48 protein-coding genes, 1 other RNA gene and 1 other annotated feature (1 of these 50 cut by a window edge) are annotated in these 57,671 nt (G+C 51.7%); of the genes, 16 read left to right on the top strand and 33 right to left on the bottom strand.

Going from position 1 to position 57,671, the window contains the following annotated elements; genetic code table 11:
- Positions 1-606: 606 nt before the first annotated feature.
- The 10 genes from ssrA to OHJ21_RS21410 all read right to left on the bottom strand — a co-directional run bounded on the left by ssrA (position 607) and on the right by OHJ21_RS21410 (position 15,863).
- Positions 607-971, bottom strand: a transfer-messenger RNA (tmRNA) gene (gene ssrA, locus OHJ21_RS21455).
- A 264-nt stretch (positions 972-1,235) separates the two neighbouring features.
- Complete coding sequence (gene smpB / locus OHJ21_RS21450; RefSeq protein WP_023966984.1) at positions 1,236-1,715, bottom strand: SsrA-binding protein SmpB; 480 nt, start codon at positions 1,713-1,715, stop codon at positions 1,236-1,238.
- 150 nt (positions 1,716-1,865) lie between these two features.
- Positions 1,866-4,505 carry a ribonuclease R gene (rnr, locus tag OHJ21_RS21445; RefSeq protein ID WP_486021304.1) on the bottom strand — a complete coding sequence of 880 codons (2,640 nt, stop codon included), beginning with the start codon at positions 4,503-4,505 and terminating at the stop codon, positions 1,866-1,868.
- 195 nt (positions 4,506-4,700) lie between these two features.
- Complete coding sequence (gene secG / locus OHJ21_RS21440) at positions 4,701-4,931, bottom strand: preprotein translocase subunit SecG (protein ID WP_009593367.1); 231 nt, start codon at positions 4,929-4,931, stop codon at positions 4,701-4,703.
- A gap of 209 nt (positions 4,932-5,140) precedes the next feature.
- Complete coding sequence (locus OHJ21_RS21435; RefSeq protein WP_100539671.1) at positions 5,141-5,590, bottom strand: PaaI family thioesterase; 450 nt, start codon at positions 5,588-5,590, stop codon at positions 5,141-5,143.
- A gap of 97 nt (positions 5,591-5,687) precedes the next feature.
- A complete protein-coding gene (locus OHJ21_RS21430) occupies positions 5,688-7,364 on the bottom strand; it encodes a long-chain-fatty-acid--CoA ligase (protein ID WP_100539670.1) in 1,677 nt (558 codons plus the stop codon).
- Positions 7,365-7,465: 101 nt separating this feature from the next.
- A complete protein-coding gene (locus tag OHJ21_RS21425) occupies positions 7,466-9,256 on the bottom strand; it encodes an acyl-CoA dehydrogenase family protein (protein WP_100539669.1) in 1,791 nt (596 codons plus the stop codon).
- A 562-nt stretch (positions 9,257-9,818) separates the two neighbouring features.
- The gene (locus OHJ21_RS21420; RefSeq protein WP_100539668.1) at positions 9,819-11,009 is read right to left on the bottom strand and encodes an acetyl-CoA C-acyltransferase; all 1,191 of its coding nucleotides are present in this window, start codon (positions 11,007-11,009) and stop codon (positions 9,819-9,821) included.
- Positions 11,010-11,244: 235 nt separating this feature from the next.
- Entirely contained in the window at positions 11,245-13,686 is a 2,442-nt protein-coding gene (locus OHJ21_RS21415; protein WP_486021111.1) for a 3-hydroxyacyl-CoA dehydrogenase/enoyl-CoA hydratase family protein, read from the bottom strand.
- Positions 13,683-15,863, bottom strand: a complete 2,181-nt coding sequence (locus OHJ21_RS21410) for a (Fe-S)-binding protein (RefSeq protein WP_486021110.1) — start codon at positions 15,861-15,863, stop codon at positions 13,683-13,685. The genes OHJ21_RS21415 and OHJ21_RS21410 overlap by 4 nt, the downstream gene beginning before the upstream one ends.
- Positions 15,864-16,330: 467 nt before the next feature.
- On the opposite strand from OHJ21_RS21410, the gene fadR reads away from it, so the two are divergent.
- From fadR to OHJ21_RS21395, 3 genes are all read left to right on the top strand, one after another.
- A complete protein-coding gene (gene fadR, locus OHJ21_RS21405) occupies positions 16,331-16,921 on the top strand; it encodes a fatty acid metabolism transcriptional regulator FadR (protein WP_100539665.1) in 591 nt (196 codons plus the stop codon).
- A gap of 39 nt (positions 16,922-16,960) precedes the next feature.
- Entirely contained in the window at positions 16,961-17,728 is a 768-nt protein-coding gene (locus OHJ21_RS21400) for an electron transfer flavoprotein subunit beta/FixA family protein (RefSeq protein WP_394057635.1), read from the top strand.
- A 266-nt stretch (positions 17,729-17,994) separates the two neighbouring features.
- On the top strand, positions 17,995-18,972 hold the full coding sequence (locus OHJ21_RS21395; RefSeq protein ID WP_486021109.1) for an electron transfer flavoprotein subunit alpha/FixB family protein: 978 nt from the start codon (positions 17,995-17,997) through the stop codon (positions 18,970-18,972).
- A gap of 182 nt (positions 18,973-19,154) precedes the next feature.
- On the opposite strand, the gene OHJ21_RS21390 is transcribed toward OHJ21_RS21395, so the two are convergent.
- Positions 19,155-19,472, bottom strand: coding sequence for a MazG nucleotide pyrophosphohydrolase domain-containing protein (locus OHJ21_RS21390; RefSeq protein WP_100539662.1), 318 nt, complete (start codon positions 19,470-19,472; stop codon positions 19,155-19,157).
- Between the two features lie 218 nt (positions 19,473-19,690).
- Between OHJ21_RS21390 and OHJ21_RS21385 the strand changes: the two genes are divergently transcribed.
- Positions 19,691-20,269 (top strand): LOG family protein, encoded by a 579-nt coding sequence (locus OHJ21_RS21385; RefSeq protein ID WP_486021108.1) that lies wholly within the window; start codon positions 19,691-19,693, stop codon positions 20,267-20,269.
- A gap of 185 nt (positions 20,270-20,454) precedes the next feature.
- Here OHJ21_RS21385 and OHJ21_RS21380 read toward each other — a convergent pair whose 3' ends face one another.
- Both OHJ21_RS21380 and OHJ21_RS21375 read right to left on the bottom strand, forming a co-directional pair.
- Positions 20,455-21,198, bottom strand: coding sequence for an SDR family oxidoreductase (locus OHJ21_RS21380; RefSeq protein WP_486021107.1), 744 nt, complete (start codon positions 21,196-21,198; stop codon positions 20,455-20,457).
- A gap of 310 nt (positions 21,199-21,508) precedes the next feature.
- Positions 21,509-22,099 carry a TetR/AcrR family transcriptional regulator gene (locus OHJ21_RS21375; protein ID WP_243390893.1) on the bottom strand — a complete coding sequence of 197 codons (591 nt, stop codon included), beginning with the start codon at positions 22,097-22,099 and terminating at the stop codon, positions 21,509-21,511.
- Positions 22,100-22,332: 233 nt separating this feature from the next.
- On the opposite strand from OHJ21_RS21375, the gene OHJ21_RS21370 reads away from it, so the two are divergent.
- On the top strand, positions 22,333-23,316 hold the full coding sequence (locus OHJ21_RS21370; RefSeq protein WP_326111765.1) for a helix-turn-helix transcriptional regulator: 984 nt from the start codon (positions 22,333-22,335) through the stop codon (positions 23,314-23,316).
- A gap of 98 nt (positions 23,317-23,414) precedes the next feature.
- A complete protein-coding gene (locus tag OHJ21_RS21365) occupies positions 23,415-24,032 on the top strand; it encodes a GyrI-like domain-containing protein (RefSeq protein ID WP_326111767.1) in 618 nt (205 codons plus the stop codon).
- A gap of 97 nt (positions 24,033-24,129) precedes the next feature.
- On the opposite strand, the gene OHJ21_RS21360 is transcribed toward OHJ21_RS21365, so the two are convergent.
- Together OHJ21_RS21360 and OHJ21_RS21355 are read right to left on the bottom strand one after the other, a co-directional pair.
- On the bottom strand, positions 24,130-24,843 hold the full coding sequence (locus OHJ21_RS21360; protein ID WP_326111769.1) for a class I SAM-dependent methyltransferase: 714 nt from the start codon (positions 24,841-24,843) through the stop codon (positions 24,130-24,132).
- Between the two features lie 98 nt (positions 24,844-24,941).
- Positions 24,942-25,283: a hypothetical protein gene (locus OHJ21_RS21355; protein ID WP_486021106.1), complete on the bottom strand. Its 342-nt coding sequence runs from the start codon at positions 25,281-25,283 to the stop codon at positions 24,942-24,944.
- Between the two features lie 139 nt (positions 25,284-25,422).
- Between OHJ21_RS21355 and OHJ21_RS21350 the strand changes: the two genes are divergently transcribed.
- Together OHJ21_RS21350 and OHJ21_RS21345 are read left to right on the top strand one after the other, a co-directional pair.
- Positions 25,423-26,184, top strand: coding sequence for a kanamycin nucleotidyltransferase C-terminal domain-containing protein (locus OHJ21_RS21350; RefSeq protein ID WP_486021105.1), 762 nt, complete (start codon positions 25,423-25,425; stop codon positions 26,182-26,184).
- Positions 26,185-26,351: 167 nt separating this feature from the next.
- A complete protein-coding gene (locus tag OHJ21_RS21345) occupies positions 26,352-28,100 on the top strand; it encodes a M28 family peptidase (protein WP_486021104.1) in 1,749 nt (582 codons plus the stop codon).
- Positions 28,101-28,243: 143 nt separating this feature from the next.
- Here OHJ21_RS21345 and OHJ21_RS21340 read toward each other — a convergent pair whose 3' ends face one another.
- Positions 28,244-28,687, bottom strand: a complete 444-nt coding sequence (locus tag OHJ21_RS21340; RefSeq protein ID WP_100539654.1) for a DUF3888 domain-containing protein — start codon at positions 28,685-28,687, stop codon at positions 28,244-28,246.
- A gap of 216 nt (positions 28,688-28,903) precedes the next feature.
- Between OHJ21_RS21340 and OHJ21_RS21335 the strand changes: the two genes are divergently transcribed.
- On the top strand, positions 28,904-29,851 hold the full coding sequence (locus tag OHJ21_RS21335; RefSeq protein ID WP_486021103.1) for an alpha/beta hydrolase: 948 nt from the start codon (positions 28,904-28,906) through the stop codon (positions 29,849-29,851).
- An 838-nt stretch (positions 29,852-30,689) separates the two neighbouring features.
- Here the strand turns inward: OHJ21_RS21335 and phnX are convergent.
- From phnX to OHJ21_RS21305, 6 genes are all read right to left on the bottom strand, one after another.
- The gene (gene phnX / locus OHJ21_RS21330) at positions 30,690-31,508 is read right to left on the bottom strand and encodes a phosphonoacetaldehyde hydrolase (RefSeq protein WP_100539650.1); all 819 of its coding nucleotides are present in this window, start codon (positions 31,506-31,508) and stop codon (positions 30,690-30,692) included.
- Positions 31,505-32,599 carry a 2-aminoethylphosphonate--pyruvate transaminase gene (gene phnW / locus OHJ21_RS21325; protein WP_486021102.1) on the bottom strand — a complete coding sequence of 365 codons (1,095 nt, stop codon included), beginning with the start codon at positions 32,597-32,599 and terminating at the stop codon, positions 31,505-31,507. The genes phnX and phnW overlap by 4 nt, the downstream gene beginning before the upstream one ends.
- Before the next feature lie 22 nt (positions 32,600-32,621).
- On the bottom strand, positions 32,622-33,617 hold the full coding sequence (locus OHJ21_RS21320; RefSeq protein ID WP_326111777.1) for an extracellular solute-binding protein: 996 nt from the start codon (positions 33,615-33,617) through the stop codon (positions 32,622-32,624).
- Between the two features lie 116 nt (positions 33,618-33,733).
- Positions 33,734-33,886 (bottom strand): hypothetical protein, encoded by a 153-nt coding sequence (locus OHJ21_RS21315; protein ID WP_486021101.1) that lies wholly within the window; start codon positions 33,884-33,886, stop codon positions 33,734-33,736.
- An 18-nt stretch (positions 33,887-33,904) separates the two neighbouring features.
- Positions 33,905-35,521: an ABC transporter permease subunit gene (locus OHJ21_RS21310; protein WP_100539647.1), complete on the bottom strand. Its 1,617-nt coding sequence runs from the start codon at positions 35,519-35,521 to the stop codon at positions 33,905-33,907.
- On the bottom strand, positions 35,514-36,266 hold the full coding sequence (locus OHJ21_RS21305; protein WP_486021100.1) for an ABC transporter ATP-binding protein: 753 nt from the start codon (positions 36,264-36,266) through the stop codon (positions 35,514-35,516). The genes OHJ21_RS21310 and OHJ21_RS21305 overlap by 8 nt, the downstream gene beginning before the upstream one ends.
- Before the next feature lie 240 nt (positions 36,267-36,506).
- Between OHJ21_RS21305 and OHJ21_RS21300 the strand changes: the two genes are divergently transcribed.
- Together OHJ21_RS21300 and OHJ21_RS21295 are read left to right on the top strand one after the other, a co-directional pair.
- Positions 36,507-37,283 (top strand): DeoR/GlpR family DNA-binding transcription regulator, encoded by a 777-nt coding sequence (locus tag OHJ21_RS21300; protein WP_243390891.1) that lies wholly within the window; start codon positions 36,507-36,509, stop codon positions 37,281-37,283.
- 714 nt (positions 37,284-37,997) lie between these two features.
- A complete protein-coding gene (locus OHJ21_RS21295; protein ID WP_394057609.1) occupies positions 37,998-39,056 on the top strand; it encodes a hypothetical protein in 1,059 nt (352 codons plus the stop codon).
- Positions 39,057-39,220: 164 nt separating this feature from the next.
- On the opposite strand, the gene OHJ21_RS21290 is transcribed toward OHJ21_RS21295, so the two are convergent.
- The gene (locus tag OHJ21_RS21290) at positions 39,221-40,108 is read right to left on the bottom strand and encodes a GNAT family N-acetyltransferase (RefSeq protein WP_394058321.1); all 888 of its coding nucleotides are present in this window, start codon (positions 40,106-40,108) and stop codon (positions 39,221-39,223) included.
- Between the two features lie 232 nt (positions 40,109-40,340).
- Here OHJ21_RS21290 and OHJ21_RS21285 point away from each other — a divergent pair, with 232 nt between their 5' ends.
- The 4 genes from OHJ21_RS21285 to OHJ21_RS21270 all read left to right on the top strand — a co-directional run bounded on the left by OHJ21_RS21285 (position 40,341) and on the right by OHJ21_RS21270 (position 42,948).
- Complete coding sequence (locus tag OHJ21_RS21285; protein WP_394057608.1) at positions 40,341-41,459, top strand: ATP-binding protein; 1,119 nt, start codon at positions 40,341-40,343, stop codon at positions 41,457-41,459.
- Positions 41,460-41,501: 42 nt separating this feature from the next.
- A complete protein-coding gene (locus OHJ21_RS21280) occupies positions 41,502-41,708 on the top strand; it encodes a hypothetical protein (protein WP_486021099.1) in 207 nt (68 codons plus the stop codon).
- A 106-nt stretch (positions 41,709-41,814) separates the two neighbouring features.
- A complete protein-coding gene (locus OHJ21_RS21275; RefSeq protein WP_100539642.1) occupies positions 41,815-42,669 on the top strand; it encodes an alpha/beta hydrolase in 855 nt (284 codons plus the stop codon).
- Between the two features lie 33 nt (positions 42,670-42,702).
- The gene (locus tag OHJ21_RS21270) at positions 42,703-42,948 is read left to right on the top strand and encodes a hypothetical protein (RefSeq protein ID WP_133120346.1); all 246 of its coding nucleotides are present in this window, start codon (positions 42,703-42,705) and stop codon (positions 42,946-42,948) included.
- 963 nt (positions 42,949-43,911) lie between these two features.
- On the opposite strand, the gene metG is transcribed toward OHJ21_RS21270, so the two are convergent.
- On the bottom strand, positions 43,912-45,558 hold the full coding sequence (metG, locus tag OHJ21_RS21265) for a methionine--tRNA ligase (protein ID WP_100539641.1): 1,647 nt from the start codon (positions 45,556-45,558) through the stop codon (positions 43,912-43,914).
- A 46-nt stretch (positions 45,559-45,604) separates the two neighbouring features.
- Positions 45,605-45,875: a binding site (T-box leader), on the bottom strand.
- Between the two features lie 50 nt (positions 45,876-45,925).
- Entirely contained in the window at positions 45,926-46,381 is a 456-nt protein-coding gene (locus tag OHJ21_RS21260) for an RNA polymerase sigma factor (protein WP_486021098.1), read from the bottom strand.
- A gap of 247 nt (positions 46,382-46,628) precedes the next feature.
- On the opposite strand from OHJ21_RS21260, the gene OHJ21_RS21255 reads away from it, so the two are divergent.
- On the top strand, positions 46,629-47,546 hold the full coding sequence (locus OHJ21_RS21255; protein ID WP_394057600.1) for an ArsR/SmtB family transcription factor: 918 nt from the start codon (positions 46,629-46,631) through the stop codon (positions 47,544-47,546).
- A gap of 169 nt (positions 47,547-47,715) precedes the next feature.
- Here OHJ21_RS21255 and pdxA read toward each other — a convergent pair whose 3' ends face one another.
- The 8 genes from pdxA to OHJ21_RS21215 all read right to left on the bottom strand — a co-directional run.
- Positions 47,716-48,720, bottom strand: a complete 1,005-nt coding sequence (gene pdxA / locus OHJ21_RS21250; RefSeq protein WP_100539638.1) for a 4-hydroxythreonine-4-phosphate dehydrogenase PdxA — start codon at positions 48,718-48,720, stop codon at positions 47,716-47,718.
- The gene (locus OHJ21_RS21245; protein WP_486021097.1) at positions 48,717-50,018 is read right to left on the bottom strand and encodes a four-carbon acid sugar kinase family protein; all 1,302 of its coding nucleotides are present in this window, start codon (positions 50,016-50,018) and stop codon (positions 48,717-48,719) included. The genes pdxA and OHJ21_RS21245 overlap by 4 nt, the downstream gene beginning before the upstream one ends.
- Before the next feature lie 15 nt (positions 50,019-50,033).
- On the bottom strand, positions 50,034-51,023 hold the full coding sequence (locus OHJ21_RS21240) for a 2-keto-3-deoxygluconate permease (RefSeq protein ID WP_100539636.1): 990 nt from the start codon (positions 51,021-51,023) through the stop codon (positions 50,034-50,036).
- Positions 51,024-51,261: 238 nt separating this feature from the next.
- Entirely contained in the window at positions 51,262-52,974 is a 1,713-nt protein-coding gene (locus tag OHJ21_RS21235; protein ID WP_486021096.1) for a PrpR N-terminal domain-containing protein, read from the bottom strand.
- A 181-nt stretch (positions 52,975-53,155) separates the two neighbouring features.
- A complete protein-coding gene (locus OHJ21_RS21230) occupies positions 53,156-54,496 on the bottom strand; it encodes a glycoside hydrolase family 30 protein (RefSeq protein ID WP_486021095.1) in 1,341 nt (446 codons plus the stop codon).
- Positions 54,497-54,625: 129 nt separating this feature from the next.
- Positions 54,626-56,269, bottom strand: coding sequence for a type 2 periplasmic-binding domain-containing protein (locus OHJ21_RS21225; RefSeq protein WP_486021094.1), 1,644 nt, complete (start codon positions 56,267-56,269; stop codon positions 54,626-54,628).
- A gap of 96 nt (positions 56,270-56,365) precedes the next feature.
- Positions 56,366-57,250 carry a carbohydrate ABC transporter permease gene (locus OHJ21_RS21220; RefSeq protein WP_127595875.1) on the bottom strand — a complete coding sequence of 295 codons (885 nt, stop codon included), beginning with the start codon at positions 57,248-57,250 and terminating at the stop codon, positions 56,366-56,368.
- 24 nt (positions 57,251-57,274) lie between these two features.
- Positions 57,275-57,671: the 3' end of an ABC transporter permease gene (locus OHJ21_RS21215; protein ID WP_486021093.1), read on the bottom strand. The gene runs 593 nt beyond the window's last position; only the last 397 of its 990 coding nucleotides appear in the window; its start codon lies beyond the right edge, outside the window; its stop codon occupies positions 57,275-57,277.

The raw sequence follows: 57,671 nt of genomic DNA, 5'->3' as shown, positions 1-57,671 counted from the left end.
GCACAGCTCTAAAATCATTAGCAGAAACTTTATTGCCCTTCAAATCGATTTCATCACTACAAATATCTATTCCATAATTTTCAGTATCTGCCTTCCTTGACATGAATACTTTTCAAAAAGATTCGTAATTTCTTGTTTAATATTTTCTAGTCGTATATGTTTACGTCCCCCCAGGTATTGCTTCCATTTTATCGTTTGGGCTTTACAAAGTGTAGGAAAGTGATTGTATAGTGTTTTTTTATTACAACCAATTTCATCGGCGATCGCTTGTACGTGCATATATCCATTGCTTGAGAGTATTTTTTCTTATTTGGAATGTTATTTTTAAAAATGAAAGGCTGGTCAGCGACAAATGCCCTCTCTTAAACTGTGTGGGTCCACCTTAAACTCCCGCCAGTCAAAAGCTTTTTAAGACTGGATATAAAAAAAGTCCCTGTATGGGACTTTTAACTCTCATAATTGTCAATCTGCCATTCAACGAGTCAAAACGAGATACAAGCAAAGTTAACTTTGACTGTTGTTATTTTTGCTGCAATGCATGTCATAAAGGTTCTCTTTTATTTTCACGCAAAAAAGCGACCTCACAAGGTCGCTTTTCGATTTTATGTATGGAGGCGAGGGGAGTCGAACCCCTGTCCGAAGATAACGACAACACAAGCTTCTACGGGTGTAGTGACAGATTTGATGTCACCCTAGAGACTCCCTGTCACCGGATTCCCTTCAGGTCAGCCTGATTGTCTTCTTCAGCTAGCCCCAGGCGGAGACTAGACAGCGTATCCCACTAAAGTTGAGCCCTCATCCCGGTACATGGGCGATACAGAGCGAGAGCACGCTCACAGGTTATTAAGCTGCGAAAGCGTAGTTGTTTTGTTGTTTGCCGTTTAATTGGCTTTAGCGTTGATGAAGTGGACGCGTCCCCACTACCCGCTACTCATGCCCGAACTATCCCCGTCGAATCCAAAAACGCCCCCTTAAGTTGGAGAAATGCCGGTGCTTCGCACCTGAGCGTTCCTGCCAAAAAGGGCTATCGGATTAAATCAAAGAATGTATTCAGTCATAGCAGTCCATCTATTGCGCATTCTTTCCCTCCAAGAAAGGAATACGCAGGCTGTATGCTGATTGTCAAAGATCTTATTGATCTCTCTTACATCACCTAGTATATCACACTTTACATCAAAATAATATATACAATGCAGGTAACACAGCTAAAAGCTGCCATCCGGCTAGTTGCTCCATTATCTTGCAATCTTCTGCTTCTCGCGCAGTGCACGCTGGATATCGCGCTGTGCATCCTTCTTGGCGGCATCGGCACGCTTGTCGTACTGACGCTTACCTTTACCGAGGCCAAGCAACAACTTCGCATAGCCGTTACGGATGTAGACTTTCAGCGGTACAATCGCGTAGCCATCCTGCTTGGACAGGCCCAGCAGCTTGCGGATCTGCTCCTTATGCAGCAGCAGCTTCCGTGTCCGCGTTGGATCCGTTGGATTGTTACGGTTCCCCTGCTCGAACGGGCTGATATGCATGTTATGGATATGAATCTCGCCATTCCGAATGGTTGCGAACGCGTCTCCAATATTGGCACGGCCGTTCCGTATGGATTTGATCTCCGTTCCGGTCAGGACCATCCCGGCTTCATACGTATCCTCGATGAAGTAATCATGGGAAGCTTTTTTGTTCTGGGCCAGAACCTTCCCGTCACTTTTCTTACCCATGGTCTCACCCCTTGTCATCAACAATGATAATGGAAAAAGGACTTCCGGCAGACCGCCAATTGCAATCTCACCAGAAGTCCATTGTATCAAACGTCAGCCTCTAAAAGCAAGGTGGGGCAAGCACCTCCAGCGTTAGTCAGGAGGAGAATGTTACTTTTTCTTCTTGCGGACAAAAGCGGCTGTGCCGTTTCCGCCCTTGCTCTTCCGTTTGCGGCCACCGCCACCACCGGAGTTGCCACCAGCATTACCGCCTGGTGTTGGACCTTCGCCGATGAAAATGCCGCTGCCCGACGTCTTCTTGCGTCGGTTCTTCCCACCGGCACCGCCAGAGCTGCGTGCATTGCGGTCAAAGCCGAGAGCGCCGCCCCCAGCGGAGCTGTATCCGCCTTTGCCGGAGCCAAAGGCAAAGTTCGACGCCTGCTGTTCGCTTGCGCCAGCACCAGCGCCTGCTCCAGCTAGCGCCTCGCCGCTGCGCTTGCCGCGGCCGCCCTGGCCGCCGGCGCTGTCACTGCGGCGTCCGCCTGGCGCGCCGGCTTCAGCCGCGCCGCGCTTACCGCCGCGGCCCTTACCCCCGCGGGCTGCGCCATCGCGGGCACCGAATCCGCGGCCGCCATTGCCGCCGCGGTCGCCTTCGCCGCGCCCTTGGCGGCGCGGCTTCATATCCACCATCTCAAAATCGATGGTGTGATCGTCCATGTTCACCTTCGCCACGCGAACCTTCACATCATCACCGATGCGGTATACCTTCGAGGTCCGCTCCCCGATCAGCGCCATATGGCCCTCATCGAAGTGATAATAATCGTCGGTCATCGCGCTGAGGCGAATCAAGCCTTCGACCGTATTCTCCAGCTCAATGAACATGCCGAAGCTGGTCACGCTGCTGATAATGCCTTCGAACTCTTCGCCGACCTTATCCAGCATGAACTCGGCTTTCTTGAGCGCTTCCGTATCCCGCTCCGCATCCACAGCCACACGCTCGCGCTCGGAAGATTGCTGAGCGATGTCAGCCATCCGGCCGGCGAGATGCTCATGGCGCTTCTCATTGAGCGCGCCGCCGCTCTCCAGCACTTCCCGGATGACCCGGTGAATGACCAGATCGGGATAACGCCGGATCGGAGACGTAAAGTGAGAGTAATATTCCGCAGCAAGGCCAAAGTGGCCCGTACTTTCCGCGTCATATTTCGCCTGCTTCATCGAGCGAAGCATCATCGTGCTGAGCACCGTTTGCTCCTTCGTGCCTTGAATGGCTTCCAGCAGGTTTTGCAGTGCGCGTGGATGGATCGAGTTGCCCCGTCCCTTCACCTGATGCCCGAAATTGGCCGCGAACGCCATAAAGTTCTGCAGCTTCTCCTGATCCGGATCCTCATGGATCCGGTAGATGAACGGTACCTTCAGCCAGTGGAAATGCTCAGCTACGGTTTCGTTGGCCGCCAGCATGAATTCTTCAATGATCTGCTCCGCGATCGAGCGTTCTCTTTTGACGATATCCACGGCTTTGCCGTTCTCGTCCACAATGACCTTGGATTCCACAAAATCAAAATCCACCGCGCCACGGCGCATCCGGTGGTTCCGCAGCTTCAGCGCCAGCTCGCGCATCAAGCGGAAATCCTCCACGAGGTCACTATAGCGCTCAATCAGCTCCGGATCCTCATCCACCAGGATTTTTCTCACATTGTTATACGTCATCCGTTCTTTCGTACGGATAACACTCGTAAAGATATCGTGCTTCACGACTTTCATCTGATCGTTGAATTCCATCTCACAGGACATCGTCAGACGATCCACCTGCGGATTCAAGCTGCATATGCCGTTAGACAGACGATGCGGCAGCATCGGAATCACACGATCCACCAAATACACGCTGCAGCCGCGATTGTAAGCTTCCTTATCCAGCTCGGAGCGCTCTCGGACGTAATAGCTGACATCGGCAATATGGACGCCCAGACGGTAGTTCCCGTTCGGCAGACGCTCCACGTTCACCGCATCATCGAGATCCTTGGCATCTTCGCCGTCAATCGTCACGATGTTCAAGCCGCGCAAATCCCGGCGTCCCTGCTGTACAATCTCATCTTCCGTAATGGAATCCGGCGCTGCATCCGCTTCAGCCAGCACTTCCTCCGGAAAGCCTTCCGGCAGCTGATGCTTGCGGATAATGGACAGAATGTCGACACCCGGATCATCCTTGTGACCCAGAATCTCCACCACTTCGCCCTCTGCCGCAGCTCTTCCTTCCGGATAGCTCACCAGCTTCACCACGACCTTCACGCCATCAACGGCGCCGTTCATCGCATGCTTCGGAATAAAAATATCCCGGTTGATCCGCTTGTCATCCGGCAGCACGAAGCCATAGGCTTCATGGTTCTGGAATACACCCACGACTTGGGTGACGGCGCGCGTCACGATACGGACCACTTCGCCTTCCATTTTGCCGCCATCGTTCTGTTTGGAACTGATCCGGATAAGCACGATATCTCCATTCATCGCACTCTTCAGATCATTGGCATGAATGTACACATCCGGGTGCTCGCGATCATCGGGAATCAGAAAGGCAAAACCCTTCGCATGAGCCTGCAGACGTCCGCGCAGCAAATTCATCCGTTCCGGCACGCCATAACGCTGGGTGCTGGTCAGAATGATTTTTCCGGATTGCTCAAGCTCATTCAGCAGCTTCAAGAATTCCTTGAATTCATGGGCATCCTTAATGGCAAAATGCTGCTCCAATTCCTGGTACGTCATCGGTTTGTATGCAGTTTCCCGCATAAAATTCAGTAATATTTCTTCAGTTATCATCATTATCACCTCGGGGAACCTGCAATTTCATCGTTCCGCTATCCATTCTTTACCTTCATATACTCATACCCTAGTATACACGAATTTAATCCCCGGTATCCTTCCGAACACCGTCTTAACCTATGTATTCCGAAATTCAGGCAATAAAAAACCCCCGCTCTTCCAAGAGTGAAAAAGCGAGGGTAACGTTAATTGTTATTTCAACATAGCAACAACGATGGCCAAAATCATAAATCCTGCTGCAAGACCTACCGTTGTACGCTGCAGTACGAGATCCATACCGCGAGCCTTCGTTTTACCAAAAAGATGTTCCGCACCGCCGGAGATGGCACCGGCAAGACCTGCGCTTTTCCCCTTTTGGAGAAGAACGACAGTAATCAACCCGATGGAGAAAATAACAAGCAACACTTCAAAAAATACAACCATGACTTCCACCTCCTACGTATGTAAACATCTGAATTTATGATCTGAAGAGACATTCTAGATTCTACATGAAAAACAGCATTTTTATTGTACCACAGCTTTATCGACCTGACAAGGAGTAAGCGGGAACACTATTTCAGCTCACCAAAAAAATAAATGGCCTGCCCCTCCATCGTTGGCAGACCATCTGTTTCATAGCAGCCAAGGCTGCTTTATTTCACTCGGAAGGACCCTGTGCTGATCGCGACAAGCTCATCCTTCTCATTCGTAATCCTGCACTCCGTTGTGACCGAACGATGCGTCTGATGCACGATGCTTGCCGTCACGGTAAGAACTCCCGCCCTGGCCGGCATGACAAAATGCACGTTCAGATTGCTCGTCACCGTCGATTCGCCCGGGCGCTCCAGCATGACGGCAACGCCCATGGCGTTATCCATCAATGAGGAGAGTACGCCGCCATGCACGATGCCCATCATATTCATATGATGAGGCTGGGCATCCAGCGTCACAACAACCGCCTCCGAGCTGGCAGACGCAAGCTTGCAGCCGAGATATCCCCAGAAGGTGGGCTCCGCCGCTTGGGTCATGGCCTCAATGTACGCCTCCCGGTCGAATTCCGGCTGTCCGGCCTTCGTATCCGGATTGGCATTGGTATGATTCATCAGGCCGCCTCCTTTTTTCTTATGACGTCGTTAGTACTGTATCCATTTCAGCGGGATACCATGAATCGCCTATCCTGCCGACTCCGCTATTCTGCGCTTAGCCTGTTTTGCCTTCCTCTTCTTCCTCCAGCAGCTTGCGGCGCAGCACCTTGCCTACCATCGTCTTCGGCAGCGAATCGCGGAACACGTACTCGCGCGGCACCTTATAGGCAGCCAGCTGACTGCGGCAAAACTTCTCAAGGCCCGAAGGGTCCGGAGACGCGCCATCCTTCAGCACAATATAAGCTCTCACGGTTTCGCCGCGATAATCATCCTTCGTTCCGACCACGACGGCTTCTTTCACTGAGGGATGCTCATACAGCACTTCCTCGATCTCCCGAGGATAAATATTGAAACCGCTTGCAATGATCATGTCTTTCTTGCGGTCGATGATCGTAAAATACCCCTCTTCGTCCATCGTGGCCATATCGCCCGTGAACAGCCAGCCGTTGCGGAGCGTATCAAACGTCTCCTCCGGCCGATTCCAGTATCCCATCATCACCTGGGGACCTTTCACGATCAGCTCGCCAGGCTCGCCGACCGGCATTTCTTCACCCGTATCGGGATCGACCACCTTGGCATCCGTATCCGGAACGGGTACGCCAATGGTGCCGATTTTTCGCCTTCCCCAGATTGGATTCACATGGGTAACCGGGGAAGCTTCGGTCAGGCCGTAGCCTTCGATCAACCGCCCTCTGGTCAGCTCCTCGAACTTATCCTGCACCTCGACCGGCAGCCCGGCAGAGCCGCTGACACAAGCATTGATCGACGACAGATCATATTCCTTGATCCGCGGGTGATTAATCAGTGCGATATACATGGTCGGCGCGCCCGGAAAGAGCGTCGGCTTCATTTTTTTGATCAGGTTCAGAATCATTGTCACTTCGAATTTCGGTACCAATATCAGCATGCCGGCACGGTAGATCGCCTGGTTCAGCAGCACGGTCAACCCGAATACGTGAAAACAGGGCAGAACCGCCAGATACCGCTCCTTCCCATCCTCCACCTGAAAGCACCAGTTGGCGGATTGCACGGTGTTGGCGATCAGATTCATATGCGTCAGCATGACGCCTTTGGGAACACCGGTCGTGCCGCCGGTATATTGGAGCAGTGCCAAGTCCGTCTCCGCCTTCACGGATTCGCAGATCGGGTCATTCGGCGCGCTCGCAAGCAGCTTTTTGAAGGCATGGACCCGGCTTCCATAGTTGACGACCGGAAGGGGACCCTCCTTCTTGGCTTTGATCGGGTAGAGAAGGTTCTTGGGGAACGGAAGGTAATCCGCCACGGACGTAACAATCATATGCTCCAGGTCCGTTTCCTCGATGACTTTCTCAACGCGGGACACAAACATATCCATCGTGATGATGATCTTGGCACCGGAATCCTTCATCTGATGCGCAATTTCCCGCTCCATATAGAGCGGGTTGGTCATGACGGCTACGGCTCCGGCCAGCAGCACGCCATAATACGACATCACCACCTGCGGGCAGTTGGGCAGCATAATCGCTACCCGGTCGCCCTTCTTAATCCCTTTGCTGCGGAGTGCGTTTGCCATACGATAGGACGACTCCAGCAGACTTCTGTAGTTGATCGTCTTGCCCATGAAATACAGGGCCGGACGGTTCGGAAACTTCTGCGCCGACGTCACAAGAAATAGTGCCAAATTCTGTTTCGGATAATCAAAAGCGGGGGCTACTTCGGGCGGATAAAACGGCAGCCAAGGCTTTGTATCCATACAAAACCAACCCTTTCCTAAGGAATGCTCCTTCTTTCCTACTCCAAGAAAAATCTCTCTCTTTTGAGGTTACTTACGCATCGTATTGGCGTTGATGCGTGTTACACCGTGTACCGCTCGTTCTTGACCACGCGGGCTGCGATGCTGCGCTTGAGGGCCACCGTATCAACCGGCGTGCAACGCGTCAGTTTCTTGAGCACCGACAGCTGCATCCGCAGCATATCCCCGGTTTCCACCGAGGCCAGCGTCTCTTTCGCGAGTGCTTCAATGCGCTGGAACGCCTCGTATGCAAACACCTGCGTCATCTCGATCATGCTGGCTGCTTTTTCCTCGGAGGTGCGTTCGATTTGCTTGCGGGTACGCAGCAGCGCACTCTCGAGGGCATAAATATCAATCATCATATCCGCCAGATTGGACAAGGCCTCCTGCTCTTTCTCCAGCTTCGTGCCGAACTTCTGTACCGCCAAACCACCCGCGAGGAGGAAAATTTTCTTACTCATGTCCAGGAAGTGCGCTTCCTGCTCCAGTGTGCCTTCGAAGGTTTGACCAGGTACCAGCTGCAGCAGCTCACCCTGGAGACCTTGCGCTTTTTGCAGGAGCGCGATCTCGCCCTTCATGGCCTTCTTCACAAGCGTGCCCGGAATCAGGAGCCGGTTGATCTCGTTCGTGCCTTCAAAGATGCGGTTGATGCGGGAGTCCCTATAGATGCGTTCTACTTTGTACTCTTGGATATACCCATAGCCCCCGTGAATCTGCACCGCTTCGTCTGCCACATTATCGAGTCCTTCCGAACAGAACACCTTGTTGATCGAACACTCAATGGCATAGTCGGAGATCGCGGCCGCCGAATGGATGCCTGCATCCTCGCTGTTGTAATCGATGTCCTGCATCGCTTCGTCCAGCAGTCCTGCCGTACGGTACACCATGCTCTCCATCACGAAGGCGGTGATGTTCATCTCGGCCAGCTTCTTGCGCATGAGCGGGAACTGCGAGATGGGCGTATCGAACTGTTTACGTGTGTTAGCATATTTCGCGCTCAGCTCAATCGATTCCTTTGCCGCACCGACCGTGCCGGCTGCCAATTTATACCTACCGATGTTCAGGATGTTGAAGGCGATCCGGTGGCCCTTGCCAATCTCGCCGAGCAGGTTCTCCTTCGGCACCTTCACGTCTTCGAAGAAGAGCGGACGCGTCGACGAGCCTTTGATGCCCATCTTCTTCTCCTCCGGTCCGAGTGTGAAGCCCTCCATCTCCTTCTCGACAATGAACGCGGTGAAATGCTCTCCGTCAATCTTGGCGTAGACGATAAAGATATCCGCAAATCCGGCGTTAGTTATATATAGCTTCGATCCGTTCAAAATATAATAGTCTCCGTCGTCGGACAGGCGTGCCGTCGTTTTGGCACCCAGCGCATCCGAGCCGGAGGTCGGCTCCGTCAAGCAATAAGCCGCGATTTTGGCGCCGGTCGAGAGATCCGGCAGGTACTTCTGTTTCTGCTCGGTCGTACCGAAGAACACGATCGGCAGCGTTCCGATCCCGACATGGGCCCCGAAGGAAAGCGCAAAGGACGAACCCTTCGCCAACGCTTCGTTAATAATCGTGGAGCTGACTTTATCCAGGCCGATCCCGCCGAACGGCTCCGGTACATCGGCCCCGAGCAGGCCCAGCTCGCCTGCTTTGCGAAGCAGGTCTACCGTCATCTCGTAATTCAGCTTCTCGAGCTCTTCATCGTGCGGCACGACTTCCCCGTCGATAAAATCGCGCACCGTCTCGCCGATCATGCGATGCTCTTCCGTGAAATCCTCCGGTGTCAGGATGCGCTGCATATCGGGATTATCGATGACAAAGCTGCCGCCTTTGATTTTCGGTTCTTTGGTTTGGTTATCGCTCATGATTGGTTTCCCCTTTCGGAATGTGGAATAAGGTGGAGTGCAATGGTGGCCTTGGTGTTGCAGGGAAGCTATATGAAATCTCACTACTTGCACAATAGTGGTCGCTCCGCGTGCGGATTTTACTTCCGATCGCTGTTGAGTTTGGATTTCAGGGAATGAATTGATCAATAGTAGAAATCCAAACCCAAAGGCGACCGCTGCCGCTTCTCCAGTACAATTCCGCCCTCTCCGCTGGGTTGGCGCAAACTAGTTAATCCCCTAAGTTCAAACCCCTGCCTCCGGCTATCATTACACTCGCCTGTGGTTGGAGTGAGTGGTGCGGTATCCGGTCCGCGTACGGAGCAGACACGGCACTGAGACTACATTACAGAGTCAATAGACTGGTCATGTACCAATAGAAGATCGGTAGATTTGATATCGAAAACCTAAATATCGTTTATCGAATACAATCAGAAGCATTGTTGAGCTAACGAATTCAAACCCAAACTAAACAGCTGCGAGAATCCCGCCCCATATCCCTCCAGACGCTTGGAAGGTAGCCTAACTCTGCACCACCTACTCCTTACGCCCCAGCAGCATGCACCTCAAACACCCCCGCGGCGCCCATGCCCCCGCCGATGCACATGCTCACGACACCATAGCCGCCGCCGCGGCGGGCGAGCTCGGAGACAAGGCTGACGGTCAGCTTGGCACCGGTGCAGCCGAGCGGATGGCCGAGCGCAATGGCGCCGCCATTGACATTGACCTTGCTCTCATCGATATTAAGCGCGCGGATGATGTGGAGGCATTGCGAAGCGAACGCTTCGTTAATCTCGAACACATCGACTTGATCCAGCTCGATGCCCGCCATGCGCAGCGCCTTCGGGATCGCTTCGACGGGGCCGACGCCCATAATCTCCGGCTCTACGCCTGCCAGGGCAAAGGATTTGAAGGTAGCCAGCGGGGTAAGGCCCAGCTCCTCCGCTTTCTCGCGGCTCATGACGGCTACGGCCGCCGCGCCGTCACTCGTCTGCGACGCGTTGCCCGCGGTAACCGAGCCGCCGAGGGCAAAGGCCGGCTTCAGTTTGGCCAGCACATCCGGGGTCGTGTCCGGCCGGACCCCTTCATCCGTATCGAAGGCAAAAGTTTTGCTGCGCACCTTGCCCTGCTCATCGGCCGAAGCGAGCGATACGTTCACCGGCACGATCTCGTCCCGGAACTTGCCTTCCGCGATGGCAGCGGCCGCCTTGCGGTGACTGCTGGCCGCAAAGGCATCCTGCGCCTCGCGGGTGATGCCGAAGCGGCGAGCCACCTCTTCCGCGGTGTGACCCATACCGATGTACACCTCAGACATCTCCTCCACGATGGTCGGATGCGGGGCCGGCTTGAAGCCGGTCATCGGCACATGGCTCATGCTCTCAACGCCGCCGGCGACGATCACCTCGGCATGGCCGAGCATAATGCGCTCTGCCGCAAATGCGATCGCCTGAAGCCCCGAGGAGCAGAAGCGATTGACGGTCAATGCGGGAACCGTGACCGGATACCCCGCATACAGCGAGATAATCCGTGCAACATTCAGGCCCTGCTCGCCTTCCGGCATTGCGCAGCCGAGGATGATGTCCTCGACATCCTCTTTTTTCAGGCCCGGCGCACGCTCAATGACGGCTTCCAGTACGGCTTTGCCGAGATCCTCTACGCGTGTCTGGGCAAAACTGCCCTTCTTCGCCTTCCCCACCGGGGTGCGAGCAAGGGATACTATGACTGCTTCTCTCATGCCATTCACCTCATCAACTTAAAATGGTTGGAACCATTACCGTTTATAATTGCTGGCCACTAATCGGCCATGAAATGAATTCGTAATGGATAGAGCTAATACAGATTAAAGTGCCGCCACTATCAAACTTCGACAGTATGGATATCCTGCCGCCGTGTACTGTATGCACCGTTAATTTGGTGAATTGTACGTTGCGACTGATAGATTATCTCTTGGCTGTGAAGCTCTCATCGCCCTAATTTCGAAGCGGCTTGCCTTTTGCCAGCATATGCTGCATGCGCTGCTGGGTTTTGACCTCGCCGAGCAAGCTGAGGAACGCTTCGCGCTCCAGGTCGAGCAGATGCTGCTCGCTCACCACGGTTCCCGCTGGAACATCGCCGCCGGTCAGGATGTAAGCCAGCTTCTTCGCGATCAACAGATCGTGATCGCTGATATAGCCGCTTCGCTTCATGTCGATGGCGCCCATCTGAAGCACGGCCCGGCCGTCGCGGCCGACAACACGGGCTTTGCCCGGCTGCGGCGGAACATAGCCTTCCCGGTCCATCTCTAATACCGCTTGCTTCGCTTCATGGATCCGGTAGTCCTGGTTCATGACCACCGAATCTCCGCTCCGCCCATAACCCATGCGAATCGCTTCATGTCCGCTGGTCGATGCCTTGGCCATCGCCACCATCTCGAAGATTTTGTTGATCTCCGGCTGGAGGTCGCTGTCCTTATCGGGGTGACGGTTGCTGGTCATGAGCGCCAGCTCCTTGCAGCCGCCGCCTGCCGGGATGAGCCCGACCCCTGTCTCCACGAGACCAAAGTAGGTTTCCGCCGAGAAAATGATCTGGTCGGCGGGCAGGCACGCTTCCACGCCGCCGCCCAGTGTCATCCGGTGAGGTGCGGCCACAACCGGCTTCTCCAACCCCTTCAGCTTCATCATGCTGCCCTGGAACAGACGGATGATGTCATCCACCTCATCCCAGTCGCCGCTCTGCGCTTCCATCAGCATGAGCATCAGGTTGGCGCCGACGCAGAAGTTGCGGCCTTCGTTCGCCAGCACCAGCCCGCGATAATTCGCTCGAACCTCTTCCACGCTCTGCTGAATCATGACCAGAATATCGGCACCGATCGCGTTGTTCGGCGAGGTGAATTCAAGACACGCAACGCCATCCCCAATATCGATCAGATTCGCCCCCGTATTCGAGCGGATGATTCGGTTTTGCGATTTGAGCGCTTGCAGCGAGATCAGCTCAGGCTGAACCTCAACGCCCTTATACTCGCCTTTGAAATAATGGAACACCTCGCCGTCCTTCTGCTGATAGAAGGACTTGTTGCCGGCGGCAATCCAATCCTTTACCCAAGCCGGGACCGTCATGCCCTCCGCTTCCATTCGCTGCACGGATTCCGGCAGTCCGATCAGATCCCAGGTCTCGAATGGACCGAGCTCCCAGTTGAAGCCCCATTTCATCGCGTTGTCGATGTCCTGGATGGAATCGGCGATCTCTCCCAGCTTGTCGGCCGCATAGACAAGCACTTGCTTCAATACATTCCAGGCCAATTCCGAGTAACGGTCCTGCGTACCCAGGAATGCCTTGATCTTCCGCTTGGCTCCCTTCACCGCTTTGGCGGCTTCGATAGAAGCGGAGCTCACCTTGGCGCTCGGATTATACTCCATCGTGGACAGGCTGAGCGATAGGATTTTGCTGCCTTGATCGCTCTTTACTTTTTTATAGAAGCCCTGGCCGCCCTTCTCACCGATCCAGCCGCGGGCGACGAGTTCATTCATGACATCGGGAACCGTGAACACATCCTTCTCGTTCCCGTCCGGCACGGAGTCGTACACATTTCTGGCAACATGGACAAACGTATCGATGCCGACCAGATCCAGCGTACGGAAGGTGGCGCTCTTCGGACGCCCGAGAACAGGACCGGTGGCCGCATCCACTTCCTCCACGGTATAGCTGTTCTTCACCATCTCCTGCAGGGTGACCAGAAGACCGTAGGTGCCGATTCGGTTCGAGATGAAATTCGGCGTATCCTTCGCCAGCACAACCCCTTTACCAAGGCGCTTCGAGCAGAATTCAACCATAAACTTCGTAATGTCCGGATCGGTGTCATAACCCGGGATAATCTCCAGCAGCTTCATATGACGCGGCGGATTGAAGAAATGGGTCCCCAGGAAGTGGCTGCGGAATTCCTCGCTGCAGTCCTCCACCATCGCATTAACGGAAATGCCGGAGGTGTTCGTGCTGACGATCGACCCTTCTTTACGCACGCCCTCAATCTGTTTGAAGATGCTTTTTTTGATCTCCAGGCGCTCCGTGACCACCTCAATGATCCAGTCCACGTCCTTCAGCTGGCTCAGATGATCCTCGGTATTACCCGGGGTGATCCGGCCCACAAAATCGGCGCTATACAGCGGAGCTGTGCTGGATTTAGGCAGAGCCGCAATGGCTTTGGTCGCAAGCCGGTTTCGTACCTTCGGATGATCCAACGACAATCCGGCTTTCTCCTCTTCGGCGGTTAAGGATTTCGGAACGATGTCGAGCAGCAGGCAGGGAATGCCGGCATTGGCGAGATGGGCGGCGATCCCCGACCCCATGACGCCAGAGCCGATCACGGCGGCTTTGGTGATGTTTCGACTTGCGACACCGGAACCGCTGACGGATTCCTTGGTAATGGTATTACTCATTGCACAACGACCTCCTGTTCATGGATTTCGGATAGACCGAATACGGATAACTCCAGGATTTCCGCGATATCTCGCGTTTTTACGCTTTCTTCCACTTCCTTCAGCTTCGTGCCGTCCTCCAGCATCGTCAGACAGAACGGACAAGCCGAACTGATCATCGTCGGGGATACGGCCAATGCCTGCTCGGTACGTGCCAGATTCACACGCTTGCCCTCGTCTTCCTCCATCCACATCTGCCCGCCTCCGGCCCCGCAGCACATCCCGTTCTCACGATTCCGCTCCATCTCCAGAAGCTCAACGCCAGGAATGGCGCGAAGCACGCTGCGCGGCTGATCGTACACATCGTTATACCGTCCCAGGTAACAGGAGTCATGATAGGTGATTTTCTCCTGTACCTGGTATTTAGGCTTAAGACGCCCTTCCTTCAACAGCTGATCCAGAAGCTCCGTATGATGAATGACCTCGGCTTCAAGCCCAAACTCCGGGTACTCGTTCTTCAAAATATTGAAGGTATGCGGACAAGCCGTCACGATTCGTTTCACATCGTACTTCTGGAATGTCTCGATGTTCTCCGTGCACAGCTGCTGGAACAAAAATTCATTGCCCATCCGGCGCGGCGTATCGCCCGAATTCTTCTCCTCGTTGCCGAGAATGGCGAAATTGACACCCGCTTCATTCATAAGCCGGACAAAGGCCTTGGTGATCTTGCGGCTGCGATTATCGTAAGAGCCCATGGAGCCGACAAAGAACAGCACGTCGAAATCCGGATTTTCCTTTACAGTCGGAATCTTCAGATCCAAAGTCCCTTCCGGATCGACCTCCTTCACCCACTTGCTCCGGTCCGCGCGGCTGATTCCCCAAGGGTTGCCTTGTCGCTCGATGTTTTGCATCGCGCGCTGGCCTTCCTGCGGCACGCTGCCCTCCATCAGAACAAGATGACGCCGGAGGTCCACGATTTTGTCAACGTGCTCATTCGCGACCGGACATTGATCCTCGCAGTTGCGGCAGGTCGTGCACGCCCAAATCTCTTCTTCCGTCATGACGCCGCCGATCAATTGAATGTCCTTCGGGTCTACGCCCTCAACCTGATGCCAGGAGCGCTTCTGCACGTCCATCGTCGGTCCGATATCGGTAATGCCCTCGCCCTTCCAGCCAACAAGGGCCAGATCCGTTGCGCCCATGGAGTGAACGCCCGGTGATCCAAACACCGAGGCAGGCATCCATGCTGATTTGGAGGTGAGCGCGGCACCTTTTTCCGTGAGATGATCCCTTAGCTTCACAATCATGTGCATCGGCGACAGCAGCTTGCCTGTATTCGAGGCCGGGCATACGTTGGTACATCTTCCACATTCAACGCAGGCATAGAAATCGAGCATCTGCTTCTGCGTAAAATCCTCAATCTTGCCTACCCCGAATGCCTCGGCCTCTTCATCCTCCAAATCCAGCTTGCTGAGCTTGCTCGGGGGATCGGTGCGGCGGACCAGAATGTTGATCGGCGCCGTAATGAGGTGAAAATGCTTCGATTGCGGCACATAGATAAGGAATGACAACAGAATCAACAGATGCAGCCACCAGAAAGCGTAATAGCAAACCGTAACCGCCACCGGCGGCATCCAGGCAAACACGGCCGCAATGCTGGAGGATATCGGTGCCATGGCCGACCACGCCAGTCCTTCCATGAGCCGTTCAAAAGCCATCGTCAGCAGCACCGAAGCCATCAGCGTGGTGATGAAAAACACGACTATGCTTGGCTTCCAGCCCCGCTTGAGCCGTTTCAGCTTCTCGCCATAGCGGCGATAGGCCGCATAACCGATAGCGAGCAGTATCAGCGCAACCGTAATCTCCTGCATGAGGATAAAGCCGGCGTGCCCCGGAATCGGCAGGCTGTGGCCGGACAATCCCTTCCAGATGATGTCGAGCGCACCGAACTGCAAAATGATAAATCCGTAAAACACGATAAAATGCATGATGCCGCTCTTGCGATCCTTAAACAGCTTGCTCTGTCCGAATACCTGGATGGCGAATTGGCTCAGGCGTTCCTTCAGATCCTTCTTCAGATTCGCTGGCTTGCCCAAACGGATATACAGGTACCGGCGATACACCACGGTGGCGAACATATACACCGCCCAACCGGTGATCAAGACAAAGAGCAGCGCGTTGATTAATGTCAGAATCATCCCTCTCAGCCCCTTGCGTTAAAAATCCTTCTTTCTTCTGATAGTCTGGTGCAGCGTCTCATTTTGCGAAGCTCCTGTCACTCCTTCCGAAACCTCTTGTCATGTGTTCATGTCGGGACATATATGAAGCGCTTTCATTAGAGGAACGAAAATAGACCTCCACATCGTGCCGTGCCGACCACGCTAAACCGAACTTCATCGTTTCTGGCTGCATCTCTTCATCCGTACATCGCTCTCATCTGTACTTGCCTGCGGATACCCAGTGACTTGTTTCTTCCGGTTGAACTGCCGTCTATTGCTCTGATATGAACGCCTTATTCTGCTGCTCTGATCCATCTGCTTCATCCATTTCGCGCTTCTTCGTAACCCATCGTTGACAACGACATGAACGTATTTTATGATGGATACAAGAAATGAATGAGTATTCATTCATAATTTTAACTGTATTCTAACACCGGGGTGAGCATATGACAAGTAAAAAAAATGAAAAATACCACCTTATTCTCCAGGGCGCCCTGAAAGTATTCGCCGAGAACGGCTACCACCGGTCCCAGGTTTCTAAGATCGCCAAAGCTGCCGGCGTGGCTGACGGCACCATCTATTTATACTTTAAGAGGAAGGAGGATATCCTGATCCGCCTGTTCCAGGAGAAGCTTGGCGAGCTGGTCGGCAAATTCCACGAAAGCGTGGAAGGAACCACGGATGCCGTTGAAGCGCTGCGGACGGTGTGCAGCATCCATTTTTCGGAGCTGGAGAGCAATCCTGAGCTTGCTTATGTCACGCAGATTGAGCTGCGGCAGAGCGATCTGGAGCTGCGCAAGGAAATCGGCAGCGCATTGAAGCCATATATTGTGCTGATCGAGAATATCCTGGAACAGGGCATCAAAGAACAGAAATTCCGTTCCGATCTGAACGTCAAACTGGTGCGCAACCTGATTTTTGGCGCGATGGACGAAGCGGTAACCTCTTGGCTGATCTCCGGCCGCAAGTATTCTTTATCCGATCAGGCGGATGAGACGCTTAGCTTTTTCCTGAACGGTGTTTCCGGCGGTCAATAAGCCCCGCTGATATTCATAATTGAAGGGAGCGTTTAACCGATGAAGATTGTGGTATTGCTTAAACAGACCTTTGACACGGAGGAAAAAATTACGATTGAGAACGGATTGATTGCCGAGGATGGGGTGAAATTCGTCATCAATCCGTATGACGAGTATGCGGTGGAGGAAGCTGTGAAGCTGCGAGATGACCACGGCGGCAGCGTGACACTCCTATCCGTCGGACCGGATCGTACGGCAGAGGCTCTGCGGACGGCGCTGGCCATGGGCGCCGATGATGCCGTGCTGATCTCCGACGAGCGAATTCCGGACGATGAATATGCGGTATCGAAGGTGCTGCATGCGTATTTGTCCAAGGAAAGCCCGGATCTGATCCTTGGCGGCAACTTCTCCGTGGACCGCGGTTCGGGTCAGGTGGCCATTCGCCTGGCGAGCCTTCTCGGTATTTCGCATGCCGGCTCCATTACCAAGCTTACGCTGAACGGTACCACGGCTGAAGTCCATCGGGACGCGGAAGGCGATCTTGAAGTGCTGGAAGTTCAGCTCCCAGCGATCTTCACGGCACAGCAGGGATTGAACGAACCCCGCTATCCATCGCTGCCTGGCATCATGAAGGCAAAGAAAAAGCCATTTCAGACGTTGACCCTGGATGATCTCGGGTTATCGGAGGCCGATATCCAGCCGGCAACGAAGCAAAGCGAGCTGTCCTTGCCGCCGGAGCGTAGTGCCGGACGCATTCTGAAGGGCGAGCCTGCCGAAGTGGCACATGAGCTGGTATCCTTGCTCCGCACCCAGTCGAAAGTGATCTAATGAGCGGGTGTACGGATGTGCCCCTTTGACTCTTGCTATTGAATGCGGTTACACAGCGCCGACAGAGAGCCATGTCATCATTCCTTATGTATTCTGATTGTATGGTTTACGGGATGTCCGTCATGCACGCTTTTCGCTTGATACGTTTCGCGAATCCGAGCAGCAGCGGTCGGAGGAAATCTCCTGAATTCGCCTAGGTTGCTCAGGATGGTTCAATCGTCAAACTCTCTTCACTTCAATCTCAATGGATCCTAGGAGGTTATGATATGAGCAAAACGATATTAGTGTATGCCGAGAACCGGGATGGGAAGCTGCGCCAGGTTGCCCTCGAGACGCTTGGCGCGGCTCGTTTGATTGCTGGTGACGGTGACAGCATCCGCATTCTGGTCGCAGGCTCGAATATTACCGAGGCCGTATCGGCCCTGAAAGCCTACGGTGCCGATACGATCTATACGGTTGAGCATGATGATCTGGAGAGCTACAATCCCGAAGCTTATATGACGGCCATTGAAGCGGTCATCGGTCAAGCGCAGCCAGATGCCGTCCTATTCGGACATACGGCGATCGGCCGCGACCTGGCACCGCTGGTGGCTGCTTCCTTGAATGCCGGACAGATCTCCGACGTAACCGTGATCGAGGCCGAAGGTGGAGAAGCGGTGTTCACACGTCCGCTCTATGCGGGTAAAGCTTTTGAGAAACGTGTCTTCCAGAACGGACCGTGGGTGGTCACGGTCCGTCCGAACAATATTCCCGCCGCGGAAGCCATCGAGGGGGCTGGCACCAGCATTGAGGACATCGCTTACCCGGCTCCTTCCCTCCGCTCCGTGGTAAAGGACGTCGTTCGCAAGGCCACGGGTAAAATCGACCTCTCGGAAGCCAAAATCGTCATTTCCGGCGGTCGCGGCGTGAAGAGTGCGGAAGGCTTCCAGCCGCTGGAGGAGCTCGCGGATCTGCTCGGCGGGGCCGTCGGCGCATCGCGCGGAGCCTGTGATGCCGGCTACTGCGATTACGCGCTCCAGATCGGACAGACCGGCAAAGTGGTCACGCCCGAGATCTATATTGCCTGCGGCATTAGCGGCGCCATCCAGCATCTGGCCGGCATGAGCCAATCGCGGGTTATTATCGCCATTAACAAAGATCCTGAAGCACCGATCTTCAAGGTAGCCGATTACGGCATCGTCGGCGATCTGTTCGATATCGTCCCGCTGCTGACGGAGGAATTCCGCAAGGTCCTGGTAACGTAAGACTTCTTATTGGTTTATCCCACGGCAACATGTCAAAAAAGGCTGCTCCAAAAGGTCCAAGGGACCTGGAGCAGCCTTTTACCTCGTAAGTTTTGCCGTAACAATGCCCCCTTCGGTTACGAATCATTCCTGGGGAGGCAGCCTCGTCAATGGGATGCAAAACAGGAACTAGCGTATTACCTTTACGAACCAAACCGCTTCAGCAGCTTCTGCTGATGGGCCGTAAATGCTTCTTCCAGCGAAATGTCATAGAGATCCGCCAACAGTGAAATGTTGCCGAGCACGTCGCCGATCTCCTCCACCAAATCCTGCTTGAGCTGTTCTCTGGATTGAACCTCCTCGTCGGGGCGGTCCCTGCCGATCTCATAAGCGCGGACGGCACGCGCTGTTTCCCCTGTCTCCTCCATCAAAAACCCAACGCGAATAAAGGGACCGTACTGGGTCCAGCCTCGCTCCCCGTAAAACTGTTTAATCCACTGCTGTGCTTCATTCATATCCATACTTGTGCTACCTCCGCGATTCCCTGGGATGACTTAACCTTTACTTTTTACACAATTCAAGAACAAACTCATGATAATGCTAACATGTATGCCATAAGATAAGAGGGTGCCATCTGATGATCATTAACAATATAGTCCATCGATGCCATGACATAAATCACTATATATAGTATAATTACACAGATTAAATATCAACATCTTGTCAAGGAGTGTGCGAATTGAAAACGATATGCGTATTTGCGGGATCGAACATGGGGGAACATCCAGACTATAAAGCGAAAGCTTCCGAGCTCGGCCAACACATTGCCCACAACCAATACAAGCTCGTTTACGGCGGCTCCAAAATCGGATTGATGGGTGAAGTAGCTAATGCCGTTCTGCAGCATGGCGGTGAAGTTATCGGTGTCATGCCGAGGGGACTGTTTAAAGGGGAGATTGTACATACCGAGCTGACCCAGCTCATTGAAGTAGCGGATATGCATGAGCGCAAAGCGACGATGGCGAAACTGTCCGACGGGTTTATCGCCATCCCGGGGGGTTTTGGAACCTTTGAGGAATTGTTCGAGGCATTGTGCTGGTCGCAAATCGGAATTCATCAGAAGCCGATCGGACTGCTGAATGTCCGGGAGTATTATGAACCGTTCATGAAGCTGATTCAGTACAGTATCACGGAAGGTTTCTCCAATGCCTCCCACTTAAACCTGATCAACATCTCCGATGACCCGCTCAAGCTGCTTGAGCTCATGGATAGCTACACGCCTCCGACGCTGGACTTGAAGTGGAAGGACCTGGATTAAGTGTCTTGAATGCTGTAAGTGTCTTGAGTGCTGTGATTGCCTTGAGGGAGATAGCGCTCTCAGGAGGAAAATTCTTAGGCTCAAGAATATGTTACAGGTAATTATGGCGCCTTTGCGCGATCTACCGTAAATGAAGAATGCACCGGGAATCCCGGTGCATTTTTATTTTTGCCATAGCAGCGATATTACACAAACCCGCCATTCACGCGGAGCGTTTGACCCGTGATCCATTTCGATTCTTCACTTGCCAGGAACAGCACGACCCCTGCAATATCATCCGGTTCGCCTAGGCGTCCGAAGGAGTTCATGCTCACGATCCCCGCAATCTGTTCCTCCGACTTACCTACGGTAAATAGCTCCGTATTAATCGGCCCCGGCGCCACCGCGTTAATTGTAATTCCTTTGGGTCCGAATTCTTTGGCTAACTGACGCGTAAACTGCTCCACAGCGCCCTTCGTGCCTGCATATACGCTGTATGCCGGAAACATCTGTCCAGCTACCGACGTCGAGAAATTGATAATGCGGCCGCCCGAGTTCATATGGTGAAAGGCCTGCTGGATCGCGAAATACGTTCCCTTCACGTTAATCGCAAACTGCTGATCGAAATCTTCCTCCGTCATGGCCGCAATCGGCTTGGTTGTCATGATGCCGGCATTGTTCACGAGAATATCGATTCCGCCATAAGCCTCGATCGTTTCACTAAACAAACGTTCAATTGCTGCTACCTGACTTATATCGGCTTGAATGGCCCGAGCTTCGCCGCCGCCTTGCTTAATGGCGCTCACCACTTCCTCAGCTTTAGCGGGACTGCTCGCGTAGTTTACAACCACCTTAGCCCCGTTCTCCGCAAGCCTCTCCGCTATTTCACGCCCGATGCCTCTGGATGCTCCCGTTACGATAGCTACCTTGCCCGATAAACTCTTTGTCATGGTACAACCTCCCGCATAGGAATTAGGTGCACGAAAATCTCATCAGATGATCCTCTGATCTGTATGTCCTTTTTGTAATTTGATTATATGTCTCCGTATAACAAATTACAAGTGACAATTTTATATTTTTGTCATTTGTAATGGAGTGAGAACAAAAAAAGACGCTATCCCATGCGAGTATCGCCAAGAATAGCATCTTTTTAACGTAGGGGGTGATCTCACCGCGTTAGCTCCCGACGTGCTATGTGGTGTCGTATAACGGAGGACTCGAGCACATCCTTATTCCCCCTTGCTATTAATCTAGCCTGTTTTACTGTTTCGTGATTCCGGATAACAATAGCGTCCACACCGAGTCAAACTCGGCTTCAATCTCCTTCGAGGTCCACTGAGAGGCATGCGCCGGATGGTGAAACAGGGACGTTGCCATGAAAAAGGCTTTTGCCACTGACTCCGACTGACCAGGCTTAAATTCACCGACAAACATCCCATGATCGATGATCTGGGCAATCTGTCCGATTAACAGCTTTACATGCGTATCAATCACCTTGACGGCTTCCAGCGTCACGGTTGTATACATGGCAAACATCTCGGGATCCTCGAGGACATAAGCCCGTTTGGCCCGGATGAGGGTATCCGTCCATAACCGCAAGCGATTAGCGGCGCTCCCTTCCGTTCCGTCTGCAATCTTCTGTAACGGATCCGCAATCCGCTGCAGCCACCGTTCCGTTACGGCTTCTCTCAGAGCGGCCTTGCTGGGAAAATGCCGGTATAAAGATCCATGGCTCACTTGAAGCGCCTTGGCAACATCGACAACCGAGGTCTTGTCGGGGCCATAGCGCCGAAGCGTCTGCTCGGCAGCATCCAATATGGCTTCTTTCGTTAATGGCTGGTCATGTGACATAGGTTCAATGAGCACTGGAGCTTTCCATTATAGCCCAAATGCCCATCTTCACGCCCCCTCTCTGTTGAACACATTATAACAAACCATCATTCAATATCAATATTGAACTTTTGTTATTTGTTATTCTTGAAATCCCGGCCTCATCCCCTTGATCACACCCCCTCATGGATGGTTATAATAGCTTCATTGATCCGGATATAACCTAAATAACATGAAGAAAGCGAGTGCTGTCCATGGCTAAGCTGGACTATCTGTTATCCATCCTATGGCTGCTTCGATCGCATAAAAAAATGACAGCCGAGCAATTGGCGGAGAGACTTGAGTTAAGTGTCCGAACGGTCTACCGATACATCGACACACTGGGTATGAGCGGGGTCCCCATCATATCCGAATCGGGACATGGCGGGGGGTTCAGGCTGCCGGATTCTTTTTTAAGCGTGCCGCTGTTCTTCGAACCAACCGAGCTTAAAGCCATGGAACACAGCGCGCTTCTTGCCCGGCAAGCGGACTATCCGTTTACGGATGCGCTTGAAAAAGCACTCACCAAAATTGAGCACCGGCTTCAGGAATCCCAATTGGAAGACTTGCGGCGCCATGTCGGCAGCATCCATATCCCATCGCCATCACAAAGTGCCTTGCTTCATCCCATATTGCGCGAGTTAGAGCAAGCCGTTGCCAGACGGGAAACCCTGATCCTTCAATATGCGAAGTCCTTCAGCGGCTCCGCGGAGGAGCGCCATATTGATCCCTATGGGCTGATCTACCGGCTCGGCAAATGGTATTTGATTGCCTATTGCCATCAACGGGAGGCCCTCCGTGTGTTTCGGGTAGACCGGATGAACAGCCTATCGTTAACAGGCCGCATATTTGAAATGCCGGAACATTTCTCGGTACATGACTACATGAGCCGTATTCATGAGTACCAGGATCAGAATCCGAAGACGAAGGCGATGGAACCAACGTTGGTGACCGTTCGCCTTCAAGGTCGCACCGAGGTCTTGGACGCGATATGCAACCAGTGGTTCCTGCAGCCTTATCTTGTCACTAGAAGAACTGACGACGAGGCCGAATTCCGTATGCATCCGGATTGGATGCTGCAATACATGCCTTATGTGCTGCTTTCTTTTGGCAGAGGAATTAATGTACTTGAGCCTCTGAAGCTGCGAACCATTCTTTCCGAGACGGCCCGAGACCTGGCCGCATATTACGAGGACTGATCCTTCGATAACTTCAGATAACTTCACTGACTCCTATGCAGTCAGTGAAGTTGGTTTATGATAGGCGTAAATCATGACCATAAAGGAGAGATTTACGTATGACCCTACCTAAACTCGATCTGGCCAAAAGCGATAAAACCTATTACACCGCCGGGAACACCCCTGAGCTTGTGCAGTTTGATCCCTTGCCCTATCTGTCATTCGAAGGTCAAGGCGCGCCTGAAAGCTCTCTTTTCGAGGATGCTACCGAGGCGCTTTATACCGTTGCCTATGGCGTTAAGGGACATTGCAAGGCGGAAATTCAGGATTTTACCGTTCCCAAACTTGAAGGGCAATGGTGGGTGAACTCGGATCGGTACGGTTTGGAGGTTCCGAAAGAGGAATGGCATTGGAAGCTGCTCATTCGGATGCCGGCGTTCGTCACCCCGGAGATCGTAAGTTCCGCGCGGGACAAGGCCTTTTCCAAGAAAAATCATCTGGAACCCATTCAGCAGGTGGTATTGGAAACGATCCATGAGGGACTATGCGTCCAAATCATGCATATCGGCCCCTACAGCACAGAGCCGGATACGCTGGCGAAAATGTATGCCTACATGAAACAGCATCATTACGACCAGGACGGGCTGCATCATGAGATTTATTTGTCCGATCCACGAAAAGCCGCAGCCCCCTCCATGAAAACCATTCTCCGTGCACCTGTCAGACAGAAGAATTAGAACAGACAGAGGAGTAAAGCGCGTCCTCTCTGAAAAGGACATCCGCGCAAAAGAGGGGGCCGGCATTGCCGACCCCCTCCCGTATTTTACGCTCATTCTATATCTTGCGAATGCTTAACAGCGAATTGCCTTTCTTCATAAACTCATATGGCACTTTGACTTCCTCTACCCGAAAGCCTTCTGCCTTCAGTTCATGAATCAGGCGGTCCAAATGGGCGTAGCGGCTCCCCGATAAATCGGTCAACGGGAAGATGCGCACCTCTTCCGAGGACACTCGCAGCAGCTCCCGAACCGTCTGGACATGAAAGTCATAATCCAACCGGTCGCTGTACATAAACAGAAAATGGGCGGATAGCACCAGGTGAAACTGTTCGTTATCAAAAGGCAGCTCCGGCAGTACCGCAGCGACATAGCGATCCGGAAACTCCCTCATATCCTGAACGCAGTCGTGGAGCGCTTGCTCGCGATGCCGACGAAGCCCCTCCACATCTCCATAATAGTCCCAGACATAATTGCTCTTCGCTTGCTCCATCGTTTCCATCGCGTGCCCGATATCCTGCAGTCCCTTGGCCTCCAGGTCGTCCAGCTTATGATCATACGCAATATCACTGGCCGTTATATCGATTCCATGCTTCGAACCGTGAGCGGTGAACGAACACGCACCGGAAGGGCAATCCAATACCCTTTTGCCGGCAAGCTCCGACATTTCCAAATCAAACATTTGCGTGTACTCGTCAAACGTGCGGCCAATGAATACAACCCGGTCCAATTCCTGTTTGGTCTTGCCTTGACTCTGCTCATCTCTTCTCATCTCTTCTCACCTCAGCTATAGATTGGCTGCGGATGCGGCAGCTCCCGCACATTCCGCAAGGATATATTACCATAATATGGTGCAAAGGAATAAGAATATTATGACCCCTGCCTGTTCTTTTTAAGAAAATCTATAACATCATTCAAGTCATCCGTTTTCAAGACGATTTCTTTATCATTCACCAATACAACCATCGGAAATCTGGTTAGTCCTACAGCATCGGCCTTTTGCCTAACGGTCTCGTCCCTTACATTATGTAATGTGGTAGCCTGTAAAGCCTCTTTGTCGGCATCGGACATATGAACCTCTTCACTCCACCATACAACATGCGCCTGCTCATCCGGCTCTTTCGCGGCATTGGCATCTTCATAGAAATAATGAATTCGTAATTCATCTTCTCCTGCCGCGAGCAGTTCCTCAGGCACTTCGATCTTGCTCAAACTAGAACACCCAATCACCATCACCAAGACGAACAAAGACAGAACTCTCTTAAACTTCAATAACCCGTCACCCCCTAATACAACCGTTCTATGTATACTATAATATAGATAACTAACTTTCTTCGGAGGGGATTTCCTTATGTTACCTTATCCTGCGGCTACGACCAGAGAAGAGAAAATGAACATCATTCATCAAATCAAAAACCGGCTGCTTCAATTGCACGGCGATGACATTCTGGCCATTGGCCTGTACGGTTCGATTGCACCAGGGATTGATGGTCCTTACTCGGACATTGAGCTCCGGGTTGTTACACAGGACGGAGTCTCCCTGCCCGGGCACGAATTCATATATCCCCCTTTCAAAGTCGAAATCGGCATGGAACAAAAACAGGACATATTCAAGGATGCAGCGTCGGTGGACGACTCATGGGCGATTACAGCGGGCGCTTATGTCCATCTACAGGAAATCTATGATCCGGCGAACCTGCTCGCTGAGATTCGGAAGCTGCCCCTCCAGGTTTCGGACGAAGCCATCAAAGAAACGATGCGGGAATTCATGATCTGGGAACCCTACGAAACGATGGGTAAAATACGAAACAACGTCCAATCCGGCAACCTAGGCTACCTCCCGCTTGGAGCCAAGGACCTGACCTGGCAGACGGCCAAGCTGATTGGACTTGCCAACCGTACGTTTTACAATACAAGAGCCAAAACATTGGAGGAATCACTGTCCCTGAAATCCAGGCCTTCGGGATACGATGAGCTGGCACAATTGGTGATGCGGGGTCAGCTTCTCCAGATCGATCATGTGTATGAGCTTTGCGAACAGCTCTGGACCGGTCTGAACGCGTGGTATGAAAAAATGAATATTGAATATAAATCAAAAGAGCTTCCATTCTGATGGAGGCTCTTGCTTTGTGTTAAGCATGGAATGCTGATCATTCTCAATCTTATATTGACACATGTCATATTCTGGAACTACGCTGTGTAAGAGCCGATTTCTTACATAAGATGAAAGATCGCTTCACGAAACGCCTGAATGATCATAAAAGGAAGTGAGTATTTATCATGCAAATTCAATTGAGTAGACCGCCGGATTACAGACCTCCTTATTGGCTGCCGCTTACAACCATCCTCACCGTCATACTCGTTATCTCCCTCATGCTGTGGTTCGAGAAGCCGCCGGAAGCCAGAAATATCGATGCGCCCGCAACCGAGTTCTCTGCCGAACGCGCGATGGCGCATGTCGAGCGCATCGCACAAGAGCCCCATCCGATGGGTTCGCCTGCCAATGCGGAAGTCAGAGCTTACTTGGTGGAACAGATGAAGGAGCTCGGCTTGAACCCGGACGTTCAAGAATTTAATGGCCGTCTGACAACCAAGTACATCGACGCCGACATTCAGCTTACGAACATTCTCGGCGTCATTAAGGGCACCGGATCGGGCAAACCGCTCCTGCTTATGTCCCACTATGACTCGGTCCCTACCGGACCCGGGGCCAATGATGCTTCGGTAAGCGTAGCTTCTTTGCTAGAGACGGCAAGAGCGATCCAAGCCGGACCTCCGCCGCAGAATGACATATGGGTTCTGCTGACAGACGGGGAGGAGAGAGGTCTGCTTGGTGCTGAGGTGTTCTTTCAGGACCCGGCACATCGTGAGATTGGCATGATCGCGAATTTTGAAGCCCGGGGTTCAAAGGGTTCGTCCTTCATGTTCCAGACCAGCGACAGGAATAGTCGGATCATTGAAGAATACGCCCGGGCCGTATCCAATCCTGTCAGCAACTCGCTCTTGGTGGACCTCTACAAACAACTGCCAAACGATACCGATCTGACGGTGGCGCTTGAGCATGGTCTCCCGGGACTGAACTTTGCCTATGGCGAAGGGTGGGTGGCCTATCATACCCCGATGGATAACACGGAGAACGTCTCCCTAGAGACGATGCAGCACCAAGGCGAGAACGCGCTCGCCGTGGCCAAACATTTTGGCAATCTCGACTTGACTGACCTAACTTCAACAAGCGACCGTATTTATTTCAATCTATTTGGGCTGCTGGTTCATTACCCTGCAAAATGGGCGATCCCGATCACCCTGGTGTTCACGGCGATATGGCTGGGTTTCACAGCACTGTTTGCCCGTATCTCCAGACTCTCCCTCAAGAGAAGTTTGATCAGCTTCTTAACCCCGATTGTGGCCGTCGTTCTCTCGACAGCGCTGAGCTTTGGCTTATGGTCGCTAGTTGATACGTTATGGGCAGGCAAAATGACGCAGCCCACAGGCGCAACCTATGATTCACTCCTGTACAGTGTCAGCTTCATCCTGGTAACGTTCATCGTTCATGTTGCCTTCACCCGCTGGATCGTGCGGAAAGCCAATGAGATGGAGATGCTGCTGGCGGGCGCGTTCCTGTTCCTGCTGCTGCTTATCGGCTCAACCTGGTTCCTGCCGGGCGCAAGTTATTTATTTGCGATTCCGCTGCTGGTCCATTACGCGGCACTGGCATGGGCGGCATTTACCCGGGACCCGATCGAATCCTTAAACCATCCGGCTGTCGTACTGGGAACATCCCTGATTCCTGTTCTGATGTTCACTTCGGTCTTTCATATTGTGTTCCTCATGCTGCCGCCAGGGATTCACCTATTCAGCGTGGTTCTGATCGGGCTGATACTTGCCCTGATGTCCCCGGCAGTACGCATGCTTGCATATGCCTGGAAATGGGTACTGCCGGCTGCCTTCATCGCCATCATCGTTCTGCTCGCTATCGGCTGGATCCAGGCCGAACCCGGGCCGGATCGGCCGGTTTACGAGAGCTGGTAATCATTGCAGGTACCCTTCCTGCTGCTTCAATGCTGGAGGGTGTGACACCCGATTAAACGCTCCATCATGATCCCCATGCCAAACAAGCAAACGCGCGAACCGCGTTTGCTTGTTTTTTTGACATTGGATCGGTTTCGCCGCTGTTACTTCACGATATCTTGCCAATGCGGGGGTAGCTCATACGTCTCCAGATGTTTGTATTCCACCAGCTTGACCATACCGCCGGGAATCGTCGGAGCCACTTCAAACACAAGCCGATCCTTTCCAACCGAAATATGGGGACCGACCGTTGGGCTGGCCTCAAGCGTAATGATGAAATGAAAACCGCGGAATCCGTTCACCCGCTTCACTCCGGTCACATCTACAAAGTATGGATAAACCAGCGGCTGCTCCTTCAACGTATGGATATAATGCCCGCGAACCGCCTCATCGATATGAGGAAGCAGAAATAGCATCAGCATATCCTGATATTGCAGCTGCGCACTATCTTTCTTCGGCGAGGAATAGTTCCCCTCCGCATGGGACGGCAGCGGTACACCCATAACCGTAACGACGGCAAGAAATAGGCTGATGAAGCGTTTGTTCATAATTCTCTCTCGCCTCCTTGCTGCAGCTCTTTATATTTAGGCTACCCCAACCGATAGGATTGATGTAACACCCGCGAAACGAACGTGATCCGCGATATAGATTAATCAGGGCGCGTGCGATATGATAGGTGGAAGGAACGATCTCGTATCGGCAAATGCCTTCCATATCACCTTCATTCATCGTGTTCTACGGATACGGGAGGATATACAATCAACATGAAAAAAAGGATTAAAATCATGTCAGCAGCTATCATCGCATTTCTGGTTGTCATTATTATCGCAGCAAGCTTCTACTTCTATAATGTCGCTATTGCCCGCGCCGACAAAGGCTTTCTGAACGGTAACCCGGACCTGGAAGCCAACTCCAATATCGACAATCCCTTTGCGGACAGCAAGGATTGGTGGGCCCAGCAGAGCTTCGAGGAATGGAACCTTACGTCAGACGACGGTCTGAAGCTGCATGCTTACTATTTACCTGCCAAGGTATCAACGGATAGAACCGTTATCATTGCCCACGGCTACTCCGGTCATTCGGAGCAGATGAGCGGGTTCGCCCAAATGTACCATGAGGACCTGGGTTACAACGTGCTTCTGCCCGACGCGCGCGGCCATGGACGAAGCGAGGGCGATTACATCGGCTTCGGCTGGCCGGAGCGCAAAGATTATCTGAAATGGATTGATCAAGTCATCGGGCATACGGGTGAAGACACTCAAGTCGTCCTTCATGGCGTGTCCATGGGCGGTGCAACGGTCATGATGACCAGCGGCGAAGAGCTTCCTCACCAGGTAAAAGCCATAGTGGAGGACTGCGGGTATACCTCGGTTACGGATGAGCTGACCTATCAGCTGAAGCGCATGTATAAGCTTCCGTCCTTCCCGCTGGTTCAATCCACAAGCCTGTTGACCAAGATTCGCGCCGGATACTCCTTCGGCGAAGCATCCGCACTGGAGCAGGTCAAGAAATCCAAAACACCGACGCTGTTCATTCATGGCGGCGGCGATTTGTTCGTACCTACCGAGATGGTGTATGAGCTGTATGAGAATGGTCCGGAGCACAAAAGACTGTTCATCGTCCCCGAAGCGGGTCACGGCATGGCGCGCCAGTTCGATCCCCAGGGATATGACAGGGAAGTAACAGAGTTTATAGGTACGTATGTGTTATAAGAGAAATGAAGAAAAAGAGCAGCCCATGCGGACTGCTCTTTCATTTTTTGATAAGGGGAAGAATATACAATTTATCAGCTTCGCGGTCACATTTGTCCCGTACTGGCGGGATATACTCCATAAATCTGAACGAATAGAAGGCGTAGAACATGAACATAAGATTCTTAATTAGAGACCAAGATTAAGTTCACCTACTATTTGTTTAGGTTCGGAATTATGCTATAATTTTGGATATCATGTAAATGTTTCCAATATTTTCTGAATAAATATATATACTTAACATCAACCACTGCGATGAGTCCAAAAAATCTCCAACAAAAGGATCTATTAAATTGCTGAATTAATCTTTGTAGTTCCATTATAGAAAGGATGAATTATTAATGCATAGTGTTGTTGGAGTACAGGAACTCATTATATTTATAGTTATCATGATAGCAAATTACCTTATAATTTATCTGATTATTAGTAATGCAATTTCAAATTCAGGATTGAAATCGGAAATTGATAGTCTCAAGAACGAACTAAAAGATATTAAGAAATTACTAGTTGATAATTCGGCAAAAACACTTGGGGATAACAGAAATAAAGATATCTGAAAGCTACCTAATTCACTTTAAGTGAATTTATGTTACCAGAACATACCATATTTTAGCAATTTTCTTCATATCCACCTATCTCTTCACAAATTCTACAACCCAAATATTCCGATAAGAAAACAAAACGACCGCTTCCAGTAGAGTACTGTGAAGCGGTCTTCTCTTAAACATGTCTTTTTTAATTCGTATCTACTTGACGGGGGTATGGCCATCTCACTCGGTTTCTTTACTAAAATACCATCCTAGCGCTGAAGCCCCGGTCTTTTCCCCTCAGCCAGCATACCGTTAATTCTCTCGATTAATTCCGGCAGCTCGTTCATCGTCCGAATCGTAAAATCCGCCCCGTGCTGGATAAACGTCTGTTCAGTTCTCGAAATTGCGGCTTCCCGGTCCGTCGCTGACAGGGCATGGAACTCTTCTGAACTCAGGCCCATTTCCGAGCTGCCAATGACAACGCCAACCGACCATACGCCTGCGTTCACGCCTTCCTTCACGTCCGAGACGGTATCTCCCACCTTAACGACCTTCCAGGAAGCCGATAACCGGAGAGACTCCATATTCCGATAAATCATGTACGGATAAGGTCTTCCTTGGGAATTCGTGTCATCCGGCGTGAAATAGACATCCGGGCTGTAGCCCTTTTGCCGGGCATTTGCCACCACGACCTCCATCATGCTGCTCGTATAACCTGTCGTAGAACCAATCTTCAAGCCTTGACTCTTCAAAACTTCAACCGTAACGATGACACCCGGGATCGGGTCCGTGTACTCGGATAAGGAAGCCATCAAGGCCGGCTCGAATTCCGCATACAACCGCTCCACGTCCTGCTCATCGAAAGCTCTTCCGTACTTCGCTTCCCACAGCGACGACACTCTCGGCATGGACAGCATGGCACGAATATGGTCGATCTTCAGCATCCCCATCGGTGCTCTCGCTTCATCCATCGTCACTTCAATGCCCGCATTCATGAAAATATCGACAAACACGTTCACCGGTGCAAAGCATCCAAAATCCACAGCCGTTCCGGCCCAGTCCAATATAACGCCTTCGATTCTGTTCATTGTGCCATCACTCCCCTATACTCTTCGATGATATGACATAACTGCTCGATATCCTGCTCATAGATTTCTCCGATATTCCCAATGCGGAAGGTATCCACGTCGGTCAGCTTGCCGGGATATATCACATAGCCTCTTTCCTTAATATAAGCGTAAAAGTGCTCGAAGCTAAATCCTTCACTCGGGAATAAAAACGTGGTGATGATCGGAGATTGCTTGTCATCGGTGATATAAGAGTGAATACCTATCTGCGTCAATCTCTCCCGCAGCAGGCGATTGTTATTCCGGTAGCGGCTGTATCTCGCCGATACACCGCCTTCTTCGTTCAGCTCATCCAACGCCTTGGAGAAGGCGGCCACCACATGGGTCGGCGAGGTATATCGCCATTTTCCGTCCTGATCCATGCCTTTCCACTGATCATACAGATCGAGCGCCAAGCTGCGGGCAATCCCTTCGCATGCTGCGAGCTTGTCCAGCTTGGCGATGACGAATCCAAACCCTGGAACGCCCTGGATGCATTTATTCGCACTGCTGATCAGATAGTCGATGCCAAGTCCCTGCACATCGATTTCCATTCCGCCAAAGCTGCTCATCGCATCGATTATGAGGGTTTTGCCATGTTCTCTGGACAGCCTCGAGACCTTCTCCAGCGGATTCAGAATCCCGGTTGTCGTCTCGCAATGTACCATCGCGATATGCGTAATCCCCTCATCCTTAAGCAGTATGGCTCGCAGTTCATCCTCGCTTGGATGTTCATCGTAATTCACTCTGTACTCCACGTAATTCAGTCCGATATACGCCGCCATTTTCACGATCCGCTCACCATAGGCGCCGTTTGTTACGATCAGCACTTTATCGGCATTCGATATGGCGGATGTCATCACCGCTTCGACGGCAAACGTGCCGCTTCCCTGCATCAGCACGGCGGTGTACCGCTCTGGATCCGCCCCGGCGAGTGCCAGAAGCTGCGACCTGATTTTTTGCGTAATCGATTTATATTCATCATCCCACGTGCAGCGGTCAAAGAGCATCTCCTCTTTCACCGTCTTGGTTGTCGTCAAAGGTCCTGGTGTCAAAAGCTTGTAGGTATTCATGTCACATCGCTCCTATGCTGGCTTATTCTTTGGCTCCGTTGAAGAATTGCTGGTGCTCTTCCAGCAGCTCTACGGTCAGTGGCTTCTCAAAAGTCATCGAGTACGCAGGTTTGTTGACCTCATCCACGGTCTCCCCTTCGTACAGGGCCACCGGATAGTTCACGATCAGATCTTTTCTGGCATCCTTCACGATAGTCTCGGCCATTTTCATCGCTAAATCGGTCGTGTCATTCTCCTTATCCACTACCGCAACCGACTCGGTCAGCGAGAAGTTTCCTTCGACCGGATCCACGTAATCAATCGGTGCACCGTCAGCTTTGGCCGCTACCGCCTGATGGCGGAGTCCGAAGCCCGCAGCCACTTCTCCGGCCTGCACTTTCTTGATCGGACCGGAGCCCGAGCTCTCCAGATGCGGTCCCACATTGGCAATCAGATCATGGAGTATTTGGCGTCCCGCATCTTCGCCGTATTGGTTAATAATCGCCTGTACCAGCAGCCAACCGGTGGAGGAATCCATAATGTTCGGAATCGATACGAGCCCGCTGAATTCCGGTTTGGTCAGGTCCGTGATGGAGGTTGGCATCGGCAAGCCTTTGTCTTTCAGCACTGCCGTATTCACGAAGATGGAGCCGGTATTCGCCAGAATCGGCGTATAGTATTTCGGATAAGTTCCGACAGCGCCTGCGTCAAAAGCCAAATCCTTAAACATGGAATGCTTGCTCTGCGAGCTTTCGATAAAGTACGAGCTCATCGTGACGAGATCGGCCTCGATTTTGTTCCCCTCAGCCATCAGTTTCCCGCCAAGCTCGGATGTACCGAGGGATTGCACGAGATACTGTCCTTCGTATCCGGCATTCATCAACGAGGTTTCCATTGCAGCGACGGCCTCTTCATCCCCGTTAGTGTAGATGACTACCTTCTTCGCCTCCCCCGCGCTTCCGCTGCTGCAGGCGGCCAGTGCAAACACCATGCTGATTGCGATCAATGACAGCAGCATTCCCTTAAGCGTCTTCATCATGATTAACTCCACTCCTTGAATTTTTTATTTAGTAATGATTTAAAAAAATGAATTAGCCTGCGCATTCCGCGTCAGAATGGCTGGTGGCGATTTCGTGCAAGGAGTTGCTCCTCACTTCAAGTGTCAATACCCAGCGGAGAGGACGGAATCGTATTGGAGAAGCGAATGCGTTCGCCTTTGTATTCGGATTTATACAGCTTAATCATCTCAATCCGAGAAATCCGAAGACAACAGCGATCGGAAGTACGATCCGGCATCGCAGCGGACATGAACGTAATGGGGCAGCTTTACCGCTGCGCCGTTCTCCTCTGCCATGCGTCGCACACCAGCTTGATGATCAGATTCGTGAAGAAGATCAGCATCGACAGTACGAAGATCTCGTTAAACTTGGCAAAATGCTGCAGCTCTTTGATCTTGCTGGCTACGAGCGACGTCTGGGCCGATACGAGAAAGATGATGCCGCTGATCGTCACCATGGCGTTGATGAAATAGTAGCTGAACATCTCCATGACGGTTGAGGCCGAGTTCGGCAGGATCACCCGATACACGGTCTTGAACCAGCTGTCACCGAGCAGTTCTCCCGTGGTTTCCCATGAGGGATTCATCTTGGACAGGGAGTTCTTGGCCATCAGATACGGCGTCGTGAAGAAATGAACGATATTGCACAGAACGATAATGATGAAGGTTCCCTTCAGGCTGCTTCCATTAAAGAAGAGCAGGTAGGATATCCCCAGCACCATGCCGGGCACCGTATTCGTGATCATCGATACCATATCCACCGTGGATCGAGCTTTTAACGTTGTACGCACATTCAGCAGCGCCGATCCGTATGCCATCAAGGTGCCGAACAGCGCCGTCAAGAAGGCGACCCAGAGCGAATTTCGGTATACCCCCGTCAAATCACTCGATTGAATCACATCCCGTACATGCTGGAACGTAAAGGTCATGTCATAGGGGTAACTGCTCAACCAAGGAGCGATGAACATCACCGCAAACATGGACAGCATGCCCATCACAATGACCGACGACATCACGCCAAAGGCGATATCCCGAATGCGCTGGCGCGGCAGCTCGATATCCGAGAGCTTGTCATAGTGGAAATTCCATTTTTCCAAATAGTTCAGCAGCCAGATGCCGAACACGGCGGGGATCAGCATCATCACCGCAATGACAGCGCCTTGGTTGAAATCCGGAATGGAGCCCAGCATCACCTGATACAGCTGCGTTGCCACGACCGGATAGGTACCGCCAACCGAAGCCGGAATGCCAAAATCCGTAAAGCTTAAGATAAAGGAAAGGACAAAGGCTCCGCCAAGCGCCCCGGCCAAGGGACGCATAATCGTATTCAGGAAACTTCTCATCGTTCCGTCACCCATTAACTTGGAGACGATGATGAACTTTTTATCAATATACTTAAATGCGTTATGGATCAGCAGGAATACTGGAGGCAGCGTGTAAATGACGTAGCCTATGAGCAGACCGTTCCATCCGTAGATTTCAAACAAGTTGCGCCCGGCAAGCCGGGTGATCAATCCCTGATTACCGAACGAATACATAATGGCGAACCCATATGTAATGGTCGGGAGCAGCATGGGGACGATGATGACGGTTTTCAGCAGACCTTTGAGGGGCTGGTATATTTTGGTGCAATGAATGGAATACGCGAGTATAAAACCCAGGACGGTTGTGATCACCGCCGTGATGCCCGATATCTTCACACTGTTGCCAATCGCTGCGATGAATTCCCGATTCGACCCTATCGATACATAATGTCCGAGGGTAAACCCTTGATCGGATTCGAAGGAACGGACCAGCAGTATCAGCAGCGGCAAGAACAGAAACACGGCGAACAATAACAGGATGACGGTAAAGATGATCCGCATTTCCGGTTTCACGTTATGCATACTGCTCACCGAACAGGTTGTAGATGTTCTGCCTTTTGATGTGCAGCTGCTTGATAATAAACTGCTTCACAAAATCATTGCTCGGATGATGGACAATCTCCCGGGGTGTACCGAATTGGGCAATCTGCCCCTGATGGATAATCAGGATTTTGTCCGAGAGCGTCAGCGCCTCCTCCGGGTCATGCGTCACAATGATCGTGGTCAGTTTGAATTCTCTGGCAATCGACTGAATCCGCTGCTTGATCGACTCCTTGATCACGCCGTCCAGCGCGCTGAGCGGCTCATCGAGCAGCAGGATTTTCGGCTTCGTGACCAGCGTTCTGGCCAGAGCCACTCTCTGCTTCTGCCCTCCTGACAGTTCTCCGATCCGCTTGCTCAAGTGAGGCTGAAGCTCCAGGAAGTCGATATACTCCTGTACCTCCTGCTGACTCACACTCCCCTTCTTATTGCGCAGGCCGTATACGATATTGTCGTAGGCATTCAGATTGGGAAATAAGGCATAGTCCTGAAAAACGATATTAAACCCCCGCTTCTTCATCGGTACGTTGCTCAGATCTTGATCTTGGAACACGATTTTTCCCTTATCCACCCGGGTGAGTCCCAAAATAATATTCAGTAATGTGGTCTTCCCGCTGCCGCTCGGACCGAGCAGCGACACAATCTCGCCCGAACCGATTTCTACGTTGATGTCATCCAAAACCACTTTATCGTCGAATTGTTTGCGAATATGCTCTAGCTTCAGCAAACGGCTCACCTCCCTTAAACACATCCTCAGTATAGAAACCATATGTAAACAAGAATCATGAGAACTGTTAAATGTAAGTAAATTATGCATATATCATTCATATATCGATACCAACTATTGACCATATTCATCCACATTAAGTGCCTAACTTACGAATAATATAGGTAACTCTATTGAACATGGCCGGGCGAATCGGTAAACTAGACATGAATGCAGGCACCAACTACTAATGCGGATTGAATGGGTGAGCGAATGTTTCCACTGGAGAGGCAAAAGAAAATACTTGAGCTGCTTACGATTCGAAAAGTACTGAAGATCACCGAACTAACGGAAGAGCTGAACGTCTCGGTGGATACGCTGCGCCGGGATCTGAACACCTTGACCAAGCAGGGGCGGATCGAGAAGATCTATGGCGGCGTCAAGCTCGTGGAGTCCCGGTTCGGCGAATCCTCCATGGACGAGCGCATGGTCAGCCAGTTGGAAGAGAAGGATCGGATCGCCCGTAAATGCAGCGAATTCGTTCATGACGGTGATTGCATCTATATCGACAGCGGCTCGACTACGTATCAGATCGCCAAGTACGTGAAACATAAGAAGAAGCTGACGGTCGTTACCAACTCGCTGCCAGTTGCAATCGAACTGATGGACAGTGATGTGGAGCTAATTATGATCGGCGGCAAAATCCGGCGGGAGGAGCAGTCCGTCGTCGCGTATGAATACATCTTCAATTTTCATGAGCTGAATGTGCTGAAAGCCTTCATCTGCTGCAGCGGCATCACCATCGAAAAAGGCATTTCCGACTACAACCTGGAAGAAGCCATTACGCGCAAAAAAATGATCGAGCTGTCCAAAGAGGTGTACGTCATGGCGGACAGCACCAAGTTTGGCAAAGACGTCACCATTTCCATCGCATCGCTCGACAAAATCGATACCATCGTGACCGATGCGAACGTCCATGCAAGCTTCATGCCAAAATTCAAAAAAACCAATACCACGCTAGTGATTGCGGAAGAATAGAATAAAAGTGCGTGATCAAAAAGGTCGATTTTCAGCACCGAAGCTTATGCTTCCGATGTACGTTTTTTCAAAACGCTTCAGTTGGATGAAGCTAGGGACTTCAGGAGCGGGGCCACACGTTTTCGCAGAAAACGCCTTCGAAAGCATCTGGTGTTTTGGGTACGTGAGCACCTGACATGTTTCCGCAGGAAACAGGCTTCGGAAGCTTCTGCTTAGGCCCGGCTGAATTCAAGATTCGATGCCGAGCTGCTTCCTGATTCGCTTCGTGTTAGATATAGAATTTATTCGTTATCAGCAGAACTGATGAAATTCTATATCGCAAGAAAACCTACTTTTGAATCGCGGTCGCTCATCCTTGATTGGCCTCGATTGGTTTTCTAATCAAAAGCGGACTTTTTGAACAACCTCTTATAGACCCAAAAAACGGACGTTCCCCCTCGCTGAATGGTTAGCGATGAGAGAATGTCCGTTTCGGTTTCACGCAGGTACGCACCCGTATGAACTTTTAATTTATAGGTGCCAAGCCCTTTCGAATCCCTTGCAGCAGTATCATTTTCTCTTCTTCTGTAATCCCGTTTTTACCATCGGCATGAAGGCTTAAGCCCACTTGTAAGCGGTTGTATATTAGAAGGGAAGTCCATATAATGAAATGAGAATCAGGATATTTTTTCTAATTATGTGAGACACCATGCAGGTAGAGGAGGAAACAAGGTTATGAATGTTGGATCAGCACGCGCGGCGGCGACGGATTGGGTCTTGCAGCATGCCAGCAGGGAGCCTGGATTTATGGGTGCCTATTTTAGCGGCTCCACGGTCGGAAAGTCGGATGAGGCAGAGATGGCTCCGTCCTCGGACATTGACGTCGTTATCGTTACCCAGGATGCGGAGCCCCCTCTAAAGCTCGGAAAGTTTATCTATCAGGACGCTTTGATCGAAGCCACCTATCTGTCCTGGCGGGATCTCGCCTCGCCCGAGCAGGTATTAACGTCTTATCATCTTGCGGGCAGCTTCCGTGTAGATACCCTGATGTCCGATCCGACCGGGCAGCTGCGCAAGCTGCAGACGGAGGTTTCGCGTCATTTTGCCGACCGGATATGGGTCGCCCGCCGCTGTGAGAACGTGCGCGAACGTATCATAACCGGACTCCGATCCATAGACCCTTCTGCCCCTTGGCATCGCCAGGTTACCTCCTGGCTGTTCCCTACCGGCGTAACCACCCATATGCTCCTGGTCGCCGCTCTTCGCAACCCCACGGTCAGGCTCCGCTATGCGGCGGTTCGCGGTGTGCTGAAGGAATATGACCAAGAGGAGATCTACGAGGAGCTGTTAGGCTTGCTGGGCTGTAAAGACATGACTGCCGAGCAAGCCATGAATCATCTCAACGGACTGGCCCGAACCTTCGATGCCGCTGCTGCCATTGCGAAGACGCCCTTCTTCTTCAGCAGTGACATTAAGCCGGATGCAAGACCGATTGCCATTGACGGCAGCCGCGAGCTGATCCTAAATGGAAGCCCTCGGGAAGCCGTTTTCTGGATGGTGGCCACCTTCGCTCGCTGCCACAACATACTGGAAGTCGACGGGACTCCTGAATTTCAAGAGCAGTACGCCCCTGCTTTTGATGCCATCCTTGCGGATCTCGGTATAACGTCCACCGATGACCTGCTGCAGCGGGCCGACGAGGTTCTTCGGTTCCTGCCGAAGCTGTGGAACGTCACGGAACACATTCTGGATGCCAACCCGAATGTAACAGGCGGGCAAGAATCGACCTCATAACTCCTAACTTCATATAAAAAAGACCACGTCGGGATTCGTTCCAGGCGTGGTCTTTGTATTGTACATCTTGCGTATTACTCCCTGTGCGTACGGTGCGTGGTCCGGGGCATGCTTCGATGGCTGTTGACCAACCTGCTTGACGCACGTATGGCTGTCGATCCTTTTTAGTGGCTTTCCTGCTCCATCGGCAGATAATAACGGTGCTCCTCTTGGTCTTTGGCAAAGCCTACCGACTGATAGAGTGACAACGCCGTTTCATTGGCTGCCTTCACTTGAAGTTTTACTGTGGCGGATCCACGGGCCTGAAGATAGGACATGGCACGGTAGAGCAGATATTTTGCAATTCCCCGTTGTCTCCACGGTTCTCTCACAAACACATCTTCAATCACGCCGACGTTCCCCTCTTCCAGCCATGCCATGGTACTGCCTATTATCGTGTCCCCTTCCAGGACATTTATCGCAGTCCAGTTGGGATGCCCTTTATATTCCCGTAATCGTGCAAGCCCCAGCGGCGCTTCCGGCCAAACCTCAGCCTCGAGCTTTAGATACTTCTCTTCCTCCTCCGCAGATTCCATCTTCCACAATCGATACCGATAGCGATCTTCTAACGCCAAGGCAGGAATGGGCTCCTCAAGTGACCGCTCCATGGAATACAGCTTCTCCAGCGGCTGAAACCCGATCTCCTCTGTAAAAAAAGTGGTATTGCCGATCTCATGGGCATAGTTCCCCACGCACAAAAACGTCCCGTACGCCTCCGGCAAGGTCCGCTTTAACACGGTCGCACGTTCATAGAGCACTTTAAACATTTCACTTAACAGATCATTATCCCGCTCTCGCTGCGTTACAGCCTTGAGATTCACATAAATGTGATGCTTGCAGTTAGGCGCACATCCCGGCGGGATCACGTTAATAATGTCGACCTGTCCCTTGGCCACCATCTTCCCGTCTTCGAATGCACAGAACACGTTCTCCCAATTCTCCTGGTCACCCACCCACCAGAACAGCGCATCCGCTGCGGATACCGCCTGATACAGCTCCCCCAGCAGAGGCATATCGCCCTGCATAAAATTCCGTATGATTCTTTCACCCAAATGAATGTCACCGACCTTTGCGTTCATTGTAAGACGACCTGGGATGATAAAAATAGATAAAAAACAACTATAGACAAACAAGTTGCTTTTTCAGTCAATGATTTCCTTAAAATGAGTGTACAATGTTGGAATTACGCAATATAATAATTACGTAATAACATAAATGTTGATAAAGTGAGGTTGATGATTCCCCATGACACGTGATCTGGTCCAAGAGATGGATGTCTTAAAGAATCAAATGGCGGAGCTGCAGGAGCTTGTCTATCAGGCTCTTATGGAACGAAAACCTGCATCCGCATCCAATCAACACCGCCAAGAGATTGCAACAGCACCTACGATAAATGAAGCAAACCCTGAAGCTGGCTCCGTCTTCTATTCCGGGCGAGTGCACCTGAACGGACAAAGCATCCGCTGGGAGCCGCAGGAACGGCGAATGGATCAATTGCTGGACATGAACACCGAGAAGGCGGCCAAAATCCTCGCAGCACTGGGCAACAAGCAGCGCCTGGATATTTTAAAGGCCGTCATGGCAGAGCCACTATCCGGTTCCGAGCTGGTAGAACGGTTGAATATGGGAACGACGGGTCAGCTGTATCACCATCTCAAAGCGCTGCTTGGCGCGGATCTCCTCGTGCAGGAGCAGGGAGGCCGCTACGCTCTTCCTAAGCATCGGAGCCTGCCGTTCCTGCTGCTGCTGTCTGCTGCAGGCGATTTGCTCGATACAAGCGATTACCTGGAGATGAGCGAAGCCCGTAACAATGCGGGGATGTATTTCGGGAGCTCGCATGGCTTCGATATTCATCAGCTGCTCTGGGCCGTGGTGGAAAATTCGATTTTGGAGCACACGAGCGGGTATGGCGATCAGATCAGCATATTCCTGCATGAAGATGGCAGCGTATCGGTTACCGATAACGGGAGAGGCATCCCCGTGCAGGCCCTTCCGAATTCCGACATCCCTGTTGTGCAGTCGATACTAACCAATGTCCATCGATTGAATGCCAGCGCACACTTTCTGGTCCCCGGTGCGGAGAAAGGCATCAGCATCGCCGTGGTCAATGCCCTCTCCAAGCATCTGACGGTGGAGATTCGCCGTGACGGGAACATATACCGGCAGGAGTACAGGCACGGTATTCCACAGACCGGGCTTCTGATCGTCGGCATGACTCAGGAGACGGGCACAAGCGTGACATTCAAGCCCGAGCCGGAATTATTCAGCTCTGCCTTTGAATTTAATCGCATCATCGAGCGTAAGAGCGCAATTGCCGCGGACTATCCTGGCCTCAACCTAACGATCCGCAATACCGCTGAATAAAGAAGCTGGAGGAAAGGCAGTTCGAAGCCTATGCACCATGCTTTGTACAGTAGCGTTTTTTACAGCAGCGATACGGCTCAGATGTCACATCGAAGGTACTGTTCCCTATGCAAACCGTGGCTGAAGCAACGGCCTGGAACGATACCGGTCCGGGTGGTAGAGACACACGGTGTGGGGGGGCCGGGCAAGCTTGGATGGCTGTCGACCGAACCCATGTCTGGTGCTATACTGAGCTTGAAGGAACGCTAATCGAGGTGATATAGAATGCTGGAACGTTCTATGGAGAATCTAATGGAATCCGAACAGGAAAGGGGCTGGTGCGATTAAAATATAAAACGAAACGAGGACGATATACATGAGCATACAGAGCACGGTAATGAGCGAAGGATTTGCATTGAATGTTTCCATTCGCGGAAACGGCAGGCCCATTTTGGTGGTGGGAAGCAGTATATACTACCCCCGCTTGTTTTCGGAACAACTCTACACTTCATTTCAACTGATTTTCCTGGACCATCGAGGCTTTGTTAAGCCCCCTCGGACACTAGAGCCGGAAGACTATGCACTGGATAAGGTTCTGGATGATATCGAAACGGCAAGACAAACGCTGGGACTGGAGGATTTTATTATATTGGGGCATTCGGGGCACGCCTTCATGGCGCTGGAGTATGCCAAAAAATACCCGCAACATGTCCGGAAGGTGGTCCTGCTGAACACGCCCCCGACCAATAGCCCGGAGCGGCAGCAGCAGAGCATCGCTTTTTTCAATGAAACGGCAAGCCCGGAACGGAAACGGCAGTTTGAAGCGGATATATCCCTGCTGGCTGGGGATATCGAGAGAGAGCCGGAACGGCGATTCGCTCATATGTGCATCCGAATGGGAGCGCACAGCTTCTATGACTATGCCTACGATGCGGCTTGGATGTGGGAAGAGGTCTTCACCAGCATGCCCGTCATCGATCATTTATGGGGAGAAGCCTTCGCGCAGCTCAATCTGATCGATTCACTGGAAGAGGTCGTTAAACCCGTCTTCATCGGTCTTGGACGGTACGACTATTTGGTCAGTCCCGTATCACTCTGGGATGCTGTAGACGACTCGCAGGAACACGTGAAGAAGGTCATTTTTGAAAAAAGCGGCCATAATCCGATGTTCGAAGAGCCCGAGCTTTTTAACACCGTATTGACGGGTTGGATTCATGAAACGGGCAACTAACCCGCTGAAGATACAACGTATGCCGTTACTATAATGAAGAGGAGCCCTCCGCTTTACCGCTGGGGCTCCTCTTACGTTTATTTGCGCGTTGCAGCCGGTAAACTCTCGCTTCTTATGGATTCAGCGGCATCGTCCGGATGGATGCTCTTGTCGCTGAAATTCGATCCTTTTTCGAGGCCGTGCGGACACGGGATCCGCTATTTGCCGATACTCGATCCTTTTTTTGAGCCCATGCGGACACTGGATCCGTTATTTGCCGATATTCGATCGTTTTTTTGAGCCCATGCGGACACGGGGTCCGCTATTTGCCGATACTCGAACCTTTTCGAGTCCATGCGGACACGGGGTTCGCTATTTGCCGATACTCGATCCTTTTCGAGTCCGTGCGGACACTAGATCCGTTATTTGCTGATATTGAGCTGTTTTTGAGATTATGCGGACACAGGATCCGTTAATATAATATATTCACGGATTATTCCCGAAATATCTTGCGATAGCGGATCTCCTGTCCGCATGACCCCAGGAAATGCCAAGAAACAACGAAATAGCGGAACCACAGTCCTCAAAATCGCAGTCCGTACTCAGTCACAATGGATCCTCGGGTCAGCCCCCTCTTCTTTGACACCTGCTAATGGCCCCCTTAATCACTTGCTCCTATGATCGCTTAGCCCCCTTGCTCCTATGATCGCTTAGCCCCCTTGCTCCTTCGACCACTTAAACCCCTTGCTCCTTCGACCACTTAGCCCCCTAGTTTCTTGGACCACTTAAACCCCTTGCTCCTTCAACCACTTAAACCCCTTGCTTCTTCGACCACTTAGCCCCCTTGCTCCTTCAACCACTTAAACCCCTTGCTCCTTGGACCACTTAAACCCTTTGCTCCTTGGACCACTTAAACCCCCTTGCTCCTTCGACCACTTAACCCCCTTGCTTCTTCGACCACTTAGCCCCCTTGCTCCTTCAACCACTTAACCCCCTTGCTCCTTCGACCACTTAACCCCCTTGCTTCTTCGACCACTTAGCCCCCTTGCTCCTTCGACCACTTAACCCCCTTGCTTCTTCGACCACTTAGTCCCCTTGCTTCTTGGACCACTTAAACCCCTTGCTCCTTCGGCCACTTAAACCCCTTGCTTCTTTGATCCTCTAGACCTCTGATTTCTTGCTACTCGAGCCTGGGTCCACTACATTCCTTGATCACTTACTACTCACTCCTTGGGTCAGTTAAATCTTAGACACTTAAATCAATTACTCCCTTATGGACAACTCCCCCAGCCTCCGCGTTTCCTCCTCAATCCGGCTGGTATCGATCCGCTCAAACAAAAGCTCTACGCCATGAATCGGCCTGCCAGCCGGAACACGGCACCACTCCCACACAGGCTTCTCCAGCGAGAGAACGCCTCGTATCCTATCGCAAGAGAACGGAATAAACGGCTGCAGCAGGTTCGCCAAATTGGCAATGATCTGAACGCAGGTGTACAGCGTTGTCCCGCACGCTTCGCGATCCTCCTTGACCTGAATCCACGGCTTCTGTTCATCAAAATATTTGTTCGCCAGGCGCACCACGCCGAAGATTGACTCCAACGCTTCCTTCAGTCGCCCCTCCTCAATGAGCGCCCCGGCCTCGCGGTACAATGCTTCAACCCGGTTCTGCCACTCTTCGGACATGCAGCCCTCGGGCACCTTACCGTCAAACGATTTGTTTACAAACACCAAGGCACGGTTGACCAAATTCCCAAACGCACCAAGCAGCTCACCATTGTGGCTGTGAATGAACTCCCTCCAGGAGAAATCGGCATCCCGCTTCTCGGGGCCGTTCGCAATGAGAAAATAACGAATGGTGTCCGGCTGATAACGGCTTAACAAGTCCGGCACCCATATGGCCCAATTGCGACTGGTCGAGAACTTCTTCCCTTCGAGCGTCATGTACTCGCAAGATATGATTCGGTCCGGCACATGCAGATCCCCGGCCCCCTTGAGCAGCGCCGGCCAGATCAGCGTATGAAACGGGATATTATCCTTGCCATGAACATAGTAAGCCTTAACCTCGCCCGGTCCCTTACGCCAAAAGGATTCCCAATCGCCGCCCGTTTCCGCGGCCCACTGTTTGCTGGCGGATAAGTAGCCGCTGACCGCTTCGATCCAGACATAGATTTTCTTATCCTCGAAGCCCGGAACAGGGACATCCACGCCCCAGGTCAGATCCCGCGTAGCCGCCCGGTCCTGAAGCCCCTCCTCCAAGTATCTTCGGGTCAATTGCACGGCATTATCCCGCCAGCCTCGGGCGTTATTCAAATCATCCGCCAGCTCAGCCTGGAAATGTGACAGCCCTACGTAAAAATGCTCGGTAGGCCGCTCCACCGGAGGGTTTCCGCAGATTTTGCAGGTCCTGTTCGTCAGGTCGGACGGATCAAGTATGGTGGAGCAGGCGTCGCACTGATCCCCACGGGCCCTGCTGCCGCATACGGGACAATCTCCTTCCACGTAGCGGTCCGGCAAAAACCGCTGATCGGTTTCGCAATACGTTTGCCGCACGGTTTTTCGATACAAATGGCCGTTTTCCAGCAGCTTCAGAAACAGCTCCTGCACCACGGCATGATGAAACGCCTGGTCGGTTCGCGTGTATAAGTCGTAGGAGAAGCCCAGCCGTTCGAAGCAATCCACGAACTCCCCATGATACCGATCCGCAATATCCCCCGGAGCCACGCCCTCCTGAATGGCTTGAACCGCCACGGGCGTTCCATGACAATCACTGCCGGATACGTACAGGACTTGATCGCCTTTCGCGCGGAAATAACGGGCCAACACGTCGCCTGGCAAGAGGCTTGCAAGCCTCCCCAAATGTAAGGACCCGTTGGCATATGGCCAGGCACCGCCGATAAAAATATTCGTCATATCAATCATCCTCCTTTTTTTGGACAACAAAAAAAGCCCTCATCCCAAAAGGGACGAGAGCTTGCCGCTCACGTGGTACCACCCAATTTCATTCATGCCTTGCGGCATTCACCTCTTCGGGTACGACGCCATATATCGCGTGTATACCCTAGCACGTTAACGGGTGCGGGATCCGGCGCAGCCTACAACCCTCTTCAGGGTTTCGGTGCACAGCTCAGAGACCATATTCCCAAGGTTCTTTCCTTACCCCTTTTCACCAGCCGGGGCTCTCTGTTCAAAGACGTTACCAAGGTACTCTTTCTCTTCATTGCTTTTGTTTAACGTTATTCAAGTTACTGGAAATCATACCCGAACTTTACGAATGAAGTCAAGGGGACGGATGCGGAGCCTTTCTTGCCCTTACCCGGCCATCCCGTATCGCTCCCAGCTTTTTCCCCAGCATCATCTTTAGTTTCTTGCGGGCTCTGCTCATGCGGTTCCGTACATTTTCAGGCTCAATTTGGAGCACTTCCGCAATTTCCAGGGTATTGAAATCCTCGTAATAATACAAATACATCGGCTGTCTTAGGGTTTCAGGCAGAGTAAGCACAGCAGATAACAGTTCGTCATGGTTCTCCTCGCTATTCATCATCGATTCAGGCGCCTGCATAGCGCACTCGGTCAAACGATTCTCCGAAAGAAAGTCCATCGGTTCCAGCTCCGTTTCCTCGTAGGTTGATCGGTTCTTCCTTGTTTCCCTTATTTTAAACTTCGTGCCTTTCTCTTGACCGCATGAAATTGCCGTTTCTCCGCAGGGAAGAAGCGTACCAACAAACTTACCCAAGCATGCGTGTATTTCCAAGACTCTCCGGCCCTCCGAACCACTTCCAGCTGCTTTTCCCTTATGAGATATTCCTGAATGAACCAATTGTTCATATCCAGTCATTCTTTCCCGTCCATTAGTTCATAATTTTTTGAACTGAATGACTAAGTTTAATTATATATGAACAAATAAATAGTTCAATATTTATTTTCATCAGGATGTGGTATCATAAAAATGGAATGACGAGTACTTGAAGGAGAAAATGATCATGACCATTATCAGAATTGACTATTCGCCTGTTCACGAGCTGGTCACCAGCTTGTTCGCATATACAGATAATAAAAACCAAATGCATGATCTAGGAAATAAGTGGAGGAAGGAAATTCAGAAGAAGCTGTCTGCATCTTTTACGGATAAGCTCGAAGAGCTGGACTTGTTCGAGCTTATTGCTTATCTGCACCTGGCTATCGTAGACAGCCCGGAAAAAGACAACGTCGAGAGGTTTCTTGCCTGGTTTGCCGATTTGGGAGAAGGCCAATTGTATGAAATCCTGGCGCCTTATCTTGAAGACGGGTTTCCGATGGGGCTTAAAACATTCCGGGATCTCAGTCATGAGATCATGACAGAGTGGCACCGGGCCTATACAATAACGCCGGAAATTCACGACTTGCTGGGACGTTCCGCTGCCCGCATGGAGCAGCTTAGCCGGGAGCTCCCCTACATTGATCTGATTGATGAGGCAACAAGCGGAATTGTGCTCGATCCTGAAGATGAATACAGCGCCATTCTTCTTATCCCTACCTATCACATCAAGCCGTTAAACCGGATGGACTACGTGAGCAACCAACAGCTCATTATCAGCTATGCCGTAGACGATGAGCAGGTGGACGAGGATACACCCACCAGTCGGCTGCTGCGGATGACCAAGGGGTTGGCTGACGAGAAGCGGCTGGTACTGCTGCACATCCTGGCTAAAGGCCCTGTTACGTTTACCGAATTGCAGCAGAAGACCGGCCTTTCAAAGAGCAACCTGCACTACCATCTATCCCTGCTTAAAACCGCGGGTCTCCTGCGCATGCATTTCAAAATGCCGAATGAGCGGTATAAATACAGTGCCAGACCTGAATCCTTCAATCAACTGAAAGCGTTCCTGGAGTCTTACGTGTTTGGATTATCCCAGTCATGAGGAACGAATCCCGTTACAGCGAAGAAACCTGAGGAGCCATAAAAAATGATGACCCCATAGGTGGAGTCATCTTTTTGTTATGAGCAGCTTATGTTCCTGCGGAATCTTGTACTGTTACTTCGATAATAAGGTAATGGCGGCCGCTATGTCCCGCCCGGCAATAACATCTTTAGGCTTTAGGCGCCAGTTCCGCTGCCTGACGGATCGCTTCCATCAAGCTTTTCTCGTCGGCGATGCCTTGACCGGCAATGTCGAACGCCGTTCCGTGATCGACGCTGGTGCGGATAATCGGAAGGCCAACGGTAATGTTGACGCCTGCGTCCAAGCCGAGCACTTTGACGGGACCATGCCCCTGATCGTGATACATAGCCACTACGATGTCAAAGTCGCCGCGAACCGTCCGGAAGAACAGCGTATCGGCCGGGAGTGGGCCTACGACCTGGATTCCTTCCGCCTGCGCCTTCTCGACACCCGGTATGACTTTCTCTTCCTCTTCGCCATATCCGAACAATCCATTCTCGCCCGCGTGAGGATTGATTCCGCAAACGGCAATCCGCGGAGCAGCGATGCCGGACTTCTGCAGCGTCTCATGAGCAAGCTTAATGACATGGTACACGCGCTCAGGCTGAATGGACCGGACGGCATCGATGATGCCGACATGCGTCGTAACGTGAATGACCTTCAAATTCGGCGCGGACAGCATCATGGAGTAGTCCGTGGTTCCGGTCAAATCCGCCAGAATCTCCGTATGGCCCGGATATTTGTGGCCCCCTTTATGCAGGGCCTCCTTATTCAGCGGAGCGGTGCATATGGCCTGGATTTTATGGTCTTTGGCCAATTCGATAGCCGTCTCCAAAAATTTGAACGCGGCGTGTCCGGCTTCCGGGGCAACTTGTCCAATCGGCAAGTCCGCTGGCAGCAGATCCAGATCAAGCACATGAACCGTGCCAAAACGGTAGTCCACCTGCTCCAACTCATCAGCAGTAATCGCTTCGATCGCCAAGTCACTGCCCACAAAGGACTTTGCCCGCTCCAATATCTTCACATCCCCGATTACAATCGGGCGACTGATATGATACATCTCCTCATTCATGAGGCTCTTGAGTATAATTTCAGGACCGACGCCTGCGGCGTCTCCCATTGTAATCCCGATAACCGGTTTATGCTGGCTCATGTTCTCACCTTTTTCTTATTTGTTATATAGTGCAGAGAATCTACCAGGGATTGATCATTGCCGAAGCCCCCGGCTTTGGTGACGGTCCAGTAACCTTTCTCCATGCCTTGAAGCCTTCCGAACGGCAGGCCAGGCTCTACTTCCGAATAAAGCTGCATCTCTCCCATTCCAAGTTCGATACAGATAGCTTTAGCGGTATCCCCGCCGGTTAATACCAACCCTTGGATATCAGCGTATGCCTGTAGAATTGCTTTTGTCATTCTTCCGAGTCCCAGCGAGATCGCTTCGCTTACCTCGGTTGAAGATAATCCCTGCTCATCCCCTGCTTCTTTTGCAAGTCTGCGGTTTTCTTCCGAAGCGTCCACATACAGGACCAAGTAACGCTTGTCCATATCCTGTGCAATTTGCTGCAGGACATCTCCTGTGTCGTAAGTTTCACGAATCAACGCGGTCGGATCGATCTCCAGCATCAACGAGTCGGGCATGTCTTGGACCGCACGAAGCTGCCGCCGGGTCGTTTGGGACAAGCTCCCTGATACGATCAGTGCTTTATCCGCCCCAATCCAGTCTTGGCTGCCCTCCTCCACGGAGGTCAGGGACAGCGCCTCCGGCAAGTATTCAATTAATCCGGCAGAACCAGCCCATAGAATCTTCTTGTCCAGTTGTGAAAATAATGCCGATATCGCCTGTAAATCCTCTTCCGTCTCACTATCACATACAAACCAGGTTTGACCTTCCGCCAGCTTGGATTCGAGCCATGGCAGAAATTGCGCCGCGGGCTGCCGCACTTGACTTGATAAGACCAGCACCGCCTCAGGCTCTTCTTCCTTCTGCAGCAGCTTCGGGATATAGCTTTCCATGACAGGCGTTTTGGGATCCTTGGCAAACTCCGTCTCGGTGATCAGTACACCTTGAACATAGTGATGCCCCTGTACCGTCGTGCGGTTCATTTTGGGAAAAGCCGGGGCGATCAGCACCAAATCCGGCCGGAACACCTTCTGCACCGCTCGTAATTCCTCTGCCACATTCCCGCGCAGGGTGGAGTCCAGCTTCTTGTAGATGTGGCGGCAGCCCTGCTCTTCAAGGAATTGAGCGGCTTCATACGCCGCTTCATAGGCATCCGCGCTGCGTTTCGCCCTGCTATCCGTATCAACGATCAGTACTTCGGCACGGGTGTCCTGACGGTAATGACGATGATCGAATACGACGGTGGAAACCAGTCCCTTCTTCGCCAATTGTACGCCCGAGTCATTTGCACCGGTCAGATCGTCCGCGATGATTCCAATTTGTTTTATCACATTTCATCACACCTTCTATGATTCGGCATCTGCTGTTTTTGTATCAAATGAGTGCCCTTTCTTCTCTAGACGCTTCACTAAAAATCCGACATATAAAGGAAGCAGGATGGCGGTCGTTACCACGGACGCCGCAACCTGCACCGTCGCAATATCGGTAAATGCCGCAAAGGATGCATTCGCTGCCCCGATGGCAGCAGGCGTAGCCACAGCATTACCGGCTGTGGAGCCTTCCGCAGCCCCCACGATCGGATTCCATTTCAATGCTTTAAACACAAAGTATCCTGCAGTACCTGTAACAAAAACCGTCAGCAATCCAAGAATGATACCCGACAAGCCGCCATCCACGATCGCTCCGAAATCAATGCCCATCCCGAGCGCAAAGGCAAAGAACGGAATCAGCATCGAGCTGCCTTTGTCCAAAAACTTGCGCATCTCTTCATCCAGATTACCCAGCACCATCCCTACAATAATCGGAAGAAGGACCGAAATAAAGGACACGAAGGAGAACATGCCATCCACGAATCCCATGGCGCCGAAGATCGATAAGGCCACCATCGTGAGGAAAGGCCCGTCATTCAGGGCAAGCAGCGAATAAGCGGCACGGTCTTCCTTACTGCCGTATTGGCCAACCAAGGCTACGAACAATCCCCCATTACTGTTGGTCATCGCCGCAATGACGGCAATCGGCGCCAGACCCAGCCACAATCCGTTCTCTCCGGCAAACAGGTAAGCGATCAGTCCGAACGCTGCGCCGACCACCCACTTCGTGACAAGCAGCGTAGCCCCTTTTCCGACGGATACGCCAAAGGACTTGACGTTAATCTGTGCCCCCGTACAGAGAAGGAACAGCGCGATCAATGTACTTGAACCGTTTACAAATAAAGACTCCGTGAAATTCCCAATCCGAAGCAGATCCGGTGCAAAGGTATTGATGACTGCTGCAATAAGCAACGGCACCACCATCATACCTCCAGGAATACGATCCAATGTCGCTTTAATCTTCATTATTGTAACACCCCTTTAATAATTGTTTCAATATTAAACAGTGATTTCATATTGAAATCGCTTGCAGGGATAATTGTAAGTGCATTCAATTAAATTTGCAACATATTAAAGATTAATTGTTGCAAATTTAAACAATTGATTGCAGCGCTGTCTCTAGCTTGTTGAAATATATTCCTCCTTCTCCTAATATCTACCGAAGCGGAGGGATCTATTGATCGCCAAACAAAAAAAGCTGAAACTATTGTTTCAGCTTTCTCCACAGGGTCGAACGGTTGATACCCAGCCGTTCCGCAACCTTCGTCTGATTAAATTGTTCTTCCTCCATAATCGCGTCGATGATCCTCTTCTCGATCTCATCCAGCGTACCTTGAAGAAACTCGGGGCTCATCGCAGCTGACGGATGACCTTCCTTCTTGGCAAGAAGCCGGGAAATGAGCGGCTTGCCGATCACGTAGCCCTTCTCCTCCGTCACTGCGTCCTGGAGCAGGATTTTCAGCTCTGACACGTTGCCCGGCCAATCGTACTGGGTCAGCAGGAGAATCGCTTCATCCTTGATCTTGATTGGTGAAGTCCCTAGCGTTCCATGATAGGACGCAATATAATAAGTCACCAGCGGCTTGATGTCCTCCCTGCGATCACGCAGAGCCGGCACGGCGATTCTTGCCGCCTCCTCGTCCAGCAGGAGTGGATGATAATTCGAATCATCCTTTTCCAGCGAGAGGATGATCGTGAACCCCCGGTCTTTCATCTCGTTCATCCACGGCTTCAAATTCGCCATTTCTTCTGGAGCGATCGTTTCCAATCCATGGATGTACAGCGTGCGGATATCGTTGTCCCAAGCTTCTTCTTCGTCTTTTCCCGACAAGGCCATGGCCTGCTTTGCGGTAAGCCGGACATACAAGCCCTGGCCTTCGTTCTTGCGGTAATGAATATACCGGGAGAGCAGCTGCTTGCCCGTTCCAGCTTCACCGATGAGAATCAGGATGCGGCTGTCCAGTTGATCCTCGATCCGCTGCAGGCAACCGTGCATCGCTTCGCTTTGCGATATCAACATCGGCAATTGGGTCACGGCCTCGACATGATAGCCTGCAGTCTCCCCATTTTGCTTCAGCTCGGAAAAAGTGTATAAATAATACCGTTTTCCCTGCATTACTTTCAACGTCCTTTTCCGTTTAAGCTTCCGGGTTCCGTTTTCATGTATCAGGATGGAGGCTTCCGCCTCCCGGTTTAGCCGAAGATCGGCTTGTAAGGCTTCCACAGGGAGCGGACAGGAACCGAAATCCGGCCACTGTTCATATACAACCTCTCCCTCAGCATCCAATACGGCAAGGTTCGCGGCCGTTTCCTCCAGCAGTGCTTGCAGAAAGGATATTTCCCACTGCGTCCGTTCATGTAACCGAAACGCGGATTTGGCCTTTTGAAACGCATCGAAAATGGCCTCGCGCCCGGATTGGATCAGAATCCCTTCCAAGTGGTGCTTGGCGGCTGCCTCCATCGTCACCACATCGCCCATGATTAATTCGAAGCCCTTCGCCTTCAGATCCTCCAGCAGCCGGTCCACCTCTTGCGCCTTCTCTACCGTGAACACATCCACCTCGATATCCAGCACATCGGTAATGGCTTTGGCTCCGAGCGTAATATTGGAGAAGCCCACAATGGCTTTTTTGCCTGGAAAATGATTGGCCAAGGTGAGCACGCGCAGCATGTCATAGCCTGAAACATGGACATCGATTACAGGAATGCCCACCTCAGGCTCGATCAGCTTGGCCGTACCGCCCCGGCTAATGATCACGTCATATCCCAGGCGCTCGCCTTCTTTTGCCAGAGGAACCGCTTCTAGCAAATTGCCGACCTCGACTCGGACTTCCAGTTCCGGCTCTTCCTTTTGGCATTCTTCTATTAAATGGCTCATAGCGGGGTACGGAGCAATAAATAACGTTTTAATGGTCATGATTGTCACCTGTGTTTTCTTTGGTAAACCTTATTCTTGATTATTATTCTACCGTTTCTATATGAAATAACCAACTCTATATATGAAAAGGCACCTCCGCCGAGGTACCATTAACCGAAAGGGCTAACGGCGCCGACTAGGGTGCCTTATCTTGTCTAACCTATGAACTGTTACTTCAGAATTACTCCTCTATTAAAACGGACACCGCGCTTTTCGGTGCAAGGCGGAGGTTAAGCTGCTCCGTTCCCTGTATAAGAAGTGCAGCATTCTCCTCCTGCTCGCTGTCGTTAAACATAACGACGGCAATCGAACCGTCCGTGTTCTTGAATGCTACCGAACGGATGGACTCATCGCTGGTCGAAGCAATGCGAACCGCTTTTGGACGGATCACTTTGCTAAAATGCGCCAGCGCATAGTAGTCCAGCGTGTAGGTAAGCTCTTTCGTCTGCTGATTTACCGTGACAATGCCGCGGCAGGTGCTTTTTCCAAAGCCCGGAACGGTAGGGCCGTTCTTCTCGTCCAGCGCCATATTCCACAACACGTAGGATTTACTGTGATTGCGGAGTATCTCGATTCCGGTTCGCATCACATTGGAGAAGGCCTGCTCAAACGGCGGGATCCACTCCCCGCCCGATCCTTCCGTGAAATGAACCTCTTTCCCCGGAAATGCGTCGAACACTTCCGATTGGGCCGACGGCTTGCCGCCGTACCAGTGCCAAGCGACGCCATCCACGGCGTCACCCGCTTGCTCCAAAACGGTCAGCGGGTAGTCCGGCTTGTCCCAGTTATGGTCATAACAAAGGATTTTTGTATCGATGCCGTTCTTAACGAATTGCGGCTTCAGATGATTCTTGATGAAATCGCTTTGCGCCTCGGGCAGCATGATCATGCCAGGGTAATGTCCTGGCGAATACAACGCCTCATTCTGCGGCGTGATCGCATAAATATGCAGCCCATGGGCTTCATACCCCTCGATGTAACGTACAAAATAATTAGCGTACACCGAATAGTATTCAGGCTTCAGCTCTCCGCCGATCATCGAACCGCTCGTTTTCATCCAGCCGGGCGGACTCCATGGGGAACCCATCAGCTTGACATCCGGGTTCAATCGGAGTGCTTCCTTCAGGAGGGGAATGATATCTTCCTCATCATGCGCAATGGAGAACTGCTCCAGCTCTATATCCGTCTGGCCCTCAGGCATATCATTGTAGCTGTAGAAGTCACGCGCGTAATCCGATGCCCCCATCGGCTGGCGGAGTACGGATAACCCGATCCCTTCGTTCGGATCGAACAGCTTTGTCATGAGCTCCGAGCGCTGCTTTGTCTCCAGCACTTGATGGATCAGATAAGCAGCGGAGTCCGTGAAGGACGCGCCGAAGCCGTCCATCTCCTGAAACGTCTGCTCCTCATCGATAACAACAGTATGCTTCGTGTCCGAAATTCCGGGAGCTAGCTGCTCCTTGTCTTTCCTAACGAATAATTCCTCTTCCCCATTTGACTGGTAGATGGTGATGTTCAGCATGTTGTTTCCCTCCAGGTTTCTTATGGTCCTTCTGGCTTTCCTATCCCGCCCTATATTGGAAGTTGACTTAGAAAGAAAGAGCCCCCTTTCCTGTCAAGGAAGGGGCTCTCCCATCATAAAAGCGTTACCTTATTTCAGCCCCAGCTTCTCTTTGTTCGCCTTCATCTTCTCATTGCGGACTTCGACGATTTTATCCCAGTTGTTATCGTCCAGGAACTTTTTGTATTCGTTTAAGAGGTTGTCGAACGCCGCATCATCCTTGGAACGAATCATGCTGACGAGCGTGGAGTTCCATTTCGTATTGATGGCTGTCAGAGAGCGCGCTTCCGGTGTTCCCTGATCCGGGTTGATATTCTCCAAAATAAAGTGCGGCGTCAGCTTCCCTTTGCCCCATTCCTGCATTTGCTTGATCGCATCCGGGAAAGCATCCCCGCTCAGCGCTTTGTGACGGTCATGCCCGAAGAACATGAATTCGCCCATGCGGTAATCCTTCTTGAACGTATCCGGATTGTTCATCTGAAGATCCTTCACGGCAGGTAGGAACTCCACCGTACCGTCCGCATTCACTTGGTAAGTCTCGCCTTCGATACCATAGTTCATCAGCATTTGTCCTTCTTCGCTTAACAGGTACGTGAAGAGCTGAATGGACTTGGCAGGATCTGCATTATTTTTCGTAATGAAGCTGATCATCCAGCCGGTGATACCGGATTGATTCAGCGTCGGCTGACGTCCTGCCGTGCTTTGCGGTCCGTCAATCGCGATGTACTCTTTGCCTTTATTGTTGCTGTAGAAGCTTTGCAGGTTACCGCCCTGCTGCGGCGTGCCGTCCAGCATAATCGTTGCGTATTTGCCAGCCTTCACCTTCTCTTCAAAAGCCGTTCCGTCATCGGCAAAGCTATCATCGCTGATCGCGCCGTCCCGATACACGGTATTGAACGCCTTCACCCAGGTCAGATAATCTTCATCCAGGTTACGGTTATAGAAACCGCCATTCTCCTCCAGCGGCACGCCGATGAAATCCTGCAGCACGTCGCCAAGCGAGCCAGTACCTTCACCGATGGAGTTGAAGCCCAGTGGAATCAGGGCAGGGAATTGCTGCTTAATATCTGCGAGAGCAGCCCGGAATTCTTCCGGCGTTCCCATAGCAGGCTTGCCTAACGCTTCGTACACGTCCTTACGGATGATAAATGCTGTTTTGGCCGGAATATTGCCGCTGTCATAGTCTTCTTGCGTATTGGAATAGTTCGGGTATCCGTACGTTTTGCCATCCTTCAATTGGAACCAGTTGAGCGTATCCTGTGCCGCTACCTTATTGAAATAAGGATCATATTTCTCGGCCAGATCGTTCAGCGGCAGCGCCCATGTCGCCGCCTTCTGCACGACCGGAGAGTTGGAGTCAAACGTCGTGATCAGATCGGGCATTTCCCCGCCGGCAAAAAACGTATTTAGTTTGGTGTCGTCGCCCGTGATGAATTTGATATTGATGTTCAGGTCTTCCTTAATCTTCTTGGTTACAACGTCCTTGCCAAAATCCGTGTTCCACCAGTCCGCATTCACGTACCAAGTCAGCTCGGTCGTCTCTTCTTTTTTATCCAGCTGCCAAGCCGGCGTCTCGGCATCCGGTGTATAACGATCCTCGATCGAAACCCAATTTTCCTTCTTGGATCCGGAGCCCCCGCCCGATCCGCCGCAGCCGCTCACAACCAGCACAACCGCCATCAGTGCTGTAATCAGCGTAAGCCCCTTCTTACCCAAAGCCTTGTTCATCAACATCCTGTAAACCTCCCTTTTAATAAAAGCGCTTACTTATTAGACCCTTGTTTTTACAGGCTTGCTTCTTTTCCACTCCCTTAAAGAACTGCGTCTCCGCTACTCTTTAACTGCTCCGAGCATCATGCCGGAGATAAAATATCTCTGTAATATTGGATACATCACAACAATCGGCAGCGTCGTCACGACAATTGTTGCTAGTTGGACCCCTTTGGTGGTCGTCTGAATTGCAACCGAACCGATATTTTGCATCGATTGGGTCTGGGACTGCACAATAATCTCATACAGCATCATCTGTAACGGATACAGCGACTGATCGGTAATATACAATTTGGTGGTCATAAAATCGTTCCACTGCCCGACCCCGTTAAACAGGGCAATCGTCGCCATCGCCGGCATGGAAAGCGGAATGAAGATGCTCAGGAAAATTCTCCAATCGCCCCCACCGTCGATCTTCGCCGACTCTTCCAGCGAATCCGGCACATTTCGGAAGAAGTTCATCAGAATGATGACGTCGTAAAAGCTTAATAGAGCTGGGATAATATAAACCCAGAAGCTGTTCAACAGCCCCAAGTCTTTGATCAACAAGTACGTCGGAATCATGCCGCCCGAGAAAAACATGGTGACAACGCCCATCGCCACGTAGAACTTGCGGCCGCGGACGTATTTTTTACTCAAGCCGTAACCCACCATGGCACAGAAGAACACGTGCGTGATAACGCCGATGACCGTTTTGGCCACCGAGATGAAGAAGGCATTCCATATGTTTGCATCCCTGAACACGGCCTGATAATTCTCCAGCGAGAATTCCGTAGGCCAGAAGATGAACCCGCCCTCGGCAAGGGACCTGCCCGAACTGAAAGATGAGACGACGACGTTCCATAACGGAACGACGATGATGATCGTAAACGTAACCAGTAAAATGATGTTGATCGTATCAAAGATCCGACTGTCAAGATCCCCTTTTGCTGCTTTCAAATTCACCGTAATACCTCCCTTTTGCATGACCTACAGGACGGATTGATTATCATTCAATTTACTGGTTACTTTGTTGGCCGTAACGAGCAGAATGACAGAGATAATGGATACACCCAAACCAACGGCGGTCGCATAAGAGAAATCGCCCTGCGTCATTCCCATCCGGTACACGTACGAGTTAATGACTTCGGCCTTTTCCCGGTTCTGCGAATTCATGAGCACCAGGGTTTGATCCAGATTCGATCCCAATAAACCGCTTACAGTAAGGATCAGGTTCAAGCTGATAATCATCTTCATGTTCGGTAGGGTAATGTTCCAGATTTGTCTCAGTCGACTAGCCCCGTCGATTCTTGCGGCCTCGTAGTAGGTAGGATCGATCTTGGCCATGATCGCCAGGTACAGAATCGTGCCCCAGCCGGCCTCTTTC

Origin of the sequence: Virgibacillus sp. LDC1, from assembly GCF_025792345.1 — a bacterium.
Taxonomy (GTDB): Bacteria; Bacillota; Bacilli; order Paenibacillales; family Paenibacillaceae; genus Paenibacillus_AQ; species Paenibacillus_AQ lautus.
The sequence above is the reverse complement of the archived record's forward strand: the minus strand, read 5'-3'. Positions and strand labels throughout refer to the sequence as shown.

Coding starts and splice junctions, on each gene's coding strand:
- OHJ21_RS21345 (WP_486021104.1), top strand. CDS start 26,352: ATGCAAATTCAATTGAGTAGACCGCCGGATTACAGACCTCCTTATTGG.
- OHJ21_RS21410 (WP_486021110.1), bottom strand. CDS start 15,863: ATGATTCTGACATTAATCAACGCGCTGCTCTTTGTCTTGATCACCGGT.
- OHJ21_RS21375 (WP_243390893.1), bottom strand. CDS start 22,099: ATGTCACATGACCAGCCATTAACGAAAGAAGCCATATTGGATGCTGCC.
- OHJ21_RS21340 (WP_100539654.1), bottom strand. CDS start 28,687: ATGAACAAACGCTTCATCAGCCTATTTCTTGCCGTCGTTACGGTTATG.
- OHJ21_RS21400 (WP_394057635.1), top strand. CDS start 16,961: ATGAAGATTGTGGTATTGCTTAAACAGACCTTTGACACGGAGGAAAAA.
- OHJ21_RS21255 (WP_394057600.1), top strand. CDS start 46,629: ATGACCATTATCAGAATTGACTATTCGCCTGTTCACGAGCTGGTCACC.
- OHJ21_RS21435 (WP_100539671.1), bottom strand. CDS start 5,590: ATGAATCATACCAATGCCAATCCGGATACGAAGGCCGGACAGCCGGAA.
- phnX (WP_100539650.1), bottom strand. CDS start 31,508: ATGAACAGAATCGAAGGCGTTATATTGGACTGGGCCGGAACGGCTGTG.
- OHJ21_RS21320 (WP_326111777.1), bottom strand. CDS start 33,617: ATGATGAAGACGCTTAAGGGAATGCTGCTGTCATTGATCGCAATCAGC.
- OHJ21_RS21380 (WP_486021107.1), bottom strand. CDS start 21,198: ATGACAAAGAGTTTATCGGGCAAGGTAGCTATCGTAACGGGAGCATCC.
- OHJ21_RS21360 (WP_326111769.1), bottom strand. CDS start 24,843: ATGAGAAGAGATGAGCAGAGTCAAGGCAAGACCAAACAGGAATTGGAC.
- OHJ21_RS21310 (WP_100539647.1), bottom strand. CDS start 35,521: ATGCATAACGTGAAACCGGAAATGCGGATCATCTTTACCGTCATCCTG.
- OHJ21_RS21365 (WP_326111767.1), top strand. CDS start 23,415: ATGACCCTACCTAAACTCGATCTGGCCAAAAGCGATAAAACCTATTAC.
- OHJ21_RS21295 (WP_394057609.1), top strand. CDS start 37,998: ATGAATGTTGGATCAGCACGCGCGGCGGCGACGGATTGGGTCTTGCAG.
- secG (WP_009593367.1), bottom strand. CDS start 4,931: ATGGTTGTATTTTTTGAAGTGTTGCTTGTTATTTTCTCCATCGGGTTG.
- OHJ21_RS21315 (WP_486021101.1), bottom strand. CDS start 33,886: ATGTCCGCTGCGATGCCGGATCGTACTTCCGATCGCTGTTGTCTTCGG.
- OHJ21_RS21350 (WP_486021105.1), top strand. CDS start 25,423: ATGTTACCTTATCCTGCGGCTACGACCAGAGAAGAGAAAATGAACATC.
- OHJ21_RS21335 (WP_486021103.1), top strand. CDS start 28,904: ATGAAAAAAAGGATTAAAATCATGTCAGCAGCTATCATCGCATTTCTG.
- OHJ21_RS21395 (WP_486021109.1), top strand. CDS start 17,995: ATGAGCAAAACGATATTAGTGTATGCCGAGAACCGGGATGGGAAGCTG.
- OHJ21_RS21430 (WP_100539670.1), bottom strand. CDS start 7,364: ATGGATACAAAGCCTTGGCTGCCGTTTTATCCGCCCGAAGTAGCCCCC.
- OHJ21_RS21225 (WP_486021094.1), bottom strand. CDS start 56,269: ATGTTGATGAACAAGGCTTTGGGTAAGAAGGGGCTTACGCTGATTACA.
- metG (WP_100539641.1), bottom strand. CDS start 45,558: ATGACGAATATTTTTATCGGCGGTGCCTGGCCATATGCCAACGGGTCC.
- smpB (WP_023966984.1), bottom strand. CDS start 1,715: ATGGGTAAGAAAAGTGACGGGAAGGTTCTGGCCCAGAACAAAAAAGCT.
- OHJ21_RS21420 (WP_100539668.1), bottom strand. CDS start 11,009: ATGAGAGAAGCAGTCATAGTATCCCTTGCTCGCACCCCGGTGGGGAAG.
- OHJ21_RS21270 (WP_133120346.1), top strand. CDS start 42,703: ATGAAGAGGAGCCCTCCGCTTTACCGCTGGGGCTCCTCTTACGTTTAT.
- OHJ21_RS21230 (WP_486021095.1), bottom strand. CDS start 54,496: ATGCTGAACATCACCATCTACCAGTCAAATGGGGAAGAGGAATTATTC.
- OHJ21_RS21425 (WP_100539669.1), bottom strand. CDS start 9,256: ATGAGCGATAACCAAACCAAAGAACCGAAAATCAAAGGCGGCAGCTTT.
- OHJ21_RS21300 (WP_243390891.1), top strand. CDS start 36,507: ATGGGTGAGCGAATGTTTCCACTGGAGAGGCAAAAGAAAATACTTGAG.
- fadR (WP_100539665.1), top strand. CDS start 16,331: ATGACAAGTAAAAAAAATGAAAAATACCACCTTATTCTCCAGGGCGCC.
- rnr (WP_486021304.1), bottom strand. CDS start 4,505: ATGATAACTGAAGAAATATTACTGAATTTTATGCGGGAAACTGCATAC.
- pdxA (WP_100539638.1), bottom strand. CDS start 48,720: ATGAGCCAGCATAAACCGGTTATCGGGATTACAATGGGAGACGCCGCA.
- OHJ21_RS21240 (WP_100539636.1), bottom strand. CDS start 51,023: ATGAAGATTAAAGCGACATTGGATCGTATTCCTGGAGGTATGATGGTG.
- OHJ21_RS21390 (WP_100539662.1), bottom strand. CDS start 19,472: ATGGATATGAATGAAGCACAGCAGTGGATTAAACAGTTTTACGGGGAG.
- OHJ21_RS21235 (WP_486021096.1), bottom strand. CDS start 52,974: ATGACCATTAAAACGTTATTTATTGCTCCGTACCCCGCTATGAGCCAT.
- OHJ21_RS21415 (WP_486021111.1), bottom strand. CDS start 13,686: ATGAGTAATACCATTACCAAGGAATCCGTCAGCGGTTCCGGTGTCGCA.
- OHJ21_RS21275 (WP_100539642.1), top strand. CDS start 41,815: ATGAGCATACAGAGCACGGTAATGAGCGAAGGATTTGCATTGAATGTT.
- phnW (WP_486021102.1), bottom strand. CDS start 32,599: ATGAATACCTACAAGCTTTTGACACCAGGACCTTTGACGACAACCAAG.
- OHJ21_RS21285 (WP_394057608.1), top strand. CDS start 40,341: ATGACACGTGATCTGGTCCAAGAGATGGATGTCTTAAAGAATCAAATG.
- OHJ21_RS21370 (WP_326111765.1), top strand. CDS start 22,333: ATGGCTAAGCTGGACTATCTGTTATCCATCCTATGGCTGCTTCGATCG.
- OHJ21_RS21290 (WP_394058321.1), bottom strand. CDS start 40,108: ATGCCTCTGCTGGGGGAGCTGTATCAGGCGGTATCCGCAGCGGATGCG.